This window comes from Serratia sp. BFP-2025, assembly GCF_050880365.1.
GTDB classification, from domain to species: domain Bacteria; phylum Pseudomonadota; class Gammaproteobacteria; order Enterobacterales; family Enterobacteriaceae; genus Serratia; species Serratia surfactantfaciens.
Window position 1 is genome coordinate 1 of sequence record NZ_JBPAFV010000004.1, and the last position, 57,671, is coordinate 57,671.

The following is a 57,671-nucleotide window of genomic DNA, read 5'->3' on the forward strand; positions in this document are numbered from 1 at the left end:
GTTCCCGGTCAGTGGAGGCGCATTATAGGGAGTTCTCGGCGGGCCGCAACCCCTAATTGCAAAAAACTTTTCAAGCGCGGTTTTTTTCGGCAAAAGGGCGAAAAAGCGGCGAATTAATGTCACTTTTTCAGGCAAACAGCCGTAAAAGCTGGCGTTCACTGGAGTAAAATAGAATTAACGATGTCAGTAAGGACCCGCAGCCATGCCATTAAATGCGCAACAACAGGCCGCCCAACGCAATCTTTCTTATCTGCTTGCAGAGAAACTCGGCCAACAAATTCTGGCGGGCGATTATCAGGCCGGCAGCATCCTGCCTGGTGAAATGGAACTGGGCGAGCAATTCGGCGTCAGCCGCACTGCGGTGCGCGAAGCGGTAAAGATGTTAGCCGCCAAAGGCATGTTATTGCCGCGCCCGCGGATCGGCACCCGCGTAATGCCGCAAAGCCAATGGAACTTTCTCGATCAGGATTTACTGACCTGGTGGATGACGCGGGAAAACTTCGATCAGGTGATGCAACACTTTCTTATCTTGCGCACCTCGCTGGAGCCGCAGGCCTGCGCATTGGCGGCGAGCCACGCCAGCCCGCAGCAAACCAAGCTGCTGGCGGAACTGATGGCGGAAATGCGCGCGCTGCATACCCAGTTTGACCGCGAACGCTGGATCCTGGTCGATACCCAATTCCACCAGCTTATCTACGAGGCCAGCGGCAACCCGTTCCTGACCTCGTTCGCCAACCTGTTCAGTTCGGTGTACCAAAGCTACTTCCGCGCCATCACCGGCAATGAAGTGATCAAGCTGCGCCATCATCAGGCCATCGTCGATGCAATACTCGCCGGGGACAGCGCCGGCGCGCTTGTCGCCTGCCAGGTGCTGCTGAAAGAGAAAGACTAGACACGCTCCCCGCTTATATATAGAAGAAAGAGACGAGGGACAGACGACCATTTAACCAGGACCGACCATGACTCAATCCGCGCGCAGTATGGCAGGACTACCGTGGATCGCCGCAATGGCGTTCTTTATGCAGGCGCTGGACGCCACCATCCTCAACACGGCGCTGCCGGCGATCGCCCAAAGCCTGGGGCGTTCGCCGCTGGCGATGCAATCGGCCGTCATCAGCTACACGCTGACGGTGGCGATGCTGATCCCGGTCAGCGGCTGGCTGGCGGACCGCTTCGGCACCCGGCGCGTGTTCATCTTCGCCGTCACGTTATTCACCCTCGGCTCGCTGCTGTGCGCGCTGTCCCCCACGCTGAGCGCGCTGGTTGCCTCTCGCGTACTGCAAGGCATCGGCGGCGCGATGATGATGCCGGTCGCACGGCTGGCGCTGCTGCGCGCCTACCCACGCAGCGAACTGCTGCCGGTGCTGAACTTCGTCACCATGCCTGGCCTGGTCGGGCCGATTCTGGGGCCGCTGCTGGGCGGCTGGCTGGTGACCTACGCCACCTGGCATTGGATTTTCCTGATCAATATCCCGATCGGCCTGCTCGGCATCTTCTATGCGCGCAAATACATGCCGGACTTCACCACGCCCAAACGCCGCTTCGATTTTCTTGGTTTTATGCTGTTCGGCCTGAGCCTGGTGCTGATCTCCACCGGGCTGGAACTGTTTGGCGAGCGGGTACTGGCGAGCTACGTTTCGCTGGGTATTCTGCTCAGCGGTTTCGTGATGCTGTTCGGCTACATCGCGCACGCCCGCCGTCATCCTCAGCCGCTGATCGGTCTCGACCTGTTCAAAACCCGTACCTTCTCGGTCGGCATCGCCGGCAACGTCGCTTCCAGGTTGGGCACCGGCTGCGTGCCGTTTTTAATGCCGCTCATGCTGCAGGTAGGCTTCGGCTACACGGCGATCGTCGCCGGCTGCATGATGGCGCCGACTGCCATCGGTTCGCTGATGGCAAAATCCACCGTCACTCAGGTGCTGCGCTGGTTCGGCTACCGTAAAACGCTGGTCGGCATCACCGTTATTATCGGGGTGCTGATCGCCCAGTTCGCCCTGCAAAGCCCGGGTATGCCGCTGTGGCTGATGATCCTGCCGCTGTTCGTGCTGGGCATGGCGATGTCCACCCAGTTCACCGCCATGAACACCATCAGCCTGGCGGATTTGAACGACGCCAACGCCAGCGCCGGCAACAGCGTCCTGGCGGTCACCCAGCAGCTGTCCATCAGCTTCGGTGTGGCAATCAGCGCGGCGGTGCTGCGTTTTTACGAATCCCTGTCGTTAGGCACCATGATTGACCACTTCCACTACACCTTTATCACCATGGGGATCGTCACCGTGGCGTCGGCGCTGGTATTTATGTTGCTAAGAAGGAAGGATGGCCGCAATTTGATCAGCGGCCAGGAAAGCAAGAAAGAAGCGAAGGCGGCGAGTTAACGGCGGCCCACCGAGGCACGTTCCACCAGCTCGGGCGTCAGCACCAGCACCTGGGGCGCACGCTCCGGGTTCTGCAGGCGGTTGATCAGCGCATCGATCGCCAGTTCGCCCAGCGAATCCTTCGGTTGATGAATGGTGCTCAGCGGCGGCGCCAGATAACGCGCCAGCTCAATGTCATCGTAGCCCATCACCGCCATATCTTGCGGCACCGACAGTCCGGCCTGATACAGCGCCTGATAAACGCCTACCGCCACCGCGTCGTTGCCGGCAAACACCGCATGGGGCGGCTCGTCCAGCGCCAGCAGCTGGCGCATGGCGTTTACCCCGCCATCAAACTCAAAGTCGCAATGCACTTCATACCCTGGCGGAACCGGCAATCCGGCGCGCCGCATCGCGTTGCGATAGCCTTCCAGCCGATGACGAGCGGTAGTTTTGTCCTGCGGACCGGCGATGCAGGCGATCTTGCGATAACCGCGGGCGATCAGATGATCGGTCGCCATCTCGCCGCCCAGCAGCGAGTTATCCTGAATAATGTCGTTGGCGCCCTCGAACGGCGCCCAGTCCATCATCACGATCGGCAATGACGGGTAGCGGCTCAGGGCGTCCTGCGATGGCCGATGGTTTTCGGTGCACATCAGCAGCAAACCGTCGACGCGCTTTTGCAGCAGCGTCTCCATGCTGCGGTTCATGCGCGCGGCGTCTTCTTCGGTATTGCACAGGATCAGGCTGTAGCCGCGCTCATAGCAGCTGCGCTCCACGCCGCGTACCACTTCGGCATAAAACGGGTTGTTGCTGGCGGTCACCAACATGCCGATGGTACGCGTCTGATTGAGCTTCAGGCTGCGCGCCAGCGCAGAAGGCGCATAGTTCAGCTGTTCCACGGCCGCCATGACCTTGTCGCGCACGCTGTCGCTGACAAAGCGATTGTTGTTGACCACATGCGAAACGGTAGAGGTTGAAACGCCCGCCAGGCGGGCGACATCTTTCATGGTGGCCAAAGGATCACCCCTGTTGCTGCAAGAAGGCGTCGATCTCTTCACGCCAGGGCACCGAAGGCTGCGCGCCGGGGCGGGTCACGGCGATCGCCGCCGCCGCATGGGCGAAACGCACCGCGTCGGCCATGATTCTACCTTCCAGCAGGGCGGTCACCAGCGCACCGTTAAAGGTATCGCCGGCGGCGATAGTGTCCACCGCCTGCACCTTGAAGCCGGGCACCAGTTTGCCGTTGCCGTTTTCGCTCAGCCACACGCCGCGGCTGCCGAGGGTGATGATCACCGTCGCGATGCCTTTATCGTGCAGCGCCTGCGCCGCGCGCGCCGCATCGGCGTCGTTGTCCACGGCGATGCCGGTCAGGCGCTGCGCTTCGGTTTCATTCGGGGTGATCATATCGATCATGCCCAGCAGCTCGTCCGGCAGCTCACGCGCCGGAGCCGGATTGAGGATCACCTGCGTTTGATGCTGCTTCGCCAGGCGGGCAGCGGCGATCACCGTCTCGAGCGGCGACTCCAGCTGCATCAGCAGAGCGTCGGCGTCGATCACTTTTTGTTGGTAGCGCGCCAGGTAATCCGGCGTCACCGCGGCGTTGGCGCCGGCATCGATGCCGATCACGTTCTCGCCCTCGGCGTTGACGAAGATCAGCGCCACGCCGGTAGTGCTGTCGGCGATGGCTTCAATCGGTTGGGTATCAATGCGATCGCTCGCCAGCTGCCGGCGGACACGTTCGCCGATATCGTCGGCGCCCACGCAGGCGATAAAGGCGATCTCCGCCCCGCTGCGCCCGGCCGCCACCGCCTGATTCGCGCCCTTACCGCCAAACGCCACCTTATACTGTTTCCCGATCACCGTTTCGCCCGGATGGGGGAACTGTTCAATATTGAGGATATGGTCGGCATTGATGCTGCCCAGAACCACCAGCTTACCTGTTTCCATCGCATTGATTCCTGAATTGCGCGCCATCGTGAACGCCCCGTCCCGATGGCGCTGGTATGACTTACTGAGTGACCAGTTTCAAATCGACCGGAATGGTCGCCGGCACTTTTTCGCCTTTCAGCACTTTATCGGCGGTTTCCACACCGATCACGCCGATCTGATCGGGGCGCTGCGCCACGGTCGCCGCCAGCTTGCCGCCTTCGACCGCTTTCACGCCGTCGGCGGTGCCGTCGAAGCCTACCACGATCACGTCGGTTTTACCGGCGGTTTGCAACGCGCGCAGCGCGCCCAGCGCCATCTCATCGTTCTGGGCGAATACCGCTTGCACATCCGGGTGGGCGGTCAGCAGGTTCTGCATCACGTTCAAACCCTTGGTGCGGTCAAAATCGGCCGGCTGGCTGGCCAACAGTTTGAATTTATTCTGATCCAGCGACTGTTTGAAGCCTTCACCGCGTTCACGCGCGGCGGAGGTGCCGGCAATGCCTTCCAGCTGAATCACTTTGGCATCGGCGCCCACTTTCTTGGCGATGAAATCACCGGCCATTTTGCCGCCCACGCGGTTGTCCGAAGCAATGTGGCTCACCACGTCCCCCTTGCTCGCCACGCGGTCCAGCGTGATGACGGGGATTTTCGCCTGGTTGGCCATCTTGATGGCGTTGCCCACCGCATCGGAGTCGGTCGGGTTGATCAGCAGCAGCTTAGGCGCCCGCACCATCAGATCCTGCACGTTGGCCAGTTCTTTCGCCGGGTTGTTCTGGGAGTCCAGCACCACCAGGTTGTAACCCAGCTTGTTGGCCTCTTGCTGCGCGCCATCCTTCATCGAGACGAAGAACGGGTTGTTGAGGGTCGACACCACCAGCGCGATGGTGTCTTTGGCCATGGCATTGGCGCTCAGGGTGGCGCTCAGCGCGATGGCGGAGGCTAAGGTTGCCAGTTTTTTCATTTTCATCATCGTGATTCCTGTAGGGGGAGGTTACTTGTTGCTTTTGTTATCTACCAGAACCGCCAGCAGTATCACCACTGCCTTCACGATCATTTGGTAGTAGGAAGAAACACCCAGTAAATTCAGACCGTTGTTCAGGAAGCCAAGGATCAGCGCCCCAATCAGCGTGCCGACGATGCGGCCCTTGCCGCCGGCCAGGCTGGTGCCGCCCAGCACTACGGCGGCGATGGCGTCCAGCTCATAGCCGGTGCCGGCGGTCGGCTGCGCCGACGACAGGCGCGCCACTTCAATCACCCCAGCCAGCGCCGCTAACAGGCCGCACAGCGAGTAGACAATGATCTTCACTTTATCGACGCTGATGCCGGACAGGCGAGTCGCCGCCTCGTTGCCGCCCAGAGCATAAATATAACGGCCCAGGCGCGTATGGTGCAGCATATACCAGGCGGCGATGAACACGATCGCCATGATCCAGATCGGCGTAGGCACGCCCAGCGGACGGCCAATGCCGAACCAGCCGAAGGTGTCGGCCACGTCGGTGAAACCGGTGTTGACCGGGCTGCCGTTGGTGTACACCATGGTGACGCCGCGCAGCAGCAACATCATCACCAGCGTGGCGATAAAGGCCTGCACTTTGCCTTTGGCGACGATCACCCCGGTGCAGGCACCAACCGCAGCGCCCAGCGCCAATGCCGCCGCCACCGCCACCAGCGCGTTGACCTCAAAGCCGACAATCGACGCTGCCACCGCGCCGGTCAGCGCCAGCAGCGATCCCACCGACAGATCGATGCCGGACGTGAGGATCACCAGCGTCATCCCCACCGCCATGATGGCGTTTACCGAAGTCTGCTGCAGAATATTGAACAGATTGTTCAGGGTGAAAAAATTCGGGCTCATGGAAGAGACCACGGCGATCAGCACCAGCAGAGCAATCAACGACTTCTGCTCTAACAGCCACTCTTTACTGAACCAGCGCTTAGCTGCGATAGTCTGGGAACTCATATCTGATTACTCCTGCTTTACGCCGTATTGCTTGCCGACGGCTGCCGCCATCAACGCTTCCTGGGTGGCCTGTTCAATCGGAAACTCGCCGCTGAGATGCCCTTCGTGCATCACCAGAATGCGATCGCTCATGCCCATCACCTCCGGCATTTCCGAAGACACCAGAATGATGCTCAGCCCTTCCTGCTTGAACTGGTTGATTAACTGATAAATCTCTTTTTTCGCCCCAACGTCGACGCCGCGCGTCGGCTCATCGAGGATCAGCACCTTCGGCCGGGTCATCAGGCCGCGGGCGATCGCCACTTTTTGCTGGTTGCCACCGGAAAGCAGACCTATAGGCTGCTCCATCGACGGCGTTTTGATATTGAACAGCCGGATGAAATCCCCCACCGCCTGCCGCTCGTCGGCCTGTTTCAGGCTGCCGTCGGCGCGGCTAAAGTAGCGCAGCGCGGTCAGCGACATGTTTTCCTTCACCGACATGCCCAGCACCAGGCCATCGCGCTTGCGGTCTTCCGAGATATAGACGATGCCGTTCGCCAACCCGTCCTGCGGCGAATGGGTGACCACGTCGCGGCCGTCCAGGCTGACGGTGCCGGCCTTGCGCGGCGCGGCGCCGTATAGGATCTTCATCAATTCGGTGCGCCCGGCGCCCATCAGCCCAGCCACGCCGAGGATCTCGCCGCGGTACAGCGTAAAGCTGACGTCTTCAACGCCGGGGCCGGAAAGGTGGCTGACTTCCAGCCGCTTTTCCCCACGCGGCAAATCAAGACGCGGATATTGTTCTTCCAGCTTGCGGCCGACCATCATCTCTATCAGCGAATCTTCCTGCAGCTCGCTCACCGGCCGCTCGGCGATAAACTGCCCGTCGCGGAACACGGTCACGTCGTCGCAGATTTCAAAAATCTCTTTCAGGCGGTGCGATATATACACAATGCCGCGCCCTTCGGCCTTCAGCTCGTTGATCACCTTGAACAGCGAGGCGGTTTCGGTGTCGGTCAGCGCATCGGTTGGTTCGTCCATGATGATCACTTTCGATTCGAAGCTCAGCACCTTGGCGATCTCCACCATCTGCTGATCGCCGATCGACAGCTCGCCCACCAGCCGGTGGCTGCTGTAGCGCAGGTTGAGGCGCGCCAGCAAGCGATCGGCCTCGGCGTACATACGCTTCCAGTCAATGCGGCCGAAACGGTTGACGAATTCGCGGCCGAGGAAGATGTTTTCCGCAATCGTCAGCTGCGGGATCAGGTTCAGCTCCTGGTGGATAATGCCGATGCCCGCTTCCTGCGAATCCTTAGGCCCGTTGAACGCCACCTCTTTACCGAGAAAATACTGACTGCCGGCGTCTTTCTGATAGATGCCGGTCAGCACTTTCATCATGGTGGACTTCCCGGCGCCGTTTTCCCCCACCAGCGCCATCACCTTGCCGGGATAGACGCTGAGGGCGGCGCCGGAAAGCGCCTTCACGCCGGGAAAGGCTTTATCAATCCCTTTCAGTTGCAGTAAAGGTTGCATAAACGCCTCAGAATGTTACGCCGGCGCACAGGATCACGTTCGCGTAAGGCGAACACTCCCCGCTGCGGATCACCGCCCGGCTGTGCTCGGTTTGCGCTTTAAACGCCTGATGGCTGATATAACGCACATTGATGGTATTGCCCTGGCGTTGGCCCAACGCGCTCAGTTCAGCCAACAAGGTTTCATGGAGCTGCGGATTCTGTTTCACGATCTCTTCCGCCAGAATGGCGCTTTCTACCTGCATCTCTTGCGTGACCGCCGCGAACACCTGCATAAAGGTCGGCACACCCTGCGTCAGCGCCAGATCGATGCGCTGCGTCGCCGCCGGTATCGGCAGGCCCGCATCACAAAGGGTGAGCTGATCGGTATGCCCCAGGCGGGCAATCACGGCAGACACGTCAGAATTCAGTAATACGCCTTTTTTCATCTTCTCACTCCGCTAGCGAAACGTTTCGCTCTTTGATGGGGAGTTTAAAAAAACGACAGGGGAAGGCAACCGGGACAATGCAGAAGTGTGATCGCTATCGAAACGTTTCGTTCACGCGCGGAGAAAGCGCAAACAAAAGGGGCTCAGCCATGCTGAGCCCCTGATCAGGTGGGTTAGATCTCGACCTGCGTGCCGAGCTCGATCACCCGGTTCGGCGGGATCTCAAACTGATCCGGCGCGCGCAGCGCATTGCGGCTCAGGGCGACGAACAGCTTGCCGCGCAGGTAGAGGTACCACGGCCGCTTGGTGAGGATCAGCGACTCATGGGACATGAAGAACGAGGTCTCCGACATGCGGCACGGCAACCCTTCCAGCCCGCAGCGGTGGAACACTTCCTCGACGTTCGGCGTTTCGCGCCAACCGTAGCTGGCCACCACCCGCCAGAAGGTCGGCGACAGCTGTTCGATGGTCACCCGGCGCACATTGTGCACGTAAGGCGCATCCTCGGTGCGCAGCGTCAGCAGCACCACGCGCTCATGCAGCACCTTGTTGTGTTTCAGGTTATGCAGCAGCGCAAAAGGAATGACGTTGGTGGCGCGCGACAGGAACACCGCGGTGCCCGGCACCCGCACCGGCGGCGACTTCTCCAGCGAAGCGATCATCGCCTCCAGCGAGTTGCCGTGTTCATGCAGGCGGCGCAGCAGCCGGAAGCGCTCGCTCTTCCAGGTGGTCATAATGATGAACATCACCAGCGCCAACGTCAGCGGCAACCAGCCGCCGGAGAACAGCTTCAGGGCGTTGGCGGAGAACATCGGCACGTCGATGATCAGCAAGATGGTCACGATGCCGATCGCCAGGAAGCGATTCCAGTGCCAGTTGTTGATCGCCACCGAGGTGACCAGAATGCTGGTCAGCACCATGGTGCCGGTGACCGCGATGCCGTACGCCGCCGCCAGGTTGCTGGAGTGCTCAAAGCCGATGATCACCAGCACCACCGAGATGTACAGCGTCCAGTTGATCACCGGAATGTAGATCTGGCCGGATTCCATTTCCGAGGTGTGAATGATGCGCATCGGCGACAGATAACCCAGGCGCACCGCCTGGCGAGTCAGCGAGAAGACGCCGGAAATCACCGCCTGCGAAGCGATCACCGTCGCCAGGGTCGCCAGAATCAGCAGCGGGATCAGCGCCCAGTCAGGCGCCAACAGGAAGAACGGGTTTTTGATCGCCTCTGGATTTTTCAGCAGCAGCGCGCCCTGGCCGAAATAGTTGAGTACCAGCGAAGGCAGCACCACGGTGAACCAGGCCAGGCGGATCGGGAACTTGCCGAAGTGCCCCATGTCGGCATACAGCGCCTCAACGCCGGTGATCGACAGCACCACCGCACCTAACGCAAAGAACGATACCTTCTTATATTCCATAAAGAAGTTGAGCGCCCATTTGGGGTTCAGCGCCTGCAGCACTTCCGGGTTCGATATGATGCTGCGCGCGCCCAGCACCGCCAACACGATGAACCACAGCAGCATCACCGGGGCGAACAGCTTGCCGACGCTGCCGGTGCCGTGCTTTTGAATGACGAACAGCAGCGTCAACACCAGAATGGAGAGCGGCACAATATAGGCGTCGAGCGCAGGGGCGGCGATTTCCAACCCTTCTATCGCCGACATCACCGATATCGCCGGGGTGATCACTACCTCGCCATAGAAGAAGCTGCCGCCGATCAGGCCCAGTATCACCAGCACCGCCGTGGTGCGCGCCGAGGTATTGCGCCCGGCCAGCGACATCAGCGTCAGAATGCCGCCCTCGCCGGCGTTGTCCGCGCGCATCACATAGGTGAGATATTTGAGGGAAACGATCACGATCAGCATCCAGAAAATCAGCGACAGGAAGCCGAAAACCACGTCTGGACGCACGTCGAAGCCGTAATGGCCGGAGAAACACTCTCTCAGCGTATAAAGAGGACTGGTGCCGATATCGCCGTAAACCACGCCGATGGCCGCCAGGGTTACCGCCGATAAGGACTGTTTATGCTCTGCGCTCATAATTCGTTTCTTTATCAGAACATCCGTTAGCGATGCATCCGCATCAGGCAAAATACGGGCTCAAAGATCCGTCACGCCCACCAGAAAGCCGCACAGTATGCACCATTTATACCGCTTGCCTACCCTTATATCAGAGCCGAAAAATAAACAAAATGTGAACCGAATATCCGATTGAACTGAGAAAATTTTTACTAATCAACAAGCTATACCACTAAAAATAATGGTGGTTTATCATCGAATTATCGATCAAGATTGGCTAACTCTCGGACAATACGACGATTATATGACGCCATCATCCCTTCTGGCAGAACGAATTTCCCGCCTCAGCAGCGCGCTGGAGAGCGGTCTCTATGAGCGGCAAGAAGCGATCCGCCTGTGCCTGCTGGCGGCGCTGAGCGGCGAAAGCGTATTCCTGCTCGGCCCGCCCGGCATCGCCAAAAGCCTGATCGCGCGCCGGCTGAAGTTTGCCTTCCGCAACGCCCGCTCCTTTGAATACCTGATGACGCGCTTTTCCACGCCGGAAGAGGTCTTCGGCCCGCTCTCTATTCAGGCGCTGAAAGACGAAGGGCGCTACCAGCGCCTGACCGCCGGCTATTTGCCGGAAGCGGAGATCGTGTTTCTGGACGAAATCTGGAAGGCCGGCCCAGCGATCCTCAACACCCTGCTGACGGCGATCAACGAACGGCGCTTTCGCAACGGTAACAGCGAAGAGCCGATCCCGCTGCGCCTGCTGGTCACCGCCTCCAACGAACTGCCCGAAGCGGACAACAGCCTCGAAGCCCTGTATGACCGCATGTTGATCCGCCTGTGGCTGGACAAGGTGCAGGATAAGCAGAATTTCCGCTCGCTGCTGGTCAACCGCCAGAGCGAAAGCCAAAACCCGGTGCCGGCGGCGCTGAGCGTCAGCGACGAAGAGTTTCTGCAGTGGCAACCGCAGATCGATAAGGTGGCGCTGCCGGAAGCCTGCTTCGAGTTGATTTTCCAGCTGCGCCAGCGGCTGGACGCGCTGGAACAGGCGCCGTACGTCTCTGACCGGCGCTGGAAAAAAGCCCTGCGCCTGCTGCAGGCCTGCGCCTTCTTCAGCGGGCGCGACGCCATCGCCCCGCTCGACCTGATGCTGCTGAAAGACTGCCTGTGGCACGATCTCACCTCGCTGAAGCTGCTGCAACAGCAGATCGACCAGTTGCTGACCGAATCGGCCTATCAGCAGCAGTCGATGCTGATCCAGCTGCAACAGATCCATACCCGCTGGCTGCAGGATCAGCAACAACAGAGCGACCGGCAGGCCATCAGCCTGGTGAAAAAAGGCGGCATGTTCAGCCGCAAACCGCAATACGCGCCGGCCACGCCGTTCGCCGGCGGCACCCTCACCCTGCTGTTGCAAAAGCCGCTGCAGCTGCATGACATTCAGGTCAACCATCTGAGCATCGAAAGCAGCGCGCTGGACAACTGGCTGCAAAAAGGCGGCGACGTGCGCGCCAAGCTAAATGGCATCGGCTTCGCGCAGCCGATCGATTTGGAAGTGGACGACCAACTGCACCTGACGGTGCTGGACGTCAGCCGCCAGCCGTCGTTGCTGGCGCTGCCGGGCAAACAGGCCACCGCCACGCCACAGGCGCTGTTGGATGAAATGGATGCGTTGGCCCAGCGCCTGGCGGAGCAGCGCCGCGCCTTCAGCCAACATCAGCCCTGTCTGTTCACGCCCGCCGCCGGTCTGGCCAAGATCGAAGCCAGCCTGCTGCAGGTGGCAGAGCAGGTTAAACAGCAACAGCAGCAAATGCGCGGCCAGTAACCATGCTCAGTCTGGAGACGCTCGATCTGCTGCTGGCGATCACCGAAGGCGAGATGATCGAGGAGATGATCGTCGGCATGCTGGCGGCGCCGCAGCTGTCGGTGTTCCTTAAAAAGTTTCCGGCCATTCGCCGGGCGCTGGATCGCGATCTGCCGCGCTGGAAGCTGCAGCTCAAGGAGCGTCTGCAGGAGGCCATGGTGCCGCCGGCGCTGGCGCAGGAATTCTATCGCTACCAGCAGTGCCAGCTGGAGAACAACACTCAGTTCTATCACAACCTCAACGACACCATGGAGCTACTGCGCCAGCTGGTCTCACCGTTTTATGAACAGGCGCGCGCGCTGGTGGACGCCGCCGATCTGCCCAATCATCCGCTGGACGACAGCTTTCAAACCCTGTTCCTGCAGCGCTGGCGCATCAGCCTGACGCTGCAGGCCACCATGTTGCACCACCAGCTGCTGGAACAAGAACGCGAGCAACTGATGGCGGAACTGCAGGAGCGCCTGGCGCTGAGCGGCGCGCTGGAGCCGCTGCTGTCGGAAAACGACACCGCCGCCGGCAGGCTGTGGGACATGAGCAAAGGCCAGCTGCAGCGCGGCGACTATCAGCGGCTGGTGGAATACGGCAACTTCTTGCAGCAGCAGCCGGAGCTGAAAAAACTGGCGCAGCAACTGGGCCGCAGCTATCAGGCCAAAGCGGTACAACAACAGGACGCGCAGCCGGAACCGTTCAGGGTCATGGTGCAGGTGCCGGCCACGTTGCCGGAAGAAGTGAGCGGCATTCATCAGAGCGACGACATCCTGCGTCTGCTGCCGCCGGAGCTGGCGACGCTGGGGATTGAAGAGCTGGAATTCGAGTTTTATCGCCGCCTGCTGGAAAAGCGGCTGCTGAGCTACCGCCTGCAGGGCGACGTCTGGCAGGAACAGATTCTGATCCGTCAGGTCACCCACCAGCAGCAGGATCAACAGCCACGCGGGCCGTTTATCGTCTGCGTGGACACTTCAGGATCGATGGGCGGCTTCAACGAACAGTGCGCCAAGGCGTTCTGCCTGGCGCTGTTGCGCATTGCGCTGGCGGACAACCGCCGCTGCTACATCATGCTGTTCGCCAATCAGATCGTGCATTACGAACTCACCGCCGCCAGCGGCATCGAACAGGCGGTGCGCTTTCTCGGCCAGCAGTTTCGCGGCGGCACCGATCTGGCGGCCTGTCTGAACGCCACCGTCACCAAAATGGCCGAGAGCGGCTGGTTCGACGCCGATGCGGTGATCATTTCCGATTTTATCGCCCAGCGGTTGCCGGAGGAGGTAATAAAGAAGGTAAAACAGCAACAGCAGAGCCATCAGCAGCGTTTCCACGCGGTGGCGATGTCCGCCTACGGCAAACCCGGCATCATGCGCATCTTCGATCATATCTGGCGCTTCGATACCGGGTTGAAAAGCCGTTTGATGCGCCGCTGGCGGCGCTAGGCGGGGTTAGAGCAGGCCTTCGACCGCCTCGCGCACTTCCGGCGACCACACGCCGCACTGCACCTGGCCGATATGCGACAGTTGCAGCAACAACATCACCAGACGCGACTGGCCGATACCGCCGCCGATGGTCTGCGGCATATCGCCGCGCAGCAACGACTGATGCCATTCCAGCTTCATGCGCTCTTCATCGCCGGTCAATGCCAGCTGATGTTTCAGCGCGGCGGCGTCGACGCGGATGCCCATAGAAGACAGCTCGAAAGCGTCCTGCAGCACCGGGTTCCACACCACGATATCGCCGTTCAGGCCCGCCAGGCCATCCGCCGTAGGGGTGGTCCAGTCATCATAATCCGGCGCCCGCACATCGTGCGATTTGCCGTGCGACAGCTTGCCGCCGATGCCGATCAGAAACACCGCGCCCAGCTCTTTGGCGATCGCCCGCTCGCGCCCTTTGGCGTCCAGATCCGGATAGCGCTGCAGCAGGGTTTCACTGTGCACGAACTGGATCTGATCCGGCAGGAACGGGGTCAGGCCGTGTTCGCGGCTGACTTCCGCCTCCGTCGCCTTGATGGCAGCGTAAATGCTGCGCACGGTGCTTTTCAGATAATCCAGGCCGCGCTCGCCATCGCCCATCACTCGCTCCCAGTCCCACTGATCGACGTACACCGAGTGGATTGGCGTCAGGCGATCTTCATCCGGGCGCAGCGCCTTCATATGGGTGTACAGGCCTTCGCCGGCGCCAAAGTCGTAGCTGCCCAGAGTTTTGCGTTTCCATTTCGCCAGCGAATGCACCACTTCGAAAGTGGCGTCCGGCAGGGTTTTGACTTTGACCTGCACCGCTTTCTCGCTGCCGGAGAGGTTATCCTGCGTGCCGTCGCCCAGACGGCTGAGGATCGGAGCCTGCACTTCGATCAGACCGAGCTGCTGCTCCAGCTGGCGGGAGAAGAAGAATTTGACCTGGCTGATTTGTTGTTGTTTTTGGATAAACTGTTTTTTCATTGCCGTATCTCTTGTAAACCTGTCTCTGTTGCCATCGATTAAGCAACAAAATGATGCGCCAATTCAATATCCGATAATCAATATTGCCTTTTCACTTTTAATCGTTCATTTTTACCCGGACAGAATTCAACAATCGTTAATTAATGGGGGATTAAATGGCGGAAATTTATCAGATCGATAATCTCGATCGCGGCATCCTCAACGCCCTGATGGACAACGCGCGTACGCCGTACGCCGAGCTGGCGAAAAACTTTGCCGTCAGCCCAGGCACCATTCATGTGCGGGTGGAGAAGATGAAACAGGCCGGGATCATCACCGGCGCGCGCATCGACGTCAGCCCCAAACAGCTGGGCTACGACGTGTGCTGCTTTATCGGCATCATATTGAAGAGCGCCAAGGACTATCCTTCGGCGCTGAAGAAACTGGAAAGCCTGGAGGAAGTGGTGGAAGCCTATTACACCACCGGCCACTATAGCGTCTTCATTAAAGTGATGTGCCGATCGATCGATGCGCTGCAACAGGTACTTATCAACAAGATCCAGACCATCGACGAGATCCAGTCGACAGAAACGCTGATCTCGCTGCAGAACCCCATCATGCGTACCATCGTGCCGTAACCCGCCAAATTGCATACCCACATTATCCACAGGTAGATCCCAGCCGATTCACAGCGTACAATGCAGCCACTTTGAGTGAGAAGGTTGGGATCGTTGGTTCATGGCAGACATTACTCTGATCAGTGGCAGTACGCTTGGCAGCGCCGAATACGTGGCTGAACATTTGGCTGAAAAGCTGGAAGACGCGGGTTTCTCTACCGAGATGCTGCACGGCCCTGAACTGGATGAACTGCCGTTGAGCGGCCGCTGGCTGGTGGTCTCCTCCACACACGGCGCCGGCGAATTGCCGGATAACCTTCAGCCTCTGCTGGAACAGATCGCCGAACAGCAACCGGATCTCTCCGAGGTGCAGTTCGGCGCCGTCGGTTTGGGCAGTTCGGAATACGACACCTTCTGCGGCGCGATCAAACTGATCGACGATCTGTTGATCGCCAGAGGCGCGAAAAGGATCGGCGATCTTCTCGAGATCGACGTGACCGAGCATGAAATTCCCGAGGATCCGGCAGAGGAATGGGTAAAAAACTGGATTAATTTACTCTAATTCGGCGAAAGATCGCGCGAACGATTGTGGATAACTATGCTTAAAAGCAGGGTAAAAGCCGTAGTTATCCAAATAACAACCGTAGGTCGCTTTTTGTCCTGTGCATAACAAGCCTTTTAGATCCCAGCTTATCTGCGTCTGGATCACCGATCATTCACAGCAAACGATCCTCCTTAATCTGCTGATCTTCTTCGTGAATAGTCACTTATCCACAGAGGATCGCGATCCTAATAAGAGATCCAATAAAGAGATCTTTAAATAAAAAAGATCTTCTTTTAATTACCGACGATCCTGACCACTTGGTCGATCGTCTAAACTTGAGTAGAATCCCCAACCCCAGGGCAAATACGATCGTTCGCAATACGGCGAGGTGCAGTTCCATGTTTTATCCAGATCAATTTGACGTCATCATCATCGGTGGTGGTCATGCAGGTACCGAGGCCGCGATGGCTGCGGCACGCATGGGGCGTCAGACTTTATTATTGACACACAATATCGATACGCTGGGGCAGATGTCCTGCAACCCGGCGATTGGCGGTATTGGTAAAGGGCATCTGGTTAAGGAAATTGATGCACTCGGCGGCCTGATGGCGACGGCGATCGACCATGCCGGCATTCAGTTTAGGATACTAAACGCCAGCAAAGGTCCTGCGGTTCGCGCCACACGCGCTCAGGCTGACCGCGTACTGTATCGCCAGGCGATCCGCACCGCGCTGGAGAATCAGCCCAACCTGATGATCTTCCAACAGCCGGTTGAGGATCTGATCGTCGAAAACGATCGCGTCGTGGGCGCTGTAACCCAAATGGGGCTGAAATTCCGCGCCAAGGCGGTGGTATTGACCGTAGGCACCTTCCTGGACGGCAAGATCCATATCGGCCTGGAAAATTACAGCGGCGGCCGCGCCGGGGATCCTCCGTCGATCTCGCTGTCGCAGCGTTTGCGTGAACTGCCGCTGCGCGTCAACCGTTTGAAAACCGGTACCCCACCGCGCATCGACGCCCGTACTATCGATTTCAGCGTACTGGCACCACAACACGGCGATACGCCGGTGCCGGTATTCTCGTTCCTGGGCAATGCCAGCCAGCACCCGGAACAAATGGCGTGCTACATCACCCACACCAATGAAAAAACGCATGACGTGATCCGCAATAACCTCGATCGCAGCCCGATGTATGCCGGGATCATCGAAGGGATCGGTCCACGTTACTGCCCGTCGATCGAAGACAAGGTCATGCGTTTTGCCGATCGCAACGCGCACCAGATCTTCCTCGAGCCAGAAGGCCTGACCAGCAACGAGATTTACCCTAACGGGATTTCCACTAGCCTGCCGTTCGACGTACAGATGCAGATCGTCCGTTCAATGGAAGGGATGCAGAACGCGCGTATTATTCGCCCTGGTTATGCTATCGAGTACGATTTCTTCGATCCACGCGATCTGAAACCGACGCTGGAAAGCAAATTTATTCAAGGCCTGTTCTTCGCCGGCCAGATCAACGGCACTACCGGCTATGAAGAAGCCGCCGCACAGGGCCTGTTGGCCGGCCTGAACGCCGGCCGCTTCGCCGACGAACAAGAGGGCTGGGCACCGCGTCGCGATCAGGCCTACCTGGGCGTGCTGGTGGACGATCTCAGCACCCTCGGCACCAAAGAGCCGTATCGCATGTTTACCTCGCGCGCCGAGTATCGTCTGATGCTACGTGAAGACAACGCCGATCTCCGTCTGACGGAAAAAGGCCGTGAACTCGGTCTGGTGGACGACGTGCGCTGGGCGCGTTACAGCGAGAAGCTGGAGCGAATCGAACGTGAACGTCAACGCCTGCGCGACATCTGGATGCATCCGCACGCCGAGAACGTCGAACAGGTCAATGCATTGCTGAAAGCGCCGCTGTCGCGTGAAGCGAACGGCGAAGAGTTGCTGCGCCGTCCTGAGATGGATTACGCGCAATTGACCGGCATCGACGCCTTCGCGCCGCCGCTGGAGGATGTGCAGGCTGCCGAACAGGTCGAGATCCAGGTCAAATACGAAGGCTATATCGCTCGCCAGCAGGAAGAGATCGAAAAACAGCAGCGCAACGAGAACACCGTGCTGCCGCTGGATCTTGATTACCGTCAGGTGTCGGGGCTGTCGAACGAGGTGATCGCCAAGTTGAACGATCACAAACCGAACTCCATCGGGCAGGCTTCGCGCATTTCCGGCATTACGCCGGCGGCGATCTCAATTCTGCTGATCTGGCTGAAAAAGCAGGGACTGCTGCGCCGCAGCGCATAAATCCCGCATCCAGGCGGCCGTTTGCTCATCCCGTAGCCAAACGGCCGCTGACATCACATGTGCCCTGAATTATCATAGTCGCCTCATTGCGCCAGCTGACCATCCGCTGGTCGTTCAGCGCCTGCCAGAGGATCCGTTGTGCAAAAAAAATTAGACTCGCTGCTCGCGGCAGCAGGCATTGAGCTGCCCGATCAGCAGAAACAGCAGCTGCTGGGTTATGTCGGCATGCTGGATAAGTGGAACAAGGCTTATAACCTGACGTCGGTGCGCGATCCGCAGCAAATGCTGGTGCGCCACATCCTCGACAGTATCGTGGTCAACCCGCATCTGCAGGGATCGCGTTTTATCGATGTTGGCACCGGCCCCGGTTTGCCGGGCATCCCACTGGCGATCGTTCGTCCGGATGCGCATTTCACGCTGCTCGACAGCCTGGGCAAGCGCGTGCGATTCCTGCGCCAGGTGCAGCATGAGCTGGGCCTGAACAATATCGAGCCGGTGCAGAGCCGCGTTGAGGAGTTTCCGGCCGAGCCGCCGTTCGACGGCGTGATCAGCCGGGCGTTCGCTTCGCTGCAGGATATGCTGTCCTGGTGTCACCATTTGCCGGCGAAAGGGCAGGGGCGTTTTTACGCGCTGAAAGGCGTGCGCCCGGATGAAGAGTTGGCGCAGCTGCCGGCAGGCATCAGCCTGGAGTCCATCGTGCGGCTGCAGGTGCCAGAACTGGAAGGCGAACGCCATCTGGTGGTTCTTAAGGCAAACTGAGTTTGTTTTTGATCAAACAAGCGTGAATTAACGGTAGTACGGTGTGTAAAGGTAAGCAGGCTAATTAGTTGGTCGCTTTTTTTAGTTAATTTACTTTCTATTAACACAAAAAACGCGGCTAATTAGCGACAATAGAGTAATTACATTTGGAAATAGTCACGTTAGCAATCATGTGCGAAAGATTTGCCTTTGCTGCTAATGTTAATTGGCTGTTGGAATATTGCCCCGCTGCTTGTCAATAAAAGGTTTTCATCGGGTATACGGATTGTTTTTGAACAGTTAACTGATAATGTTTTGATTTATATAATCTTTTGATCGCTCAAATTGCTAAAGACTGTTTGATTGACCATCGGCTATAAATCAGGAAGGGACATTACTGTGATCGGCTTCGCGTTTCTAAACGCAACGCTGGAATAATCAGACAATTAAATGCGCCCTATTATTCCGACCGTTTTCTTGTGAAAATAGGCTGGAATAGGGAAATTTAAATAATTGTTCACCTTTTCGCTACTTATCGATTGAATTCGTTGGTATGCCCCGTATAATTTGCTCGTTTTTTGCTGCTTGACTCAGGACAGCAAAAACAGTTGTATACGTCACTCAGCATACCCCCCCTGGGGTACGGAGAGAACAAACGTCATGTCTGTGTCCCTATACAGCGGGAAAGTCGCACGCAAACTGCTGTTTTTGCAGTTAATGACTTTTGTTCTGATCAGCGTTGCTTTCTGGCTGAAAAGCCCGGAATGGAGCGCTTCGGCGCTGGCGGGCGGTCTTGCCGCCTGGTTGCCGAGTGCAATGTTTATGCTGTTTGCCTTGCGCCATCAGGCGCAAACGCCGGCGCCCGGTAGGGTTGCCTGGTCGTTCGCCATCGGCGAGGGGCTAAAGGTCGTGATCACCATCGTTTTGCTGATCGTGGCGCTGGGGGTGTTCAAGGCGGAGTTTATACCGCTTGGCCTGACCTATTTAGCGGTGTTAGTGGTGCAGATAGTGGCACCGGCCGTGATTAACAGTTACCGAACTTAACTAAATAAGGGTAAGAGGCATCATGTCTGCAGGAGAAGTCTTGACTCCACAGGAGTATATCGGTCACCACCTGACGCAGCTTCAGGTCGGGACTGGGTTTTGGTCGATTAACCTCGACTCGATGTTTTTCTCCGTCGTCCTCGGGGCGCTCTTCCTGGTGATCTTCCGCAAAGTGGCCAAAAACGCCACCAGCGGCGTGCCGGGTAAACTGCAAACCGCCGTGGAGCTGGTGGTCGGTTTCGTCGACAGCAGCGTGCGCGACATGTACCACGGCAAGAGCAAGGTGATTGCGCCGCTGGCACTGACCGTGTTCGTCTGGGTGTTCCTGATGAACCTGATGGACCTGATTCCGGTAGACTTCCTGCCTTATCTCGGCACTCACGTTCTCGGTCTGCCTGCGCTGCGCGTAGTGCCTACCGCCGACGTGAACGTCACGCTGTCTATGGCGCTGGGCGTGTTTATCCTGATTCTGTTCTATAGCATCAAAATGAAAGGCGTTGGCGGGTTCGTTAAAGAGTTGACCATGCAGCCGTTCAACCACCCTGTATTCATTCCTATCAACCTGATTCTTGAAGGTGTCAGCCTGCTGTCCAAACCTGTTTCACTGGGTCTGCGACTGTTCGGCAACATGTATGCGGGTGAGTTGATCTTCATCCTGATTGCCGGCCTGTTGCCGTGGTGGTCACAGTGGGTCCTGAGCTTGCCTTGGGCTATCTTCCACATCCTGATCATTACGCTTCAAGCCTTTATTTTCATGGTTCTGACGATCGTCTATCTGTCGATGGCGTCTGAAGAGCACTGATTTTCTTAAAACACTTGCACTTTTAAACTGAAACAAACTGGAGACTGTCATGGAAAACCTGAGTATGGATCTGCTGTACATGGCTGCCGCTGTGATGATGGGTTTAGCGGCAATCGGTGCTGCGATCGGTATCGGCATCCTGGGTGGTAAATTCTTGGAAGGCGCTGCTCGTCAGCCTGACCTGATTCCTCTGCTGCGTACACAGTTCTTTATCGTTATGGGTCTGGTCGACGCCATCCCGATGATCGCTGTAGGTCTGGGTCTGTACGTGATGTTCGCCGTCGCGTAAGTAGAGCAACCCTCTACGACGTAACCAAACTATTAACTTTTAAAGAGGCATTGTGCTGTGAATCTTAACGCAACAATCCTCGGCCAGGCCATCGCGTTCGTTCTGTTTGTCTGGTTCTGCATGAAGTACGTATGGCCGCCGATCATGGCTGCCATCGAGAAACGTCAGAAAGAAATCGCTGACGGCCTCGCTTCTGCAGAGCGTGCCAAAAAAGATCTGGACTTAGCGCAAGCCAATGCGACCGACCAGCTGAAAACTGCTAAAGCAGAAGCTCAGGTGATCATCGAGCAAGCGAACAAACGCAAAGCTCAGATCATGGATGAAGCGAAAGCCGAAGCCGAGCAGGAACGTAACAAAATCGTGGCGCAGGCTCAGGCTGAGATCGAAGCCGAACGTAAGCGCGCTCGTGAAGAGTTGCGTAAGCAAGTCGCGATGCTGGCAATTGCCGGCGCCGAGAAGATCATCGAACGTTCCGTGGATGAAGCTGCTAACAGCGACATCGTTGATAAACTGGTCGCTGAACTGTAAGGAGGGAGGGGCTGATGTCTGAATTTGTAACTGTAGCTCGCCCCTACGCCAAAGCAGCTTTTGACTTTGCCGTTGAGCACCAAAGCGTAGAGCGCTGGCAGGACATGCTGGCGTTTGCGGCTGAAGTCACTCGCAATGAACAGATTTCTGAACTGCTGTCTGGCGCGGTTGCGCCAGAAACGCTGTCCAAGACGTTCATCGCGGTTTGTGGCGATCGGCTCGACGAACATGGCCAGAACTTTATCCGTGTAATGGCCGAAAATGGACGTTTACTGGTTCTTCCTGCCGTGCTGCAGCAGTTCATCGAACTGCGCGCCTCGCTGGAATCCACCGTCGAAGTCGAAGTGCTCTCTGCGAGCGCGCTGAGCGACGAACAGCAGGCGAAAATCGCCGCTGCGATGGAAAAACGTCTGTCACGCAAAGTTAAGCTGAATTGCAAAATTGACAAGTCTGTACTGGCCGGCATCGTTGTTCGCGCCGGCGATATGGTGATTGATGGCAGCGTTCGCGGTCGTCTTGAACGCCTGACAGACGTCTTGCAGTCTTAAGGGGACTGGAGCATGCAACTGAATTCCACCGAAATCAGCGAACTGATCAAGCAGCGCATTGCTCAGTTCAATGTAGTGAGCGAAGCTCACAATGAAGGTACTATCGTTTCCGTCAGCGACGGGATCATCCGCGTACACGGCCTGGCCGAAGTTATGCAGGGCGAAATGATCGCGCTGCCTGGCAACCGTTACGCAATCGCATTGAACCTGGAGCGCGACTCCGTCGGTGCCGTGGTCATGGGTCCGTACGCGGATCTGGCCGAAGGCATGAAGGTGAAATGCACCGGCCGTATCCTGGAAGTTCCAGTCGGTCGTGGTCTGCTGGGCCGCGTAGTTAACACCCTGGGCGCACCAATCGACGGCAAAGGCCCGATTGAGAACGACGGTTTCTCTCCGGTAGAAGCTATCGCGCCAGGCGTTATCGAGCGTCAGTCCGTTGATCAGCCGGTTCAGACTGGCTACAAATCCGTTGACGCCATGATTCCAATCGGCCGTGGCCAGCGTGAGCTGGTGATCGGTGACCGTCAGACCGGTAAAACCGCGCTGGCGATCGATGCGATCATCAACCAACGCGACTCCGGCATCAAATGCGTTTACGTGGCTATCGGCCAGAAAGCTTCCACCATCGCTAACGTGGTGCGCAAACTGGAAGAGCACGGCGCACTGGCCAACACCATCGTGGTAGTGGCGACCGCTTCCGAGTCTGCTGCACTGCAATACCTGGCGCCATACGCCGGTTGCGCAATGGGCGAATACTTCCGTGACCGCGGTGAAGATGCGCTGATCGTGTACGATGACCTGTCCAAACAGGCCGTTGCTTACCGCCAGATTTCCCTGCTGCTTCGTCGTCCGCCAGGTCGTGAAGCTTACCCAGGCGACGTATTCTACCTGCACTCCCGTTTGCTGGAGCGTGCAGCGCGCGTTAACGCCGAATACGTTGAAGCCTTCACCAAAGGTGAAGTTAAAGGCCAAACCGGTTCACTGACCGCTCTGCCGATCATTGAAACCCAGGCGGGTGACGTTTCCGCGTTCGTTCCGACCAACGTAATCTCGATTACCGATGGTCAGATCTTCCTGGAATCCAACCTGTTCAACTCCGGTATTCGTCCGGCAGTTAACCCGGGTATCTCCGTATCCCGTGTTGGTGGCGCCGCGCAGACCAAGATCATGAAGAAACTGTCCGGCGGTATCCGTACCGCGCTGGCGCAGTATCGTGAACTGGCTGCGTTCTCCCAGTTCGCATCCGATCTGGACGACGCGACCCGCAAACAGCTGAGCCACGGTCAGAAAGTGACCGAGCTGCTGAAACAGAAACAGTATGCGCCGATGTCGGTCGCACAACAGTCTCTGGTGCTGTTTGCCGCAGAACGCGGTTACCTGAACGACGTCGAAGTCGCCAAAGTGGTGAGCTTCGAAGCCGCGCTGGTTGCCTATGCGGACCGCGAGCACGCCGAGCTGCTGAACCACATCAACCAAACTGGCAACTTCAATGATGAGATCGAGGGCAAGTTGAAAGACATCCTCGAGACCTTCAAGAAAACCCAGTCCTGGTAACGCCGAACGGTCCTGCTGTTGAAAGACAGCAGGCCGTCTGGCACTGAGGAGAAGCAGAGATGGCCGGCGCAAAAGAGATACGTAGTAAGATCGCTAGCGTGCAAAACACGCAAAAGATCACTAAAGCGATGGAAATGGTCGCCGCCTCCAAAATGCGTAAATCGCAGGATCGCATGGCGGCCAGCCGTCCTTATGCAGAGACCATGCGCAAAGTGATTGGTCACCTTGCGTTAGGGAATCTGGAGTACAAGCACCCGTACCTGGATGAGCGTGACGTTAAGCGCGTCGGGTATCTGGTGGTGTCTACTGACCGTGGTCTCTGCGGCGGCTTGAACATCAACCTGTTCAAAAAGCTGCTGGCGGAGATGAAAGCCTGGTCCGAAAAAGGCGTCGAAACCGATTTGGCGCTGATTGGCTCTAAAGCGGCCTCTTTCTTTGGTTCCGTGGGCGGCAACGTAGTTGCCCAGGTGACCGGCATGGGGGACAAACCTTCCCTGTCGGATCTGATCGGGCCGGTGAAAGTGATGCTGCAGGCCTACGACGAAGGTCGTTTGGACAAGCTGTACATTGTCAGCAACAAATTTGTTAATACGATGTCCCAAGAGCCGCAGGTGCTTCAGCTGCTGCCGTTACCGCCAGCCGATGACGAAGAGCTGAAGAAAACGCCTTGGGATTACCTGTATGAACCCGATCCAAAAGTGCTGCTTGATACCTTGCTGCGCCGCTATGTGGAGTCGCAGGTTTATCAGGGCGTCGTGGAAAACCTGGCCAGCGAGCAGGCCGCACGAATGGTCGCGATGAAAGCCGCAACCGATAACGGCGGTAGCCTGATCAAAGAGCTGCAGTTGGTATACAACAAGGCGCGTCAGGCCAGCATCACTCAGGAACTCACCGAGATCGTTTCGGGAGCCTCCGCGGTTTAAGCTAGGTTTACGAATTACGTAGAGGATTCAAGATGGCTACTGGAAAGATTATCCAGGTAATCGGCGCCGTGGTGGACGTCGAGTTCCCTCAGGATGCCGTACCAAAAGTGTACGATGCCCTTGAGGTAGAAAACGGCACCGAAAAACTGGTGTTGGAAGTTCAGCAACAGCTGGGCGGTGGCGTGGTTCGCTGTATCGCAATGGGGACCTCCGACGGTCTGCGTCGCGGTCTGAAAGTGAACAACCTGGACCACCCGATTGAAGTGCCGGTGGGTAAAGCGACCCTGGGCCGTATCATGAACGTATTGGGTCAACCGATCGACATGAAAGGCGACATCGGCGAAGAAGAGCGTTGGGCGATTCACCGCGCGGCACCAAGCTACGAAGAGCTGTCCAGCTCCCAAGAACTGCTGGAAACCGGTATCAAGGTAATGGACCTGATTTGTCCATTCGCCAAGGGCGGTAAAGTCGGTCTGTTCGGCGGTGCGGGCGTAGGTAAAACCGTAAACATGATGGAGCTGATCCGTAACATCGCGATCGAGCACTCCGGTTATTCCGTGTTTGCGGGCGTGGGCGAGCGTACTCGTGAGGGTAACGACTTCTACCACGAAATGACCGACTCCAACGTTCTGGACAAAGTATCCCTGGTTTACGGCCAGATGAACGAGCCACCAGGTAACCGTCTGCGCGTTGCGCTGACCGGTCTGACCATGGCGGAGAAATTCCGTGACGAAGGCCGCGACGTTCTGCTGTTCGTTGACAACATCTACCGTTACACCCTGGCTGGTACCGAAGTGTCCGCACTTCTGGGCCGTATGCCATCCGCGGTAGGTTATCAGCCAACGCTGGCGGAAGAGATGGGCGTTCTGCAAGAACGTATCACCTCGACCAAGACCGGTTCGATCACTTCCGTACAGGCCGTTTACGTTCCTGCGGATGACTTGACTGACCCGTCTCCAGCCACCACCTTTGCGCACTTGGACGCAACCGTGGTACTGAGCCGTAACATCGCTTCTCTGGGTATCTACCCGGCCGTTGACCCGCTGGATTCCACCAGCCGTCAGCTGGATCCGCTGGTAGTTGGCCAGGAGCACTACGACGTAGCGCGTGGCGTGCAGTCCATTCTGCAACGCTACCAGGAACTGAAAGATATCATCGCGATCCTGGGTATGGACGAGCTGTCTGAAGAAGACAAACTGGTCGTATCCCGTGCGCGTAAGATCCAACGCTTCCTGTCTCAGCCGTTCTTCGTGGCAGAAGTCTTCACCGGTTCTCCGGGCAAGTTCGTATCGCTGAAAGACACCATCCGTGGTTTCAAAGGCATTATGGACGGCGACTATGACCACCTGCCGGAGCAGGCGTTCTACATGGTTGGCACCATTGAAGAAGCAGTGGAAAAAGCCAAGAAACTGTAACGCCTTGAGAGGAGGGTGATATGGCTATGACTTACCATCTGGATGTAGTCAGCGCGGAAAAACAGATGTTTTCCGGCCTGGTGCAGAAGATCCAGGTGACAGGCAGCGAAGGTGAACTGGGGATCTTCCCTGGCCATGCGCCGCTGCTGACTGCCATCAAGCCTGGCATGGTGCGTATTGTTAAGCAGCACGGTGAAGAAGAGTTCATCTACCTGTCCGGCGGCATCCTCGAGGTGCAGCCGAGCGTGGTTACCGTGCTGGCGGACACTGCTATCCGTGGTACTGACCTCGACGAAGCGAGAGCGTTGGAAGCTAAGCGTAAAGCTGAAGAACACATTCGCAGCTCTCATGGCGATGTCGACTATGCTCAGGCATCCGCTGAACTGGCGAAAGCGATCGCAAAACTGCGCGTTATCGAGCTCACCAGAAAAGCGATGTAATGTTTGGGTGCATAGCACCCAACTTTAAGAAAGCGGCCTATAGGGTCGCTTTTTTTTTACTTTAAAATAAGCATTTCAGCCCGGCGTGCAGAGTGGTGTATAACCCCTGATATCGGGAAAGAAACGTCGCCGATCGCCGACAATTTTTTCGCCCCGACGCCGAATTGGCCGCGATAGCGGCAGGCCAAGGCCCACGCGGCCTGCGCCGGGTTCGTGCAGAGAAATATGTAGTAATATCGTCGCTAAACGGTTTTACTTTCGTCTATCAAAATGGAGTTATCAGGTTGCTTATGTCGAACAGCGCAATGAGCGTGGTTATCCTCGCCGCAGGCAAGGGTACGCGCATGTATTCCGATCTTCCCAAAGTGTTGCACCCGTTGGCCGGCAAGCCGATGGTGCAGCACGTCATTGACGCCGCGATGAAGCTGGGTGCGCAACATGTTCACCTGGTATACGGCCACGGCGGCGATCTGTTGAAAAGCACGTTGACTGACGGCGCGCTGAACTGGGTACTGCAGGCGGAGCAACTGGGGACCGGTCATGCAATGCAGCAGGCCGCGCCACATTTTGCCGACGATGAAGACGTGCTGATGCTGTACGGCGACGTGCCGTTGATCTCCGTCGATACGCTGCAACGCCTGTTGGCGGCCAAGCCGCAGGGCGGCATCGGCCTGCTGACGGTCAAGCTGGATGACCCGAGCGGCTATGGCCGCATCGTTCGCGAGAACGGCGACGTGGTGGGCATCGTCGAGCATAAAGATGCCAGCGAAGCGCAGCGTCAAATCAACGAGATCAATACCGGCATCCTGGTGGCGAATGGTCGAGATCTGAAGCGCTGGCTGGGAATGTTGAATAACGACAACGCCCAGGGCGAGTTTTACATTACCGATATCATTGCGTTGGCCCATGCCGACGGCAAGAAAATCGAAGCCGTGCACCCGTCGCGTCTGAGCGAAGTGGAAGGCGTGAACAACCGCCTGCAGCTGGCGAGCCTGGAGCGTGTATTCCAGTCGGAACAGTCTGAAAAACTGCTGTTGGCCGGTGTGATGCTGCTGGATCCGGCGCGTTTCGATCTGCGCGGGGAACTTGTTCACGGTCGCGACATCACTATTGATGCGAACGTGATTATCGAAGGCCGCGTCAAGCTGGGCGACCGGGTGAAAATCGGCGCCGGCTGCGTGCTGAAAAACTGTGTGATCGGTGATGACTGCGAGATCAGCCCTTACAGCGTGCTGGAAGACAGCGTGTTGGCAGCCGAGTGCACCGTGGGGCCGTTCGCCCGCCTGCGCCCTGGCGCGGAGCTGGCGGCAGGTGCTCACGTCGGCAACTTCGTGGAAATGAAGAAGGCGCGCCTGGGCAAAGGCTCCAAGGCCGGTCACCTCAGCTACCTGGGCGATGCTGAAATTGGCGATGACGTGAATATCGGCGCCGGCACCATCACCTGCAACTACGATGGTGCCAACAAGCACAAGACGCTGATCGGCGACGGCGTGTTCGTCGGTTCCGATACTCAGCTGGTGGCGCCGGTGTCGGTCGGCAAAGGCTCCACCATCGCCGCCGGCACCACGGTGACGCGCGATATCGCCGAGAACGAACTGGTGCTGAGCCGCGTCAAGCAGGTGCACATTCAGGGCTGGCAACGTCCGGTGAAGAAGAAGTCATAGTGTGTTTTGCGTTGGGCTCCGTTCACGAGCCCAATACAAAACATAATAATCCCCACCATCTACAGGCTCGGGGCTGCACGGTAAAAACCGGCAAAAATCAGGTCAAGGCATCGAAAACGCCCATGAAGGGCGTTCATTAGGAATATAACTGAATGTGTGGAATTGTAGGCGCAGTAGCGCAACGTGATATCGCAGAAATTCTGTTGGAAGGTTTACGTCGTCTCGAGTACCGCGGTTACGACTCCGCCGGTCTGGCGGTGGTTGATGAGCAAGGCAACGTCAGTCGCCTGCGTCGCGTAGGCAAGGTGCAAAAACTGGCCGAAGCGGCGGAGCAGACCGATCTGCACGGCGGTACCGGCATCGCTCACACCCGTTGGGCAACGCACGGTGAACCGACCGAAGCGAACGCGCACCCGCATGTTTCCGACTACATTACCGTGGTGCATAACGGCATCATCGAAAACCACGAACCGCTGCGCGAACTGCTGATCGAACGCGGTTACCGCTTCAGTTCTGAAACCGATACCGAAGTGATCGCCCATTTGGTGCACTGGGAACAGCTGCAGGGCGGTACGCTGCTGGAAGTGGTTCAGCGCGTGATCCCGCAGCTGCGTGGCGCCTACGGCACCGTGGTGATGGACAGCCGCGATCCGAGCGTGCTGGTCGCTGCGCGCTCCGGCAGCCCGCTGGTTATCGGCCGCGGCGTCGGGGAAAACTTCATTGCTTCCGATCAGCTGGCGCTGCTGCCGGTGACTCGCCGCTTCATCTTCCTGGAAGAGGGCGACGTGGTGGAAGTGACTCGCCGCACCGTCAACATCTTCGACAAGCAGGGCAACGCCATCGAGCGCCCTGAGATCGAATCCCAGGTGCAGTATGACGCCGGCGACAAAGGCGCTTACCGCCACTACATGCAAAAAGAGATCTACGAACAGCCGCTGGCGCTGAAAAACACCCTGGAAGGGCGCTTCAGCCATGGCCAAATCAACCTGAGCGAGCTGGGCCCACACGCCGACGAGTTGCTGGCCAAGGTGCAGCACGTGCAGATCATCGCCTGCGGGACGTCTTACCACTCCGGCATGGTGGCGCGTTACTGGTTCGAAGCGCTGGCCGGCGTGCCGTGCGACGTCGAGATCGCGTCCGAATTCCGTTACCGCAAATCGGCGGTGCGTCCGGGCAGCCTGATCATCACCCTGTCGCAGTCCGGCGAAACCGCCGACACCCTGGCGGCGCTGCGTCTGTCCAAAGAGCTGGGTTATCTCGGTTCGCTGGCCGTTTGTAACGTTGCCGGCTCTTCGCTGGTGCGCGAATCCGATCTGGCGCTGATGACCAAAGCCGGTACGGAAATTGGCGTCGCCTCGACCAAAGCCTTCACCACTCAGCTTACCGTGCTGTTGATGCTGGTGGCGCGCCTGGGCCGCCTGAAAGGCATGGCGGAAAGCGTGGAGCAAGAGATCGTGCACGGCCTGCAGGCGCTGCCGGCGCGTATCGAGCAAATGCTGTCGATGGATAAACAGATCGAAGCGCTGGCGGAAGGTTTCTCCGACAAGCACCATGCGCTGTTCCTCGGCCGCGGCGATCAGTATCCGATCGCCATGGAAGGGGCGCTGAAGCTGAAAGAGATCTCCTATATTCATGCCGAAGCTTATGCGGCGGGCGAGTTGAAACACGGCCCACTGGCGCTGATCGATGCCGATATGCCGGTGATCGTCGTGGCGCCGAACAACGAACTGCTGGAAAAGCTGAAGTCCAACATTGAAGAAGTGCGCGCGCGCGGCGGTCAGCTGTACGTGTTCGCCGATCAGGACGCCGGTTTCGTCAGCAGCGAAGGCATGACCATCATTCCTCTGCCGCACGTCGAGGAAATCGTGGCGCCTATCTTCTACACCGTGCCGTTGCAGCTGCTGTCTTACCACGTGGCGCTGATCAAAGGCACCGACGTTGACCAGCCGCGCAACCTGGCGAAGTCTGTCACCGTAGAGTAATTTGCCGCAGGTAAACTGCAAAAGCCGGCCTTCGCGCCGGCTTTTTTCATGAGCGACGTAAAAGATGACGGCGAGGTTGATTCGGCGATAAAGGTTGTCATATTCAAGCGGATAGGTCGCGCCAAAACGGTTTTTTTATTGTTTGGCAATTGCGCTGTTTTTAATCTAACGAATTGATTTATAAATAAACAAACACCATTCAGACAGACTGTAATATAACTGTCATATTGCGTACATTTTTCTGTCACCAAACTGTCCTATTTTCCCTCCTGCAGCAATACTTACTCTGATTAAAACGACTCGAAGTCGATTTTAAATATCCCATTAGGAGGGATTATGAAACTGATGCGTACCACCGTCGCCAGTATTGTGGCAGCGACCTTCTCCCTGACCGCCGTGTCCGCGTTCGCTGCTGCCAGCCTGACCGGTGCAGGTGCGACATTCCCCGCTCCGGTTTACGCCAAGTGGGCAGATTCTTATCAGAAAGAAACCGGCAATAAAGTTAACTATCAGGGCATCGGCTCCTCTGGCGGCGTGAAGCAAATCGTGGCCAACACCGTTGACTTTGGCGCCTCCGACGCCCCGCTGTCTGACGACAAGCTGGCGGCCGATGGCCTGTTCCAGTTCCCGACCGTGATCGGCGGCGTGGTGCTGGCCGTGAATATCCCGGGCATCAAATCCGGCGAACTGACTCTGGACGGTAAAACCCTGGGTGATATCTACCTGGGCAACGTCAAAAAATGGAACGATCCGGCTATCACCAAGCTGAACCCTGGCGTGAAACTGCCTGACCAGAACATCGCCGTGGTGCGCCGCGCCGACGGTTCCGGCACCTCGTTCGTGTTCACCAGCTACCTGTCCAAGGCCAACGCGCAGTGGAAAGAGAAGATTGGTGCCGGTTCTACCGTTAACTGGCCGACCGGTCTGGGCGGCAAAGGCAACGACGGCATCGCCGCCTTCGTTCAGCGTCTGCCTGGCTCTATCGGCTATGTAGAATACGCGTACGCCAAGCAGAACAACCTGGCTTACACCAAGCTGATTTCCGCCGACGGCAAACCGGTCAGCCCGACCGAAGAGAGCTTCAGCAACGCCGCCAAAGGCGCGGATTGGAGCAAAACCTTCGCTCAGGATCTGACCGATCAGAAAGGCGACAACGTGTGGCCAATCACCTCCACCACCTTCATTCTGGTGCACAAAGAGCAGAAAAACCCTGCTCAGGGTGCCGAAGTGCTGAAGTTCTTCGACTGGGCCTACAAAACCGGCGGCAAACAGGCTAACGAGCTGGATTACGCCACCCTGCCGAAAGAAGTGGTTGAGCAGGTGCGTGCAGCCTGGAAAACCAACGTAAAAGACAGTTCAGGTAAAGCGCTGTACTAACAACGCAGGGGCGCGGGTTCGCCGCGCCCCACAAGTTCTTCAGGCTCCAATCCAGGTTGGAGCTGCCAGGGTTCAAACAGAGAGTAATCTATGGCTGAGTACAAGCCGACCATCAAAGCACCGGGCAAAAACGGTGACATCATTTTCAGCGCGCTGGTGAGACTGGCTGCGCTGATTACCCTATTGTTGCTGGGCGGCATCATCGTTTCGCTGATCTTCGCCTCCTGGCCAAGCATGCAGAAATTCGGCTTCGCTTTCCTGTGGACCAAAGAGTGGGATGCGCCGGCGGAGCAGTTCGGCGCGCTGGTGCCGATCTACGGCACCGTGGTCACCTCGCTTATCGCGCTGATCATCGCCGTACCGGTCAGTTTCGGCATCGCGCTGTTCCTGACCGAACTGGCGCCGAACTGGTTGAAGCGGCCGCTGGGCATCGCCATTGAGCTGTTGGCGGCCATTCCGAGCATCGTCTACGGCATGTGGGGCCTGTTCGTGTTCGCCCCGCTGTTCGCCGAATATTTCCAGACGCCGGTGGGCGAAGTGCTGTCGGGCATTCCGATCGTCGGCGAGCTGTTCTCCGGCCCGGCCTTCGGCATCGGCATCCTGGCCGCCGGGGTGATCCTGGCTATCATGATCATTCCTTACATCGCCGCGGTGATGCGCGACGTGTTCGAACAGACCCCGGTGATGATGAAAGAGTCGGCCTACGGCATCGGCTGCACCACCTGGGAAGTCATCTGGCGCATCGTGCTGCCGTTCACCAAAAACGGCGTTATCGGCGGCGTGATGCTGGGCCTGGGCCGCGCGCTGGGGGAAACCATGGCGGTGACTTTTATCATCGGCAACACCTACCAGCTCGACAGCGCTTCGCTGTATATGCCGGGCAACAGCATCACCTCGGCGCTGGCCAACGAATTCGCCGAAGCCGAGTCCGGCGTGCACACCGCCGCGTTGATGGAGCTGGGCCTGATTCTGTTTGTTATCACCTTTATCGTGCTGGCGCTGTCGAAACTGATGATCATGCGTCTGGCCAAGAATGAGGGGCGTTAACATGGCGACGATGGATATGCAAAACGCAGTCGTGCTGGCGGAAAGCCGCCGCAAAATGCAGGCCTGGCGCCGGCAGAAAAACCGCCTCGCGCTGTTCTTGTCGATGGCGACTATGGCGTTCGGGTTGTTCTGGCTGATCTGGATCCTGATTGCCACCGTCACCAAAGGCTTCGACGGCATGTCGCTGGCGCTGTTCACCGAGATGACCCCGCCACCGAACACCGCGGGCGGCGGCCTGGCCAACGCCATCGCCGGCAGCGGCCTGCTGATCCTGTGGGCGACCATCTTCGGTACGCCGCTCGGCATCATGGCCGGCATCTATCTGGCGGAATACGGCCGCAAATCCTGGCTGGCGGAAGTGATCCGCTTTATCAACGACATTCTGCTGTCCGCACCGTCGATCGTGGTGGGCCTGTTCGTTTACACCATCGTGGTGGCGAAGATGGAACACTTCTCCGGCTGGGCCGGCATCGTGGCGCTGGCGCTGCTGCAGGTGCCGATCGTCATTCGCACCACCGAGAACATGCTGAAGCTGGTACCGGATACGCTGCGCGAGGCCGCCTACGCTCTGGGCACGCCGAAATGGCGCATGATTTCCGCCATCACGCTGAAGGCGTCGGTGTCCGGCATCATCACCGGCGTGCTGCTGGCGATTGCGCGCATCGCGGGGGAAACGGCGCCGCTGCTGTTCACCTCGCTGTCGAACCAGTTCTGGAGCACCGACCTGATGCAGCCGATCGCCAACCTGCCGGTGACCATCTTCAAATTCGCCATGAGCCCGTTCGCCGAATGGCAACAGCTGGCCTGGGCCGGGGTACTGTTGATCACCCTGTGCGTACTGTTACTGAATATCCTGGCGCGCGTGATTTTCGCCAAGAAAAAGCATTCATAAAATTTTGAGCGCCGCTTTGGCGGCGCTGATGAAAAGAGAGAAGTCTTGATGAGTATGGTTACTGACGCTTCCAGCAGCAAAATTCAGGTACGCGATCTGAACTTCTACTATGGCAAATTCCATGCGCTGAAGAACATCACGCTGGATATTGCCAAGAACAAGGTCACCGCGTTTATCGGCCCGTCCGGCTGCGGCAAATCCACCCTGCTGCGTACCTTCAACAAGATGTACCAGCTGTACCCGGAACAGCGTGCGGAAGGCGGCATCCTGCTGGATGGCCAGAACATCCTGACCGACAACTCGGATATCGCGCTGCTGCGCGCCAAGGTCGGCATGGTGTTCCAGAAGCCGACGCCGTTCCCGATGTCGATTTACGACAACATCGCCTTCGGCGTTCGCCTGTTTGAAAAGCTGTCGCGCGCCGATATGGACGAGCGCGTACAGTGGGCGCTGACCAAAGCGGCGCTGTGGAACGAAACCAAAGACAAGCTGCACCAGAGCGGCTACAGCCTCTCCGGCGGCCAGCAGCAGCGTCTGTGCATCGCCCGCGGCATCGCCATTCGTCCGGAAGTGTTGTTGCTGGATGAGCCTTGCTCGGCGCTGGATCCGATCTCCACCGGCAAGATTGAAGAGCTGATCAGCGAGCTGAAGGCCGACTACACCGTGGTGATCGTGACGCACAACATGCAGCAGGCGGCGCGTTGCTCCGACTCTACCGCATTTATGTACCTGGGCGAGCTGATCGAGTTCAGTGATACTGATAACCTGTTCACTGCGCCGCAGAAAAAGCAGACTGAAGACTACATCACTGGCCGTTATGGTTGATAGGAAGCATCATGGATAACCTGAATTTAAACAAACATATTTCCGGCCAGTTCAACGCAGAGCTTGAGCATATCCGCACCCAGGTGCTGACCATGGGCGGGCTGGTGGAGCAGCAGCTGACCGACGCCATCACCGCGATGCACAATCAGGATGGCGAGCTGGCCAAGCGCGTGATCGAAGGCGACGCCAAGGTCAACATGATGGAAGTGGCGATCGACGAAGCCTGCGTGCGCATCATCGCCAAACGCCAGCCGACCGCCAGCGATCTGCGCCTGGTCATGGCGATCATCAAAACCATTTCCGAGCTGGAACGCATCGGCGACGTGGCGGACAAAATCTGCCGCACTGCGCTGGAGAAGTTCTCGCACCAGCACCAGCCGCTGCTGGTGAGCCTGGAGTCGCTGGGGCGCCACACCGTGCAGATGCTGCACGACGTGCTGGACGCCTTTGCGCGCATGGATCTGGACGAGGCGATCCGTATTTACCGCGAAGATAAAAAGGTCGACCAGGAATACGAAGGCATCGTGCGTCAGCTGATGACCTACATGATGGAAGACTCGCGCACCATTCCGAGCGTGCTGACCGCGTTGTTCTGCGCCCGTTCTATCGAGCGCATCGGCGACCGCTGCCAGAACATCTGCGAATTTATCTTCTATTTCGTCAAAGGGCAGGATTTCCGTCATCTGGGCGGCGACGCCTTGGAAAAGCTGCTGTCTCCAGGCGGTAAAGACGAAAAGGACGACTAACCCTTTCCGGGTAATATCCTTCGAAGGCGCGGTTTCCCGCGCCTTTATTCCATCTTCAGCGCGTAAAGATAAAAAGGTTATAAATATAGCTTTTTATATTATTTCCTGACCTATGTGGCGCTTGCTAGCTTATCCGCCAGCAGGACATCAACCACTTAGGAGCTCTCTATGAAACATCGCGCTTTGGCCTTAACGTTGTTAGCCAGTCTGACCGGCCTCGCCGCCGGCGCCGCGCACGCGGACAAACTTGACGATATCAAGCAAGCCGGCGTGGTGCGCATCGCGGTGTTCGACAGCAACCCGCCGTTCGGCTACATCGATCCGCAGAGCAAGAAGCTGGTGGGTTACGATGTGGATGTCGCCGACGCGATCGGCAAAGCGCTGGGCGTGAAAGTGGAGCTGCGCGCCACCAACCCGGCTAACCGCATTCCGCTGCTGGTGTCGAAGAAGGTTGACCTGATCGCCGCCAACTTCACCATTACCGACGAGCGCGCCAAGGAAGTGAACTTCAGCGTGCCGTATTTCGCCACCGGCCAGAAATTCATCGCTCGCAAAGGCGTGCTGAAAACGCCGGAAGACATCAAGAAGCTGCGCATCGGCGCGGACAAGGGCACGGTACAGGAAATCACCCTGCGCGAGCGTTTCCCGACGGCGAAAGTGATCTCCTACGATGACACCCCGCTGGCTTTCGTGGCGCTGCGCAATGGCAACGTACAGGCGATCACTCAGGACGACGCCAAGCTGGTTGGCCTGCTCGGCAATCTGCCGGCGGCGCAGAAGGCCGAGTTTGAGATTTCGCCGTTCAGCCTGACCAAAGAGTATCAGGGTGTCGGCATTCCCAAAGGCGAAGATCGCCTGACCGCCGCGGTGAACGAGACGTTGATCAAGCTGGAAAAAGACGGTGAAGCGGTTAAGATTTACGATCGCTGGTTCGGGCCGGAAACCCAATCCGCCCAGCCGCGCGGCGATTTCAAAATCGCGCCTTTGGATCAGCAACCGAAAGCCTGATGTAACCGCGCGCGGTGAGATCGGTACGGAGGGGCGCAGCTTGCTGCGCCCCTGATGCATTCTGCAAGACAAGGATTGAACATGAACCTGGACTGGCTGCTGGCGCCGCAATATCTGAGCTGGCTGTGGCACGGTTTTCTGCTGACGCTGTGGCTTTCCGCCTGCGCGGGCCTGGCGGCCACGTTGCTGGGCTTTGTGCTGGCGGCGATGCGCGACAGCAGCCTGCGGCCGTTGCGCTGGCTGGCGATGGGCTACAGCTCGCTGTTTCGCAATACGCCGCTGCTGGTGCAGCTGTTCTTCTGCTACTTCGCCGCCGGGCAGATCCTGCCTTCCGCCGCCATGCAGTGGCTGAACAGCACCCATCAGGTCGGCCCGCTTGAGTGGCCGTCGTTCGAGTTTCTCGCCGGTTTCTTCGGCCTGACGCTCTATTCCACCGCCTTTATCGCCGAAGAGATCCGTTCCGGCATTCGCGGCGTCGCCGGCGGGCAGAAATATGCCGCTCAGGCGCTGGGGCTGACCGGTTGGCAGGCGATGCGCTACGTGGTGCTGCCGCAGGCGCTGAAAATCGCGCTGCCGCCGCTGCTGGGCCAATACATGAACGTAATCAAAAACTCGTCGCTGACCATGGCGATCGGCGTTGCCGAACTCTCTTACGCTTCGCGTCAGGTCGAAACCGAAACGTTGCGCACCTTCCAGGCGTTTGGCGTGGCGACGGTGCTGTATATCGCCATTATCGCGCTGCTGGAAGGCTGGGGCATGTGGCGCCAACAGCGTAAACCGCTGGGAGGACATTGAGATGGATTTCAGCGTGATTCACGATAACCTGGGCTATCTGCTGTGGGGCACCTGGCCGGACGGGCCGCTGGGTGGCGCAGCGCTGACGTTGGCGATCAGTCTGATGGCCGGCGTAGCCTCGGCGGTGCTCGGTACCTTACTCGGCGTGGCGCTGGCGATGTCGCGCGGCGTGGCCGCCGGGCTGCTGGCGGCGCTGCTGGGCTTTTTCCGCGCTATTCCGGTCATCATGCTGATCTTCTGGACCTATTTCCTGCTGCCGATGGTGTTTGGCGTCGAGATCCCGGAAATCACCACCGTGGTGTGCGCGCTGGCGCTGATCGCCTCAGCCTATTTGGCCCACGCGGTGAAAGCCGGCATCGCCGCCATCGGCCCCGGCCAGTGGCAGGCCGGGCTCTCTCTGGGGCTGACCCGCTGGCAGACGCTGCGCATGATCGTGCTGCCGCAGGCGCTGCGCATGATGGTGCCGTCGTTCATCAACCAGTGGATCTCCCTGATCAAAGACACCTCGCTGGCTTATATCGTCGGCGTTGGCGAACTGACCTTCCTGGCGACTCAGGTCAACAACCGCAGCATGGTCTACCCGATGGAAGTGTTCCTGTTCGTGGCGCTGGTCTATTTTGTGTTCTGCCTGGCGCTCGACCTGCTGGCCAACGCGGTCAACCGCCGCTTCGGCGCACAAACCCGCGCGCTGAAGCGGTCCTGGCGCTGGTGGCGCAACAAACCGCCGTTGCCGGCCAGTTAATCGGCCGTCAGCCGCCAGCCGCGTTCACGCCACAGCGCGGGCAGCTGAGCCAAATCGTCGAACGTCGTCACCAGCGGGTGGTCGATCGGCGGGTTATGCGGATCGGCGCAGAAGTAAAATACCGGAATGCCGGCGGCGATCCCGGCCTGCGCGCCGGCGGGCGAGTCGTCTACCAGGAGACAGCGCGTCACCGGCACCTGCATCTGTTCGGCGGCGTGAAACACGATCGCCGGATCCGGCTTCCAGCGCTGAATGTCATAGCCGCTGAACAACCGGTCATCAAAATAGGGCAGCATGCCGGTCAGGCCGAGCGAGTGCTGCATCTTGCTGACCGGCCCATTGGAGACGGTGCAGATTGGCACCGTCACCTGCGCCAGCAACTCGCGGGCGCCGGCGATCTGCTGCAGCTCGCTGTCGAACAGCCGCGCCACTTCCTGCCGATACAGCGGTTCCAGCGTCTCTTTTGCCAGATCGGTGCCCTGCTCGGCGTTGACCCGATCGATGATCTCGTACAGTTTCACCCCTTTGTATTTCTTGAACACCTCTTCCAGCGACAGATGAATGCCGTAGTGGGCGAACATGTGCACGTAGGCTTTGCTGCACAGCACTTCGCTGTCCACCAGCGTGCCGTCGCAGTCGAACAAAATGCAGTCAATCTGATTCATGCGGGACAGGTTCCTTCGGGTTAGCGCCGCTGGCGGTGCTCAGCGATCACTTGATCAGGTTACGCGCCTTGAGATCGTGCAAAATCAGCGCGGCGACATGTGAGCAATGCGGCAGATCGCGGCTGTCGCACCATCTCAGTTCGGCGATTTCGGCGGCCGGCTGCAGCTGCCCGGTAAAGCCGGCCTGGTAGCAGCGAATGCGCACCTGGGTGCCGTCCTGCTTGCCGTCTGCCGGGCCGGAGAACTCGCCGTAAAACGCGATGGAGTTCGGCTGCAGCGCGACGGTCAGCTCTTCGTCGATTTCGCGGCACAGCGCCTGTTCGTCGGTTTCACCCGCTTCGCGCTTTCCACCAGGCATATAAAACAGCGTCTTATTGTGTGAGCGCACCAGCGCCACTTTGTCATCTTTCAGCGCGATCAACGCGAGCTTATCGATAAAGGTCGAAGACATGCGGGTTCCTGTTTCTTAACGGATGAGGAAAGAGGGGCGATAGGCCATTTTATCGGCCGTGCCGACAAACGGCAACGCAATGGGCGGTCAGGGGATGAATGTCTGTAAATACAAGCCGTTGACACGTTTAGCCGTAAAGACGGCGAAAAAAACCGGTGTTCGGCGTCAAAAGCCCCACTTTTTGTTATAGGATAGCCGGCGACTGTCCATTCCCATTTTCGGAATTCTGATAATGACCAAACCAGTATCTGGCCTTGACGCTGAGCAAGGCTTGCTTGGGCGCGTGTTTAAACTCAAGCAACATGGCACGACGGCGCGTACGGAAACGATTGCCGGTATCACCACCTTCCTCACCATGGTGTATATCGTGTTCGTTAACCCGCAAATTTTGGGCGCGGCGGGCATGGATACCCAGGCGGTATTTGTCACCACCTGTTTGATCGCCGCCTTCGGCAGCATCTTCATGGGGCTGCTGGCGAACCTGCCGGTGGCGCTGGCGCCGGCGATGGGCTTGAACGCCTTCTTCGCCTTCGTGGTGGTCGGGGCGATGGGCATCTCCTGGCAGGTGGGCATGGGCGCCATCTTCTGGGGAGCTGTCGGCCTGCTGCTGCTGACCATTTTCCGCATTCGCTATTGGATGATCGCCAATATTCCGGTCAGCCTGCGGGTCGGCATCACCAGCGGCATCGGCCTGTTCATCGGCATGATGGGGCTGAAAAACGCCGGCATCGTAGTGGCCAACCCGGATACCCTGGTGACCATCGGTAGCCTGACCTCGCACAACGTGCTGCTGGGGGCGCTCGGCTTCTTCATCATCGCCGTGCTTTCTTCGCGTAACTTCCACGCGGCAGTGCTGGTGTCGATCGTGGTCACTACCCTGATCGGTTGGATGCTGGGCGACGTGAAATACGGCGGCCTGTTCTCGCTGCCGCCGAGCATTACCTCGGTGGTGGGCCAGGTCGACGTGGCCGGCGCGCTGAACATCGGGCTGGCCGGGGTCATCTTCTCGTTTATGCTGGTGAACCTGTTCGACTCCTCCGGTACGCTGATCGGCGTCACCGATAAAGCCGGCCTGACCGATAACCAGGGCAAGTTCCCGCGCATGAAGCAGGCCCTGTACGTAGACAGCATCAGCTCAGTGGCTGGTTCGCTGGCGGGCACTTCTTCCGTGACCGCTTACATCGAAAGCTCGTCCGGCGTCGCCGTCGGCGGCCGCACCGGTTTGACGGCGGTGGTCACCGGCCTGCTGTTCCTGCTGGTGATCTTCCTGTCGCCGCTGGCGGGCATGGTGCCGGCTTACGCCGCCGCCGGCGCGCTGATCTACGTCGGCGTGCTGATGACCTCCAGCCTGGCGCGGGTGAAGTGGGACGATCTGACCGAAGCGGTTCCGGCGTTTGTTACTGCGGTGATGATGCCGTTCAGCTTCTCGATCACCGAGGGCATCGCGCTCGGCTTTATCTCCTACTGCGTGATGAAGCTGGGTACCGGCCGCTGGCGTGAAATCAGTCCGTGCGTGGTGGTCGTGGCGCTGCTGTTCGTGCTGAAGATCGTCTTCGTCGACGGCCATTGATCGCTAAAGGGCCGACTGTGGTCGGCCCTGAATCCCTAGACGCCCGGCGTCGCATCCGGCGCTTGATCCAACACCCACTGCAATGGCCGCCTGAAGCGCGCCTGCCAGCTGCCGGCGGCATCCTCTCCCTGGGCGAAGTGCAGCGTCTGCACCTGATTCTCCTCCCCGAACAGATTGGCGAAATGTAGCGCCAGCGCCTGTTCGCTGAAGTTTTGCCGATCGTAATACGCCATCACGATTTTCTTTTGCGCCGCCAGCGACTGCTGGGCGGGTTTGATTTCGCCGTGGGGGGCGATCAGCAGCGCACCGGCGTAAAACTGCGGGTATTTCGCGAGCAGGTTAGCGGCGTGCAGCGCGCCCTGGCCGCGGGCGCTGAGGTAAATCCGTTGGGGATTCAGCTTTAGCTGCGGGGCCAGCTGTTGCACCGTGCGCTGCAGGGCGGTTTGGGTGCTCTCGTCGCTGTAATTTGACCAGCGGAAGCTGTTTTCCGACAGCATCTGCGTGCCGTTGATCTCGATGTAGGCCACGCCCATTTCGCCGAACAGCAGCCGCTCCTCGGGGCTGATGGCGGCGGCTTTGCCGTAGGTATGCAGGAAGATCACCGTTGGCCAACCTGCGGGCGGCGCTTCGCCGTCCGGCACCGCGTAGCTGGCTTTGCCTTCATACTGGCGTGCGTGCTGCAGATAGCGCGCTTTGGTGGCGGCCAAAATGGATTGGTAAGTGGCGGAGTGTTGGATGCTGTTGAAGGCGTCGTCCTCCAGCAGGTTGTAGTAGTACCACAGGCCGCGGTCGGCGCTCAGCTGCAGGTAACGCTCCGCCAGCTCGGTTTGCCCTTTCTCCGCCGACGACACCGCCAGTTGGTAGGGCGCCCAGACGTTGCGGCCGTCTTCGCGCATCAGCGTCAGGTACAGCGACATGGCGCCGAGCTTTTTATCTTCCTGGTTTTGCGCGGATCGCGACAGTTGGGCGTTGAGCGCGCTGTGCGCAGGCAGCTCCAGCGGCTCTTCACCGGCGGGATAACGCATGTCTGCGGCGAAAGCGGGACTGGTGATGGCAACAAAAAATAACGCTAAAATGAAAAAATACATGATGCTATGGCTTTAATTTCTAATGAATTGACGGACTTCATGTCCTGTTGCGGCGCCCGGCAGGCGCCGCGAGACCTTCACTCCACGCGGCGAATAAAATCGCTGAATGCGGACAGCTGGCCAGTCAGGAAATCCAGCGTTCCCTGATCGCTCAGTTCACCAGCCTGTTCATCCACCTTGCTCTGGATCACACCGCCCATAAACTCAGGCTTGTTCATTACCATCGCATCGAGGAACACCAGGATCTGGCGCAGGTGATATTGGCAGCGCGCGCCGCCGATCGGCCCCATCGAACTGGTTTGAATGGCGACCGGCTTACCGGCCAGCGGCTGATTCGGCAAGCGCGACAGCCAGTCGATGGCGTTTTTCAACCCGCCGGGCACGGAATAGTTGTATTCGGGGGTAACGATGATCACGCCGTCGGCCTGGCGGATCTGCTCGGCGATCGCCTCGACCGCGGCAGGGAAACCTTCACCCTGCTGCAGGTCGGCATCGTACAGAGGGATATCGCGGATGGAAGGCAGCGCTTCAATGGTGACGCCCTGCGGAGCCAGGCCTGGCAAGGCGCGGGCCACCATGGCGTTGTAGGAGCCTTTGCGCAGGCTGCCGAGCAGAGTGACGATTTTTAAGGCTTGGTCTGACATGGTGATTCTCCCTTTCGAATGAGCAGATTCAGCGAACAACATGGGCGAATAGTAGGCTAAAGCTCGGGTCGAGAATAGGCGATTGCTCAACATTTAGCTGTTTTTACAATTTAATGCAGAAACTCGTGCGGCAAAGACAAGTGCTGTCCGCTTTGCACCGCCTTAACCGGGCGTCGTCAGGCCCGTCAATTTGACGAAACGCGAGGACGCCGCCGGACTGCGCGGCGAGATCTCCCCGTCTTTGCGCAAACCGTGGCGCTCTTCGTAGCGCCAGCACAGCAGGCGATCCAGGCTAGGGCTGCCGGCGCACGCCCAGCTCAGGTATTCGTCGGCGTCGCTCATCACCTGAACGTCCGGCGTGGCGCTGGAGCGCAGGTGACCGGAGAAGGGATGCAGACGCAGCGTAGACTGGCCGCTGTTGCCGAGGCCGGAAATTTTCAGCACGCTTTGCCGAATGCTCCACAGCTGAGTCTCCGCCTCCAGCCGATCGTCCTGCGCGCCGATCCAGGCGCTTTCCGCCGGCGTCTGGTGCGCGTTCTGCAGCGCGCTTTGCCGGCTGCCGCGCGCCCGCATCACTTCGATATCCAGTCCGACTTTGCCTTCGTCGCTGAGCAGCACGCCCACGGTGTTGCTGGCGTAGGCGAGGCTAAAATCGGGCAGCTGATGGTCGGCGAAGCAGGGGCGGCCGGTGGGCGTGGTGGCTATAGGGGGAAGCGTCGGCAGGCCGTACAGGTAGAACATCATTTCGGCGAGCAGAATGCGCCCTTGCAGGTAGCGCGTGCGGCGCTTAACGGAAAAGGTGCGGGTGGCGGCTATCACTTCGTCGGCGAGTCTCTGGGTATCCAGGACAGCGGAGGCCGGGGTCCATCGGGCAAAATGACACGCCATTGTTCGCTCCATGACAGAGGGTCGCTAAGAACGCAGGGGGGTTAGATTAAGACTAAGTTGAGGATTTATCATCAAAAAACACTATGCGTTTTATCCGATTTGTTGCCGATTTCAGTGATGAACGGCGCAGGCGTTATTCCAGGATCCAGCTATCGCCGGTGGCCGGCGCGATCCCTTCCGGCAGCCATAGCCGACCCCACGCGCCGGTACAGTGGCAACCCATGATCTTTTCCGGCTGGTGCTGCCGTAAAAAACGGCGGACGCGCCAGAGCGTGCGCGGGGAAGCGCAACGCAGATGAAAACCGCCAATCAAGGCGTGGATCCGATCGATACCGGTGATTTTCTGGCAGTGGCGCACGATATTCACGATCCCGCGATGCCCGCAGCCGGTCACGATCACCAGACCGCGATCCGATTTGTAAATCAGCACCCCTTCGTCGATAACGTAATCCACCGCCGCGTTTTCCCCGGTAATCACCCCGTAGGCGCGCGGTGCGGGCACGGCGATTTCACCTGACCACATAAAGCGATCGCCGATCGCCAGCGGCTCGCGGCTGTAGTGCATGTTATGGCGCGAGTAGTCGATGTCCAAAGAGAGCTTTTTGATTTTGTGGGTGTGGCCCAGCACCTTCAGCGCCGCATAGCGCTCATCGCCGACCTGCGGGTGGCAGATGATGCGGCTGTTGTCCGGCAGCCAGGCGACGCCGCCGCAGTGGTCATAGTGGCCGTGGGAGAGCACCGTCGCGGTGATGCGGGAGAGATCGACGCCCATCAGCGCCGCATTGCGCAGGAAGCTGTCGTCGGGGCCGGTGTCGAACAGTATGGAGGTCGTCTCGTCCTCAATCAGCAGGCTTAACCCGGCCTTGGCCTGCAATAGCGGGTTGGCGCCGGCGGCGCGGCGGTTTTCCAGCAATACCTTGAGGGTTAACGCCATGTTGACTCGTTCCTGAGAAAGACACCTGACCTTCCAGTATATCGCGGGCAGTTGCGGTGGCGCTGTGAGCCAGCGCGCAGAGCGAGAGCGGGAAAGAAAAACGGCCGGAACAGGGTGCCCCGGCCGTGAAGGCGTCTGGCGGTGTTACGTCAAATAAATTAACGGTAGCATAGCTTGAGATAATATCTATAAGCACACTCAAGAACACAAAATTATAATGTTGTATTGTTTGGAATGACGCTGCGCTCCTTGGTTTGCAGGGGGAGCGCAAAAGGTGCTTTTTTATGGTCGCAGTTCGTCCTTGAATGGAAAAATTTTTCAGTGGTGATAAGGTAGTTCCGGAGTAAAGGGGAATCTCGCGGGTAATTAAATCACTGGTAAGAGATTTTTATTTCTGAAACAATAATGCTAGTAATAGTAATTTTTAGTTGATGTTACTGGCATCAGTTCTGAAAAGTCTATTTTTTATTTTTGTTGTACCTCAACACTTACGCGAGAAACGTCATATTGGGATGTTGAAATCGGGGCTGCTAACGTTGGGTCGAATAAGGCTAAGTTTATTCCTTCACTTACCGAACTTCTGTAAATCACACCATGAAAACCAATTTTTTTAATGAATTCGCATAAATATTGACTAGGGATATAATCAATGGCAGCACTTCGAGGTAATACTGGGCGAGTCAATTCCTCTCCTAACTTTTCTAGAAAAGGTATGTCTGCTCGCATTTTTCCTATTTCTTGTGCATCAGATAGGACAAAAGGAGAAACGTGTTTTCTTGGCTCTCTTAAATCAACAATGATTAGTTCTTCTGGTATTTCAAACTCGGCTACTGTTGCTATTTCACCTGTGTGTGGCCTAATCTCCGAAATCGCTGTGTCGGGCATGGAGCCTAAATATAAATATGGAATGCCCGTTGGGTTTGCTCGTCCATGACTGGCATACTGACTTGGAGGGGCTCCCATATCCTCAATTTTGTATGGAGTATCTGTTTGATTTATCCTCGCTCTAAACCATCTTTTAGGGATATTAAATGCTTTTAAATGGTTTAATAATTCCTGTAATCTTTGTGTATCGATGTTTTCATCAAGAAAGTATCTGTTTTTGTGAAGAATTTCATCTCGCAATGTATCCCATTGCGCAAGACCACTACTTTTGTAATTTTCTGAAGGAGAGAATTTTTTGCGCACTATATCTCCATCATCGAGAATCTCTCCCAATAAATCTTTAGCGTGAGCATTATCCATTTTGGGATGGGAAAATAAACACCAATCTTCTTTTAACCATTCAACAAGGCTTTTCCCCTCAGGATTTATTTCATATATATTTATCAGTAGTTCAAAATAATCAAGCAAGAGTTTCGGGTCAATGATATCAACATTATGACTATTGCAAAAAGAGCAGTTTCCTTTTTTTGGAGTCAACGTAGGGATTATATTATTTCTTAATCCGTTATCATTGAAACATTCAGTACAACACATTCTAATCATTTTTATCTCCTAAAATAATTAGCTAATGTTTCAACATGGTGCCTCATTGATAGTTTTTTGACCGTTCCCAATCCGGGAAAATGACCTTTTGCATGCAAGGCCCTAAATTCTACAATAGCTGAGGTTTCCACTACAGGAGAACCATCTTCATTTATTGTTGTAATGAGTTTTTCAAGTGCCTGACCAAATTTCCCTGCAGGGTCCGTTGGCGTATCTATTGTTGTTGAAACAAAATGATAAATATACATAACATTTTCTTTTTTAGATTCTAAGAACGTGAGATGTATTGCTACGGCATATGCTGGACCACCGCCTTCAGTATAATCATCCCCGACGATTAAAAAGTCGCCAAATCCATTCATTCCTTCTTCTCCGAAGGTTATATGAAGATCAGAAAACTCTTCAATAGGAGGATAATCAGCATTTTTTCTCTTTTTAAAACCGTCGCGAATTAATATTCTTTCGCAGCCATTGAAATGCTTTCTGTAGAGCTTGCCGCAGTATATTTCTAAGAAAACATGTTTGAAAACTCGTCCATTTGTTTTTTCTGACAAAGAGCGAGGTTCAGAAAATCCAGAGTGGATGAAACAAGGTTGATATTCAGCATGTTCATCAAGCAAATCTATTATATCTTCTTCATTCATCCCTTCACTTAATAATATCCCTGCAAAGATGTTTGCATGTCCATGAAAGCTGTCTCTCAATAACTGAGAGATATTATGTCCATTTGTTGAATGATCACCATATGAAGGGTTTACTATTACAATTGCATTACCTTTAGCTTCACAGATAGCTTTCAGTGTTTTTTCCAATCCATTCAGAGTTTCTTTAACTGGTTCGATAATTGGAATGAAACCAGCCAGAGCCATTGTCTCTGCTGTTTCACGAATTGCTATTAGTTCAAACTGCTTACCTCTAAAATATGGATAGTACATAGTTTATTAAACCCATTTAAGTGCTTCATTAAGAGGTTTATTTAACGTCTCAACTAAGCGATCTCGATCCTTACTACGCAACTGCACCATTAGGGCTATACTTTGCAATGCACTTGGTAAGTTTGCAATTAAAGTACTTAATGGAGCAAGATTACGCGTCCTTTTTAAAGTTTTTATCATGTATCTCTGTACATCAATTGGATTTAACTCAGTAAAAATCCCTCTTATTGCATTACTCATTAGTGTGTTGGGTAAATCTGGAATTTCGACATCTAAATATTTTAGAATTTCAATAGCTTCGCTAATTCTTAGTGAGTCAAAAATAGTTGCAGTACAAATATAATCAATGCACTCTTTTGCTTCTCTTATAATACTTATTCTATTCCATCTAACCAAACTCATTACTCCTACCTCTTCAGATGTTTTTTCCAAAACATCTTGAATATGTGCAGAGCCAGCAATGACGTAGATCTTACTAAATGCTTTTCTATAATTCTCTATTTGGCTCTCGAGTCTAGCAAGTGAGTCTCTATCGGATTTTATTTCGTATACAGTTCCACAACCGTTAAGAATAACCATATCTGCTTTGCTAGAGCCAATTCTAAACTCCGTAAGCATACTGGCGGTTCGCAAAGAATGGCGTCCTAATAATACATTTCGAATTAATGCCGAACGATAGACATACTCATTTCTCAAACCTGAGCGTCTGAGCAAAGAAAATGCTGTATCAAAGGCATCACCAATAGTTACATTATCTATGTCATCAGATTCGAAAAAAGAAGCCTCAGACAGCAACCTTGAAAAAAGCGGTGACTGACCTTTTTTTGCTATCTCGGAAATTACTGATGAAGAAAACATCCTTGATAGCGCTGAGAGTTGCGTAGGATTTAGCACATCTATCCTCACAATGTTTATACTTAATAGTAACTATCTCTCATATTATTAGTTACTTTCAGTGAGTTATATAACAATTATGATGATAACTTATTGGCTAACTTTTGTCACATTGTTGTTCCAGTTTATTTGCAAGTGATTGATTTTAATTGATTGATTTATATTGGTTTTTTGTCTTATGTTTTTTGTGCAGAACATTGAAGTGGCATAAGTAGGGTACTTAACTTATTAAATCAACTTATAATAATGTTCATTATTGTTATTTGACCTCATAAGTCTTCCTAGACTTCCCGATGGTCACATTACTTCCTGCATTGATCTGCGTATCCACAAAATCAGCCTGAGACAGGATCATCCCTCGGCGCTGGTTTAGGTACTCCGAGCGGTTGTAACCTCCGAGAGCGCAGGGAATTTTATGTGCCAGGTAATTCCCTACACAATCAGCGTTGTATTCCTGCTCATGTAGCACTGTGCTGGTAGTACGCCGGAAATCATGAATAAAAATACCTGACGTTTAGCGCCTGCGTACTTACTGTGCAGTTATGGGGTTCGGGCATTGGTAGTCGTTGCTGCTGGGGAAAACGTAAGGGGAATCTCCGACCAGAAATTCTAGCTCTTCGAACATCGCCAGCACCTGCTTTGACAGCGGAACAATATGCGGGTTATCCATCTTCATCCTTTCATTGGGGGTTCACTCCATGTCGCGTCAATCATCTCCGGTTTACGCATGATGTAGATAATCAGTAAGTTTAGCACCAGCTTATGGCGTCGAGATCCTCGTAAGAGGATAGCGGCGCAGCATTGTGTTGTACTTGTGGTCGCGCTGCTGGATTTCCTTGAAAAAATGCTCGGCGAACTGACTCAGAGTGGTGTCTTCCGGACCCACCAACTTGGCGCTGTTTCTTCTGCGCGGGTGACTCGCCAATGGCTGACATTTGCGATGTGCCATCACGCATGAGACTGGCGATCCTGAGGATAAGTGCCGGGTACTTCCCCAGCGTGAGCTTTTCGTTCTTGCCGTTCAGCCTGAATCATCCCGCCCGTTGGAAATACCTCCAGATACAGGCCGCGATAATCGCTGACGGTGTAGGTTTTGTCCCTGGGCTTGTGTGCCTTCAAGGCGGTGTCGGTGAGTGCCATCTTCTTCCTCCGTATGTCCAAGTAGAAGATGGCTCCGGCCAAACCGCTACTTGGACATAAAATCAGATGGTTTTCAGTGTGCTTCAGCAGAGGCCAATAGGCAAAAAGGCTAGTTTTTACGCGGGATTCAAGGCGGTTTGACGACCTTGATGGATGCCTGTAGAACCCGCGTTATTTACCGATACAGAAGCTGGAGAAAATGCGGCCCAGCAGGTCGTCGGAGGTGAATTCGCCGGTGATTTCGCTCAAGGCCAGCTGCGCCTGGCGCAGTTCCTCGGCCAGCAGCTCGCCCGCGTAAGCGCTCACTAACTGTTCTTTGCCCTGCACCAGATGCTGCGCCGCCAGTTCCAGCGCCTGCAGGTGGCGACGGCGCGCCAGGAAGCCGCCTTCCATGTTGCTGGTGAAGCCCATGCTCTGTTTAAGATGATCGCGCAGCACATCGACGCCTTCGCCGGTGCGGGCCGACAGGCGAATAAGCGAGTGGTTGTTCACTTCCGTCATACCCAGCGTTTCGCCGGTGATGTCGGCCTTGTTACGCACCACGGTGATCGGCAGCGTGTTCGGCAGGCGCGCCATAAACTCCGGCCAGATTTCGGCCGGCTCGGTGGCGGCGGTGGTGGTGCCGTCAACCATAAACAGCACTCTGTCGGCCTGTTCGATCTCGTTCCATGCACGTTCGATGCCGATGCGCTCCACTTCGTCGCTGGCGTCGCGCAGGCCGGCGGTGTCGATGATGTGCAGCGGCATGCCGTCGATATGGATGTGTTCGCGCAGAACGTCGCGGGTGGTGCCGGCGATATCGGTGACGATCGCCGCTTCGCGCCCGGCCAACGCATTGAGCAGGCTGGATTTACCGGCGTTAGGACGCCCGGCGATCACCACCTTCATCCCTTCGCGCAGCAGGCTGCCCTGGCGCGCTTCACCGCGCACGTTGTCCAGATCCGCCATCACGTCATTGAGCTGCGCCTCGATTTTACCGTCGGACAGGAAGTCGATTTCCTCGTCCGGGAAGTCGATCGCCGCCTCCACGTAGATTCGCAGGTGAGTGAGCGCTTCCACGAGCTGGTGGATGCGGGTGGAGAACGCGCCCTGCAGCGAGTTCATCGCCGAACGCGCCGCCTGTTCGGAGCTGGCGTCGATCAGATCGGCGATCGCTTCGGCCTGCGCCAAATCGAGTTTGTCGTTGAGAAACGCGCGTTCGGAGAACTCGCCGGGCCGTGCGATGCGTACGTCGGGCAGCGCCAGCACGCGCTTGAGCAGCAGATCGAGGATCACCGGCCCACCGTGGCCCTGCAGCTCCAGCACGTCTTCGCCGGTAAAGGAGTTCGGCCCGGGGAACCACAGCGCGATGCCCTGATCGAGAGTGTCACCAGTGGCGTCGCGGAACGGCAGATAGTCAGCGTAGCGCGGCTTCGGCAGCTTGCCGAGCAACGCCTGGGCGACGTCTTTGGCCTTGCTTCCGGAAATGCGCAGAATGCCGACGCCGCCGCGTCCCGGCGGGGTGGCTTGGGCTACGATGGTATCGGTGGTGCTCATAACGGTTCTCTCTGACGATTAAGATGCAAAAAGGCGGTCTAATGACCGCCTTTGGTGTGACTGCAAGGGTCGGCGCGCCGAACCCCTACAATACGCTTAGCTTTTTTTCTTGTCGCGGCTGTGCAGACCGCGTTTTTCCAGACCACGGTAAATCAGCTGCTGCTGCAGGATGGTCACCAGGTTGCTGACGATGTAGTACAGCACCAGACCGGACGGGAACCACAGGAAGAACACTGTGAAGATCACCGGCATGAAGGTCATGATTTTCTGCTGCATCGGGTCAGTCACGGTGGTCGGCGACATCTTCTGAATGAAGAACATCGTCACGCCCATCAGGATTGGCAGGATGTAGTACGGGTCTTGCGCCGACAGGTCATGGATCCACAGGGCGAACGGCGCGTGGCGCAGCTCGACCGAACCCATCAGCATGTAGTACAGCGCCAGGAAGATCGGCATCTGAATGATCAGCGGCAGACAGCCGCCGAGCGGGTTCACTTTCTCCGCCTTGTACAGCGCCATCATCTCTTGGCTCATGCGCTGTTTGTCATCGCCGATACGCTCGCGCATCGCCTGCAGTTTCGGCTGCAGCATGCGCATTTTCGCCATCGAGGTGTACTGCGCCTTGGTCAGCGGGTACATGATGCCGCGCACGATGAAGGTGATGATGATGATGGAGAAGCCCCAGTTGCCGATAAAGCCGTGGATGAACTTCAGCAGTTTGAACAGCGGCTGGGAGATGAACCACAGCCAACCGTAATCCACGGTCAGGTCCAGGTGCGGCGCCAGCTGGGCCATCTGGTCCTGCAGCTCCGGACCGACCCACAGGGTGGCGTTCAGCTGTTGCTGAGCGCCCGGCTGCACCACAACCGGCGTAGACTTGAAGCCGATGGTGGACAGGTTGTCACCCGGTTTGGCGGTGTAGAAGGTGTTGTCACCCTTGGTCGCCGGCACCCACGCGGTGGCAAAGTACTGTTGCAGCATCGCGACCCAACCGTCTTTGGTGGTGACGCTCAGGTTTTCATCTTTGTCGAACGCGTATTTCTGGTACTTGTCTTCGCTGGACGAGTACGCCGCGCCGCGGAAGGTGTGCAGCGCGAAGTTGCTGCTGCCGGTGTCGCGGTGCTTAGGCAATTCGGTGGTCTGCTTCAGCTGGCCGAACAGGGTCAGCTCCAGCGGCGTCGCGCCTTTGTTGTCGATGCTGTAATCCACGCCGACCGCATAGTGATCGCGTTTGAGCACGAAGGTCTTGGTGTAGACCGCGCCGTCTTTATCGGTGTAGGTCAGCGGAATGCGCAGCTCGTCCTGGCCTTCCGGCAGGGTGTAGCTGTCTTGTGCCGCCTGATACAGCGGGCGTTCGCCGTTGGCCGGGTTGTCCGGGCCGTTTTTACCGGTCAGGCCGCTTTGCGCCTGATAGACGAACGACGGGGTGGTTTCCAGCAGTTGGAACGGAGTCGATGAACCCAGAGTATCCGGGTAGGCCAACAGTTTAGCCTGCTCGATATCGCCACCACGGGTGTTGATGGTCAGCGACAGCACGTCGGTGTTCACGGTAATCAGCTTACCCTGACCACTGGCTGGCACGGCCTGGCTGGCGGCATCACCGGCTACTGCGTTCGAAGTCTGTTGCGTGGTCTGTGCGGCCGGCTGCGGAGCGTTGTCCGTTTGCCATGCCTGCCAGATCATGAAAGACACGAACAGCAGAGCGATGAGGAGAAGATTGCGTTGCGAATCCATCGTTAGTGTTCTCTGTTATCGTCGGTTTTTGGCGGCACCGGATCATCGCCACCTGGGTTCAAAGGGTGGCATTTTAATACGCGTTTCAATGCTAACCAACTGCCTTTTATCATGCCAAACCTGCTTAATGCCTCAATTGCGTAATGAGAGCATGTCGGCTGGAAGCGACAACGAGGCCCTAGCAGCGGACTGATGACGAGCTGATAGGCTCGCACCAGCCCGATCAGGATGCGGGAGCCTGGCGACAGTGGCGACGCCATAATTTATCCAAAGCTTCCGTCAGCGCGCGGTTATCCAAATCCGCTATCCCCTTTTTGGCCACCACGACAAAATCCATCGCCGGTAATTCGTGCTGGCGCAGGCGGAAGCTTTCGCGGGTTAGGCGTTTGATCCGATTACGCTCGTGCGCGCGTTTGACGTGTTTTTTGGCGACGGTAAGACCGATGCGGGGATGCCCCAGCTGGTTCAGGCGGCCGAGGATGGTGATTTGCGGCGTGCCAGCCCGTTGTGGCTGCTGGAAGACGAAAGTGAAATGAGTGGGAGTTAACAAACGTAACTCCCTGGGAAAAGCGAGCTTAACCACTCAGCGGGTTAGCTTTATTACTTAGAAACAGTCAGACGAGCACGGCCTTTCGCACGACGGCGGGCCAGAACTTGACGACCATTTTTGGTGGCCATACGAGCACGGAAACCGTGGCTACGGTTGCGCTTCAATACGGACGGTTGGAAAGTGCGTTTCATAGCGATTTCTACCTAAACTTAAAATAATTACTGATCAGTAAACGCGTTTGGCTACTCGGCGTGAAGATGACCGACGCCTCAATCGCAATACATAAAGAAGCGGGATTGTAATAATTGTACAGTCCTGAGTCAATTCGCATCGCGCCAGCCTACCTGGTTGTCTGCCAATAACGGAACAAAATCCGGTCTTGGCCCGTGGTCACCGCAGAATCCTGTCTGGCTAATGACGCACCATAAGGAACCAGGTATCACACGTAGGGCGAAGATTATACGGACTCGGGGTGAAATCGCAAGGATCCCCGTGAGATCCTTTGCGCGCGATCCCAGGATCCGGCGTGGATAACAGGGTATAACCGGTTGACAATGTAAAAAACGCGGCGCAGCGGCCGGGATCTGCACGGTCGTGCGGCCGCAGCGGTGAAAAGATCGCCGCCGGCCGCGGCCTGTGGATAAAATGGATCTAATCTGTGAGGAAGGGGAGGATCTCTTGCGCGGATTGCGCTATGATCCGTCATTCCGATCGCGATCCCTCATGCCGGGATCGTGAGGGACACAAACCGTGAAAGGCGGTTCGCATCCCCCACAGGCAAACAGCCGATGCCGGGTATGTGTCAAAAATCATGAGTTATAAAAAAGTTGCCCGTTTCTTTTCTTTATTGATCTTGTTCGAGTGGAGTCCGCCGTGTCACTTTCGCTTTGGCAGCAGTGTCTTGCCCGATTGCAGGATGAGTTACCTGCCACAGAATTTAGTATGTGGATTCGCCCATTGCAGGCGGAACTGAGTGACAACACCCTGGCGCTGTACGCGCCTAACCGTTTTGTGCTGGATTGGGTTCGCGATAAGTACTTAAACAACATCAATGGTCTGCTGAATGATTTCTGCGGCACGGACGCGCCTTTGCTGCGTTTTGAAGTCGGCAGCAAGCCGATCACGCAGGTGATAAGCCAGACCGTGACCGCCAGCGTCAGCAGCGCTCCTGCGGCTCCGGCGGCGCGCACGGCCGCGCCTTCGCGCCCGAGCTGGGACAACGCGGCGGCGCAGCCCGAGCTCTCTTACCGCTCCAACGTCAACCCTAAACACACCTTCGACAACTTCGTCGAGGGTAAGTCCAACCAGCTGGCGCGCGCGGCGGCTCGCCAGGTGGCGGACAATCCGGGCGGTGCCTACAACCCTTTGTTCCTGTATGGCGGCACCGGCCTGGGTAAAACTCACCTGCTGCACGCGGTCGGCAACGGCATCATGGCGCGCAAGGCCAACGCCAAAGTGGTCTACATGCACTCGGAACGCTTCGTGCAGGACATGGTCAAAGCGTTGCAGAACAATGCCATCGAAGAGTTTAAGCGCTACTACCGTTCGGTCGACGCGCTGCTGATCGATGACATCCAATTCTTCGCCAACAAGGAGCGTTCGCAGGAAGAGTTCTTCCATACCTTTAACGCCCTGTTGGAAGGCAATCAGCAGATCATCCTGACCTCGGATCGCTACCCTAAAGAGATCAACGGAGTGGAAGATCGTCTGAAGTCCCGCTTCGGCTGGGGGCTGACGGTGGCGATCGAGCCGCCGGAGCTGGAAACCCGCGTGGCGATCCTGATGAAAAAGGCCGACGAAAACGACATTCGCCTGCCGGGCGAAGTGGCGTTCTTCATCGCCAAGCGCCTGCGTTCCAACGTGCGTGAGCTCGAAGGGGCGCTGAACCGCGTGATCGCCAACGCCAACTTTACCGGCCGGGCCATCACCATTGATTTCGTGCGCGAAGCGCTGCGCGATCTGCTGGCGCTGCAGGAAAAGCTGGTCACCATCGACAATATTCAAAAGACGGTGGCGGAGTATTACAAGATTAAAGTCGCGGATTTGCTGTCCAAGCGGCGTTCGCGATCCGTTGCCCGCCCGCGCCAGATGGCGATGGCGCTGGCGAAGGAACTCACCAACCACAGCCTGCCGGAAATCGGCGATGCGTTTGGTGGCCGCGACCATACCACGGTGTTGCACGCCTGCCGGAAGATCGAGCAGCTGCGTGAGGAAAGTCACGACATCAAAGAAGATTTCTCCAATTTAATCAGAACATTATCTTCATAGCGCTATGAAATTTATCGTTGAACGTGAGCATCTGCTAAAACCGCTGCAACAGGTGAGCAGCCCGCTGGGCGGCCGCCCGACCTTGCCGATCCTGGGCAACCTGCTGCTGCAGGTGACGGAAGGCTCCCTGCTGCTGACCGGCACCGATCTGGAGATGGAGATGGTGGCGCGCGTCGCCCTGTCCCAGCCGCATGAGCCGGGCGCGACCACCGTGCCCGCGCGCAAATTCTTTGATATCTGCCGTGGCCTGCCGGAAGGGGCGGAGATCGCTGTCACGCTGGAAAGCGAGCGCATGCTGGTGCGGTCCGGCCGCAGCCGCTTCTCGCTGTCCACGCTGCCCGCGGCGGACTTCCCGAACCTGGACGACTGGCAGAGCGAGGTGGAGTTCACCTTGCCGCAGGCGACGCTGAAGCGCCTGATCGAAGCCACCCAGTTCTCGATGGCCCATCAGGACGTGCGTTACTACCTGAACGGCATGCTGTTTGAAACCGAAGGCGAAGAGCTGCGCACCGTCGCGACCGACGGCCACCGCCTGGCGGTGTGCTCGATGCCGATCGGCCAGCAGCTGCCGTCGCATTCGGTGATCGTGCCGCGTAAAGGGGTGATGGAACTGGTGCGTCTGCTGGACGGCGGCGATTCGCTGCTGCAGCTGCAGATCGGCAGCAACAACATCCGCGCCCACGTTGGCGATTTCATCTTCACGTCCAAGCTGGTTGACGGCCGTTTCCCGGACTATCGCCGCGTCTTGCCGAAGAATCCGGACAAAACGCTGGAAGCCGGCTGCGATCTGCTCAAGCAGGCGTTCGCCCGCGCGGCCATTCTCTCGAACGAGAAATTCCGCGGCGTGCGGCTGTACGTCAGCCAGAACCAGCTGAAGATCACCGCCAACAACCCGGAGCAGGAAGAGGCGGAAGAGATCCTCGACGTCAGCTACGACGGCGCGGAGATGGAGATCGGCTTCAACGTCAGCTACGTGCTGGACGTGTTGAACGCGCTCAAGTGTGAAGACGTGCGCCTGCTGTTGACCGACTCGGTCTCCAGCGTGCAGATCGAAGACGGCGCCAGCCAGGCGGCGGCCTACGTTGTCATGCCAATGCGGTTGTAGTCTCGTTACCTTGAATTACAGCACCGTCATCGGTAAAGAGATTGCATGGCTCTGACGCGTTTATTGATTAAAGACTTCCGCAATATCGAGGCGGCGGATTTGGCGCTGGCGCCGGGATTCAACTTCCTGGTCGGCGCCAACGGCAGCGGCAAGACCAGCGTGCTGGAGGCGGTGTATACGCTCGGCCATGGCCGCGCCTTTCGCAGCCTGCAGGCCGGTCGGGTCATTCGCCACGACCAACCGGAGTTCGTGCTGCACGGCCGCATCGAAGGCGCGGAGCGCGAGCTGTCGGTAGGATTGAGCAAGAGCCGTCAGGGTGACAGCAAAGTACGCATCGATGGCAGCGACGGCCACAAGGTGGCCGAGCTGGCGCAGCTGCTGCCCATGCAGCTGATCACTCCCGAAGGTTTTACCCTGCTGAACGGCGGGCCGAAATTCCGGCGCGCTTTCCTGGACTGGGGCTGTTTTCATAACGAACCCGGTTTTTTCACCGCCTGGAGCAACCTGAAACGGTTACTGAAGCAGCGCAATGCCGCGCTGCGCCAGGTGAGTCGCTATGCGCAGATCCGCGCCTGGGATCAGGAACTGATCCCGCTCGCGGAGCGCATCAGCGAATGGCGGGCGGAATACAGCGACGCGATCGCCGCGGATATCACCGCGACCTGCGCGCAGTTTCTGCCTGAATTCGCCCTGAGCTTCTCCTTCCAGCGCGGCTGGGACAAAGAGAGCGACTACGGCGAGCTGCTGGAGCGCCAGTTTGAGCGCGACAGGGCGTTGACCTATACCGCGGTGGGGCCGCATAAAGCGGACTTTCGCATTCGTGCCGACGGCACGCCGGTAGAGGATTTGTTATCGCGCGGTCAGCTTAAGCTGCTGATGTGCGCGTTGCGCTTGGCGCAGGGTGAGTTTCTCACCCGGCAGAGCGGGCGGCGTTGCCTGTATCTGATTGATGATTTTGCCTCCGAGCTGGACACCGGCCGTCGCCGGTTGCTGGCCGATCGCCTGAAAGCCACCCAGGCCCAGGTTTTTGTCAGCGCGGTCAGCGCTGAACAAGTGACCGACATGGCCGGTGAAAAGGGCAAGATGTTCCGCGTGGAACAGGGTAAAATAGAGGTTCAACCACAGGACTAAAATGAGCGAGAAACGTTGATGTCGAATTCTTATGACTCCTCAAGTATCAAGGTATTAAAAGGGCTGGATGCGGTGCGCAAGCGCCCGGGCATGTATATCGGCGATACCGATGACGGCACCGGTCTGCACCACATGGTATTCGAGGTTGTGGACAACGCTATCGACGAAGCGCTCGCGGGCCACTGTAGTGACATTCAGGTCACCATCCATGCCGACAACTCGGTATCGGTGCAGGATGACGGCCGCGGCATTCCGACCGGCATTCACCCGGAAGAAGGGGTTTCAGCCGCAGAGGTCATCATGACCGTGCTGCACGCCGGCGGTAAATTCGACGACAACTCCTATAAAGTTTCCGGCGGCCTGCACGGCGTGGGCGTCTCGGTGGTTAACGCCCTGTCGGAGAAACTGGAGCTGGTGATCCGCCGCGAAGGCAAAGTGCACGAACAAACTTACAGCCACGGCGAGCCGCAGGCGCCGCTGAACGTGGTGGGCGAAACCGAGCAGACCGGCACCATGGTGCGCTTCTGGCCGAGTCACCAGACTTTCACCAACGTGACCGAATTCGAGTACGACATTCTGGCCAAGCGTCTGCGCGAGCTGTCCTTCCTCAACTCCGGCGTGTCCATCCGCCTGAAGGACAAGCGCACCGACCGTGAAGACCACTTCCATTACGAAGGCGGCATCAAGGCGTTTGTCGAGTACCTGAACAAGAACAAAACCCCGATCCACCCGAACGTGTTCTACTTCTCCACCGTGAAAGATGACATCGGCGTGGAAGTGGCGCTGCAGTGGAACGACGGTTTCCAGGAAAATATCTACTGCTTCACCAACAACATTCCGCAGCGCGACGGCGGCACGCACCTGGTCGGTTTCCGTACCGCGATGACCCGCACGCTGAACAGCTACATGGAGAAGGAAGGCTACAGCAAGAAGGCCAAGGTCAGCGCCACCGGCGATGACGCGCGTGAAGGCCTGATCGCCGTAGTGTCGGTGAAGGTGCCGGATCCTAAGTTCTCCTCTCAGACCAAGGACAAGCTGGTCTCTTCCGAGGTGAAAACCGCGGTTGAAACGCTGATGAACGAGAAGCTGGTGGATTACCTGATGGAGAATCCAGGCGACGCGAAAATCGTGGTCGGCAAAATCATCGACGCGGCGCGCGCGCGCGAAGCGGCGCGTAAGGCGCGTGAGATGACCCGCCGCAAAGGCGCGCTGGATCTGGCCGGCCTGCCGGGCAAGCTGGCGGACTGCCAGGAACGCGATCCGGCGCTGTCCGAACTGTACCTGGTGGAAGGGGACTCCGCGGGCGGCTCTGCCAAGCAGGGGCGTAACCGCAAGAACCAGGCTATCTTGCCGCTGAAGGGGAAAATCCTCAACGTCGA

At 57.2% G+C, this 57,671-nt stretch carries 55 protein-coding genes and 1 pseudogene (1 of these 56 running past the window's edge); 32 read left to right on the plus strand and 24 right to left on the minus strand.

The window, feature by feature from the left end; all coding sequences use genetic code 11:
• Positions 1-202 precede the first annotated feature (202 nt).
• Together ACRAWE_RS20705 and mdtD are read left to right on the plus strand one after the other, a co-directional pair.
• Positions 203-892, plus strand: coding sequence for a FadR/GntR family transcriptional regulator (locus ACRAWE_RS20705; protein ID WP_019455463.1), 690 nt, complete (start codon positions 203-205; stop codon positions 890-892).
• A 67-nt stretch (positions 893-959) separates the two neighbouring features.
• Positions 960-2,375, plus strand: coding sequence for a multidrug transporter subunit MdtD (mdtD, locus tag ACRAWE_RS20710; RefSeq protein ID WP_025160302.1), 1,416 nt, complete (start codon positions 960-962; stop codon positions 2,373-2,375).
• Here the strand turns inward: mdtD and rbsR are convergent.
• The 7 genes from rbsR to kup form a co-directional block, all read right to left on the minus strand.
• Positions 2,372-3,373, minus strand: a complete 1,002-nt coding sequence (rbsR, locus tag ACRAWE_RS20715; RefSeq protein ID WP_063918286.1) for a ribose operon transcriptional repressor RbsR — start codon at positions 3,371-3,373, stop codon at positions 2,372-2,374. The two genes, mdtD and rbsR, sit on opposite strands and share 4 nt — an antisense overlap.
• Positions 3,374-3,377: 4 nt before the next feature.
• Positions 3,378-4,304 carry a ribokinase gene (gene rbsK / locus ACRAWE_RS20720; RefSeq protein ID WP_063918285.1) on the minus strand — a complete coding sequence of 309 codons (927 nt, stop codon included), beginning with the start codon at positions 4,302-4,304 and terminating at the stop codon, positions 3,378-3,380.
• Between the two features lie 61 nt (positions 4,305-4,365).
• Positions 4,366-5,253 carry a ribose ABC transporter substrate-binding protein RbsB gene (rbsB, locus tag ACRAWE_RS20725; protein ID WP_025160300.1) on the minus strand — a complete coding sequence of 296 codons (888 nt, stop codon included), beginning with the start codon at positions 5,251-5,253 and terminating at the stop codon, positions 4,366-4,368.
• 24 nt (positions 5,254-5,277) lie between these two features.
• Entirely contained in the window at positions 5,278-6,246 is a 969-nt protein-coding gene (rbsC, locus tag ACRAWE_RS20730) for a ribose ABC transporter permease (RefSeq protein WP_019455467.1), read from the minus strand.
• Between the two features lie 6 nt (positions 6,247-6,252).
• The gene (rbsA, locus tag ACRAWE_RS20735; protein ID WP_019455468.1) at positions 6,253-7,758 is read right to left on the minus strand and encodes a ribose ABC transporter ATP-binding protein RbsA; all 1,506 of its coding nucleotides are present in this window, start codon (positions 7,756-7,758) and stop codon (positions 6,253-6,255) included.
• A gap of 7 nt (positions 7,759-7,765) precedes the next feature.
• On the minus strand, positions 7,766-8,185 hold the full coding sequence (rbsD, locus tag ACRAWE_RS20740; protein ID WP_019455469.1) for a D-ribose pyranase: 420 nt from the start codon (positions 8,183-8,185) through the stop codon (positions 7,766-7,768).
• Between the two features lie 173 nt (positions 8,186-8,358).
• Entirely contained in the window at positions 8,359-10,227 is a 1,869-nt protein-coding gene (gene kup, locus ACRAWE_RS20745) for a low affinity potassium transporter Kup (protein WP_015379467.1), read from the minus strand.
• Positions 10,228-10,510: 283 nt separating this feature from the next.
• Between kup and ravA the strand changes: the two genes are divergently transcribed.
• Both ravA and viaA read left to right on the plus strand, forming a co-directional pair.
• Positions 10,511-12,019 carry an ATPase RavA gene (ravA, locus tag ACRAWE_RS20750; RefSeq protein ID WP_139285596.1) on the plus strand — a complete coding sequence of 503 codons (1,509 nt, stop codon included), beginning with the start codon at positions 10,511-10,513 and terminating at the stop codon, positions 12,017-12,019.
• A gap of 2 nt (positions 12,020-12,021) precedes the next feature.
• Positions 12,022-13,485: an ATPase RavA stimulator ViaA gene (viaA, locus tag ACRAWE_RS20755; protein ID WP_019455471.1), complete on the plus strand. Its 1,464-nt coding sequence runs from the start codon at positions 12,022-12,024 to the stop codon at positions 13,483-13,485.
• 6 nt (positions 13,486-13,491) lie between these two features.
• On the opposite strand, the gene asnA is transcribed toward viaA, so the two are convergent.
• Positions 13,492-14,484, minus strand: coding sequence for an aspartate--ammonia ligase (gene asnA, locus ACRAWE_RS20760; RefSeq protein ID WP_019455472.1), 993 nt, complete (start codon positions 14,482-14,484; stop codon positions 13,492-13,494).
• 155 nt (positions 14,485-14,639) lie between these two features.
• Between asnA and asnC the strand changes: the two genes are divergently transcribed.
• From asnC to ACRAWE_RS20875, 23 genes are all read left to right on the plus strand, one after another.
• Positions 14,640-15,101 carry a transcriptional regulator AsnC gene (asnC, locus tag ACRAWE_RS20765; RefSeq protein ID WP_004933786.1) on the plus strand — a complete coding sequence of 154 codons (462 nt, stop codon included), beginning with the start codon at positions 14,640-14,642 and terminating at the stop codon, positions 15,099-15,101.
• Positions 15,102-15,201: 100 nt separating this feature from the next.
• Entirely contained in the window at positions 15,202-15,642 is a 441-nt protein-coding gene (mioC, locus tag ACRAWE_RS20770) for an FMN-binding protein MioC (RefSeq protein WP_432525833.1), read from the plus strand.
• Between the two features lie 380 nt (positions 15,643-16,022).
• Complete coding sequence (mnmG, locus tag ACRAWE_RS20775) at positions 16,023-17,912, plus strand: tRNA uridine-5-carboxymethylaminomethyl(34) synthesis enzyme MnmG (protein ID WP_019455474.1); 1,890 nt, start codon at positions 16,023-16,025, stop codon at positions 17,910-17,912.
• Positions 17,913-18,050: 138 nt separating this feature from the next.
• Positions 18,051-18,671, plus strand: a complete 621-nt coding sequence (rsmG, locus tag ACRAWE_RS20780; protein WP_019455475.1) for a 16S rRNA (guanine(527)-N(7))-methyltransferase RsmG — start codon at positions 18,051-18,053, stop codon at positions 18,669-18,671.
• Between the two features lie 639 nt (positions 18,672-19,310).
• Complete coding sequence (gene atpI, locus ACRAWE_RS20785; protein ID WP_004933796.1) at positions 19,311-19,694, plus strand: F0F1 ATP synthase subunit I; 384 nt, start codon at positions 19,311-19,313, stop codon at positions 19,692-19,694.
• A gap of 22 nt (positions 19,695-19,716) precedes the next feature.
• On the plus strand, positions 19,717-20,496 hold the full coding sequence (atpB, locus tag ACRAWE_RS20790) for a F0F1 ATP synthase subunit A (protein WP_025160299.1): 780 nt from the start codon (positions 19,717-19,719) through the stop codon (positions 20,494-20,496).
• A gap of 49 nt (positions 20,497-20,545) precedes the next feature.
• Positions 20,546-20,785: a F0F1 ATP synthase subunit C gene (atpE, locus tag ACRAWE_RS20795; protein ID WP_004093904.1), complete on the plus strand. Its 240-nt coding sequence runs from the start codon at positions 20,546-20,548 to the stop codon at positions 20,783-20,785.
• 57 nt (positions 20,786-20,842) lie between these two features.
• The gene (gene atpF, locus ACRAWE_RS20800) at positions 20,843-21,313 is read left to right on the plus strand and encodes a F0F1 ATP synthase subunit B (RefSeq protein ID WP_004933804.1); all 471 of its coding nucleotides are present in this window, start codon (positions 20,843-20,845) and stop codon (positions 21,311-21,313) included.
• Positions 21,314-21,327: 14 nt separating this feature from the next.
• Positions 21,328-21,861, plus strand: coding sequence for a F0F1 ATP synthase subunit delta (gene atpH / locus ACRAWE_RS20805; protein ID WP_025160298.1), 534 nt, complete (start codon positions 21,328-21,330; stop codon positions 21,859-21,861).
• A gap of 12 nt (positions 21,862-21,873) precedes the next feature.
• Complete coding sequence (gene atpA / locus ACRAWE_RS20810) at positions 21,874-23,415, plus strand: F0F1 ATP synthase subunit alpha (RefSeq protein WP_004933808.1); 1,542 nt, start codon at positions 21,874-21,876, stop codon at positions 23,413-23,415.
• Between the two features lie 59 nt (positions 23,416-23,474).
• Positions 23,475-24,338 (plus strand): F0F1 ATP synthase subunit gamma, encoded by an 864-nt coding sequence (gene atpG, locus ACRAWE_RS20815; RefSeq protein WP_004933811.1) that lies wholly within the window; start codon positions 23,475-23,477, stop codon positions 24,336-24,338.
• 32 nt (positions 24,339-24,370) lie between these two features.
• Positions 24,371-25,753, plus strand: coding sequence for a F0F1 ATP synthase subunit beta (gene atpD, locus ACRAWE_RS20820; RefSeq protein ID WP_004933813.1), 1,383 nt, complete (start codon positions 24,371-24,373; stop codon positions 25,751-25,753).
• Positions 25,754-25,773: 20 nt separating this feature from the next.
• Positions 25,774-26,193 carry a F0F1 ATP synthase subunit epsilon gene (locus tag ACRAWE_RS20825; RefSeq protein ID WP_004933814.1) on the plus strand — a complete coding sequence of 140 codons (420 nt, stop codon included), beginning with the start codon at positions 25,774-25,776 and terminating at the stop codon, positions 26,191-26,193.
• 290 nt (positions 26,194-26,483) lie between these two features.
• A complete protein-coding gene (gene glmU, locus ACRAWE_RS20830; protein ID WP_432525834.1) occupies positions 26,484-27,857 on the plus strand; it encodes a bifunctional UDP-N-acetylglucosamine diphosphorylase/glucosamine-1-phosphate N-acetyltransferase GlmU in 1,374 nt (457 codons plus the stop codon).
• A gap of 152 nt (positions 27,858-28,009) precedes the next feature.
• Entirely contained in the window at positions 28,010-29,839 is a 1,830-nt protein-coding gene (gene glmS / locus ACRAWE_RS20835) for a glutamine--fructose-6-phosphate transaminase (isomerizing) (protein ID WP_432525835.1), read from the plus strand.
• 336 nt (positions 29,840-30,175) lie between these two features.
• Entirely contained in the window at positions 30,176-31,216 is a 1,041-nt protein-coding gene (gene pstS, locus ACRAWE_RS20840; RefSeq protein WP_063918282.1) for a phosphate ABC transporter substrate-binding protein PstS, read from the plus strand.
• 90 nt (positions 31,217-31,306) lie between these two features.
• A complete protein-coding gene (gene pstC / locus ACRAWE_RS20845) occupies positions 31,307-32,263 on the plus strand; it encodes a phosphate ABC transporter permease PstC (RefSeq protein ID WP_004933822.1) in 957 nt (318 codons plus the stop codon).
• A gap of 1 nt (position 32,264) precedes the next feature.
• A complete protein-coding gene (gene pstA, locus ACRAWE_RS20850) occupies positions 32,265-33,155 on the plus strand; it encodes a phosphate ABC transporter permease PstA (protein WP_019455481.1) in 891 nt (296 codons plus the stop codon).
• 54 nt (positions 33,156-33,209) lie between these two features.
• The gene (gene pstB, locus ACRAWE_RS20855; RefSeq protein WP_016929614.1) at positions 33,210-33,980 is read left to right on the plus strand and encodes a phosphate ABC transporter ATP-binding protein PstB; all 771 of its coding nucleotides are present in this window, start codon (positions 33,210-33,212) and stop codon (positions 33,978-33,980) included.
• An 11-nt stretch (positions 33,981-33,991) separates the two neighbouring features.
• Positions 33,992-34,726, plus strand: a complete 735-nt coding sequence (gene phoU / locus ACRAWE_RS20860; protein ID WP_004933833.1) for a phosphate signaling complex protein PhoU — start codon at positions 33,992-33,994, stop codon at positions 34,724-34,726.
• Between the two features lie 168 nt (positions 34,727-34,894).
• Entirely contained in the window at positions 34,895-35,734 is an 840-nt protein-coding gene (locus ACRAWE_RS20865) for an ABC transporter substrate-binding protein (protein WP_019455482.1), read from the plus strand.
• An 81-nt stretch (positions 35,735-35,815) separates the two neighbouring features.
• The gene (locus ACRAWE_RS20870; RefSeq protein WP_432525836.1) at positions 35,816-36,529 is read left to right on the plus strand and encodes an amino acid ABC transporter permease; all 714 of its coding nucleotides are present in this window, start codon (positions 35,816-35,818) and stop codon (positions 36,527-36,529) included.
• Between the two features lies 1 nt (position 36,530).
• Entirely contained in the window at positions 36,531-37,271 is a 741-nt protein-coding gene (locus ACRAWE_RS20875; protein WP_019455484.1) for an amino acid ABC transporter permease, read from the plus strand.
• Here ACRAWE_RS20875 and yieH read toward each other — a convergent pair.
• Both yieH and ACRAWE_RS20885 read right to left on the minus strand, forming a co-directional pair.
• Positions 37,268-37,936 (minus strand): 6-phosphogluconate phosphatase, encoded by a 669-nt coding sequence (yieH, locus tag ACRAWE_RS20880; protein ID WP_019455485.1) that lies wholly within the window; start codon positions 37,934-37,936, stop codon positions 37,268-37,270. The genes ACRAWE_RS20875 and yieH overlap by 4 nt on opposite strands.
• 46 nt (positions 37,937-37,982) lie before the next feature.
• A complete protein-coding gene (locus ACRAWE_RS20885; RefSeq protein WP_019455486.1) occupies positions 37,983-38,387 on the minus strand; it encodes an NUDIX hydrolase in 405 nt (134 codons plus the stop codon).
• Between the two features lie 232 nt (positions 38,388-38,619).
• On the opposite strand from ACRAWE_RS20885, the gene ACRAWE_RS20890 reads away from it, so the two are divergent.
• Positions 38,620-39,957 carry an NCS2 family permease gene (locus ACRAWE_RS20890; RefSeq protein WP_004933851.1) on the plus strand — a complete coding sequence of 446 codons (1,338 nt, stop codon included), beginning with the start codon at positions 38,620-38,622 and terminating at the stop codon, positions 39,955-39,957.
• Positions 39,958-39,992: 35 nt separating this feature from the next.
• Here the strand turns inward: ACRAWE_RS20890 and ACRAWE_RS20895 are convergent, their stop codons facing one another.
• The 14 genes and pseudogenes from ACRAWE_RS20895 to rpmH all read right to left on the minus strand — a co-directional run bounded on the left by ACRAWE_RS20895 (position 39,993) and on the right by rpmH (position 51,979).
• Entirely contained in the window at positions 39,993-41,045 is a 1,053-nt protein-coding gene (locus ACRAWE_RS20895; protein WP_063918281.1) for a hypothetical protein, read from the minus strand.
• A gap of 77 nt (positions 41,046-41,122) precedes the next feature.
• Positions 41,123-41,689: an NADPH-dependent FMN reductase gene (locus ACRAWE_RS20900; protein WP_019455489.1), complete on the minus strand. Its 567-nt coding sequence runs from the start codon at positions 41,687-41,689 to the stop codon at positions 41,123-41,125.
• Positions 41,690-41,851: 162 nt separating this feature from the next.
• Complete coding sequence (locus ACRAWE_RS20905) at positions 41,852-42,577, minus strand: 4'-phosphopantetheinyl transferase family protein (protein ID WP_432525837.1); 726 nt, start codon at positions 42,575-42,577, stop codon at positions 41,852-41,854.
• A 133-nt stretch (positions 42,578-42,710) separates the two neighbouring features.
• Positions 42,711-43,511, minus strand: a complete 801-nt coding sequence (locus tag ACRAWE_RS20910) for an MBL fold metallo-hydrolase (protein ID WP_049240390.1) — start codon at positions 43,509-43,511, stop codon at positions 42,711-42,713.
• A 465-nt stretch (positions 43,512-43,976) separates the two neighbouring features.
• Positions 43,977-44,999, minus strand: coding sequence for an RES family NAD+ phosphorylase (locus tag ACRAWE_RS20915; RefSeq protein ID WP_164095898.1), 1,023 nt, complete (start codon positions 44,997-44,999; stop codon positions 43,977-43,979).
• Positions 45,000-45,001: 2 nt separating this feature from the next.
• The gene (locus ACRAWE_RS20920; protein WP_164095897.1) at positions 45,002-45,934 is read right to left on the minus strand and encodes a sce7725 family protein; all 933 of its coding nucleotides are present in this window, start codon (positions 45,932-45,934) and stop codon (positions 45,002-45,004) included.
• Positions 45,935-45,940: 6 nt separating this feature from the next.
• Entirely contained in the window at positions 45,941-46,828 is an 888-nt protein-coding gene (locus ACRAWE_RS20925; RefSeq protein ID WP_164095896.1) for a sce7726 family protein, read from the minus strand.
• Between the two features lie 259 nt (positions 46,829-47,087).
• Positions 47,088-47,617 (minus strand): annotated as a pseudogene (locus ACRAWE_RS20930) (tyrosine-type recombinase/integrase); the annotation flags it as partial.
• Positions 47,618-47,776: 159 nt separating this feature from the next.
• Entirely contained in the window at positions 47,777-47,968 is a 192-nt protein-coding gene (locus tag ACRAWE_RS20935) for an Arm DNA-binding domain-containing protein (RefSeq protein ID WP_164095895.1), read from the minus strand.
• A 171-nt stretch (positions 47,969-48,139) separates the two neighbouring features.
• On the minus strand, positions 48,140-49,504 hold the full coding sequence (mnmE, locus tag ACRAWE_RS20940; RefSeq protein WP_019455492.1) for a tRNA uridine-5-carboxymethylaminomethyl(34) synthesis GTPase MnmE: 1,365 nt from the start codon (positions 49,502-49,504) through the stop codon (positions 48,140-48,142).
• Between the two features lie 96 nt (positions 49,505-49,600).
• Complete coding sequence (gene yidC / locus ACRAWE_RS20945) at positions 49,601-51,238, minus strand: membrane protein insertase YidC (RefSeq protein WP_019455493.1); 1,638 nt, start codon at positions 51,236-51,238, stop codon at positions 49,601-49,603.
• A 2-nt stretch (positions 51,239-51,240) separates the two neighbouring features.
• The gene (gene yidD / locus ACRAWE_RS20950) at positions 51,241-51,498 is read right to left on the minus strand and encodes a membrane protein insertion efficiency factor YidD (protein WP_004933881.1); all 258 of its coding nucleotides are present in this window, start codon (positions 51,496-51,498) and stop codon (positions 51,241-51,243) included.
• Positions 51,462-51,821 (minus strand): ribonuclease P protein component, encoded by a 360-nt coding sequence (rnpA, locus tag ACRAWE_RS20955; RefSeq protein ID WP_004933883.1) that lies wholly within the window; start codon positions 51,819-51,821, stop codon positions 51,462-51,464. The genes yidD and rnpA overlap by 37 nt, the downstream gene beginning before the upstream one ends.
• A gap of 17 nt (positions 51,822-51,838) precedes the next feature.
• A complete protein-coding gene (rpmH, locus tag ACRAWE_RS20960) occupies positions 51,839-51,979 on the minus strand; it encodes a 50S ribosomal protein L34 (RefSeq protein WP_000831330.1) in 141 nt (46 codons plus the stop codon).
• 682 nt (positions 51,980-52,661) lie between these two features.
• Between rpmH and dnaA the strand changes: the two genes are divergently transcribed.
• The 4 genes in view from dnaA to gyrB are tightly spaced (at most 45 nt apart) and all read left to right on the plus strand, a layout consistent with a single transcriptional unit that may run on beyond the window.
• Positions 52,662-54,056: a chromosomal replication initiator protein DnaA gene (gene dnaA / locus ACRAWE_RS20965; RefSeq protein WP_004933889.1), complete on the plus strand. Its 1,395-nt coding sequence runs from the start codon at positions 52,662-52,664 to the stop codon at positions 54,054-54,056.
• A 4-nt stretch (positions 54,057-54,060) separates the two neighbouring features.
• Complete coding sequence (gene dnaN, locus ACRAWE_RS20970) at positions 54,061-55,161, plus strand: DNA polymerase III subunit beta (RefSeq protein WP_004933892.1); 1,101 nt, start codon at positions 54,061-54,063, stop codon at positions 55,159-55,161.
• Positions 55,162-55,206: 45 nt separating this feature from the next.
• A complete protein-coding gene (recF, locus tag ACRAWE_RS20975; RefSeq protein WP_004933895.1) occupies positions 55,207-56,292 on the plus strand; it encodes a DNA replication/repair protein RecF in 1,086 nt (361 codons plus the stop codon).
• 18 nt (positions 56,293-56,310) lie between these two features.
• Positions 56,311-57,671: the 5' portion of a DNA topoisomerase (ATP-hydrolyzing) subunit B gene (gene gyrB, locus ACRAWE_RS20980; protein WP_049200580.1), read on the plus strand. 1,054 nt of this gene lie beyond the right edge of the window; only the first 1,361 of its 2,415 coding nucleotides appear in the window; its start codon is at positions 56,311-56,313; its stop codon lies off the right edge, out of view.

Bases quoted from the DNA above. Each gene is read 5' to 3' on its own strand.
- ACRAWE_RS20705 (WP_019455463.1), top strand. From the start codon at position 203: ATGCCATTAAATGCGCAACAACAGGCCGCCCAACGCAATCTTTCTTAT.
- mdtD (WP_025160302.1), top strand. From the start codon at position 960: ATGACTCAATCCGCGCGCAGTATGGCAGGACTACCGTGGATCGCCGCA.
- rbsK (WP_063918285.1), bottom strand. From the start codon at position 4,304: ATGGAAACAGGTAAGCTGGTGGTTCTGGGCAGCATCAATGCCGACCAT.
- rbsB (WP_025160300.1), bottom strand. From the start codon at position 5,253: ATGAAAATGAAAAAACTGGCAACCTTAGCCTCCGCCATCGCGCTGAGC.
- rbsC (WP_019455467.1), bottom strand. From the start codon at position 6,246: ATGAGTTCCCAGACTATCGCAGCTAAGCGCTGGTTCAGTAAAGAGTGG.
- rbsA (WP_019455468.1), bottom strand. From the start codon at position 7,758: ATGCAACCTTTACTGCAACTGAAAGGGATTGATAAAGCCTTTCCCGGC.
- rbsD (WP_019455469.1), bottom strand. From the start codon at position 8,185: ATGAAAAAAGGCGTATTACTGAATTCTGACGTGTCTGCCGTGATTGCC.
- kup (WP_015379467.1), bottom strand. From the start codon at position 10,227: ATGAGCGCAGAGCATAAACAGTCCTTATCGGCGGTAACCCTGGCGGCC.
- ravA (WP_139285596.1), top strand. From the start codon at position 10,511: ATGACGCCATCATCCCTTCTGGCAGAACGAATTTCCCGCCTCAGCAGC.
- viaA (WP_019455471.1), top strand. From the start codon at position 12,022: ATGCTCAGTCTGGAGACGCTCGATCTGCTGCTGGCGATCACCGAAGGC.
- asnA (WP_019455472.1), bottom strand. From the start codon at position 14,484: ATGAAAAAACAGTTTATCCAAAAACAACAACAAATCAGCCAGGTCAAA.
- asnC (WP_004933786.1), top strand. From the start codon at position 14,640: ATGGCGGAAATTTATCAGATCGATAATCTCGATCGCGGCATCCTCAAC.
- mioC (WP_432525833.1), top strand. From the start codon at position 15,202: ATGGCAGACATTACTCTGATCAGTGGCAGTACGCTTGGCAGCGCCGAA.
- mnmG (WP_019455474.1), top strand. From the start codon at position 16,023: ATGTTTTATCCAGATCAATTTGACGTCATCATCATCGGTGGTGGTCAT.
- atpI (WP_004933796.1), top strand. From the start codon at position 19,311: ATGTCTGTGTCCCTATACAGCGGGAAAGTCGCACGCAAACTGCTGTTT.
- atpB (WP_025160299.1), top strand. From the start codon at position 19,717: ATGTCTGCAGGAGAAGTCTTGACTCCACAGGAGTATATCGGTCACCAC.
- atpE (WP_004093904.1), top strand. From the start codon at position 20,546: ATGGAAAACCTGAGTATGGATCTGCTGTACATGGCTGCCGCTGTGATG.
- atpH (WP_025160298.1), top strand. From the start codon at position 21,328: ATGTCTGAATTTGTAACTGTAGCTCGCCCCTACGCCAAAGCAGCTTTT.
- atpA (WP_004933808.1), top strand. From the start codon at position 21,874: ATGCAACTGAATTCCACCGAAATCAGCGAACTGATCAAGCAGCGCATT.
- atpG (WP_004933811.1), top strand. From the start codon at position 23,475: ATGGCCGGCGCAAAAGAGATACGTAGTAAGATCGCTAGCGTGCAAAAC.
- atpD (WP_004933813.1), top strand. From the start codon at position 24,371: ATGGCTACTGGAAAGATTATCCAGGTAATCGGCGCCGTGGTGGACGTC.
- ACRAWE_RS20825 (WP_004933814.1), top strand. From the start codon at position 25,774: ATGGCTATGACTTACCATCTGGATGTAGTCAGCGCGGAAAAACAGATG.
- glmU (WP_432525834.1), top strand. From the start codon at position 26,484: ATGTCGAACAGCGCAATGAGCGTGGTTATCCTCGCCGCAGGCAAGGGT.
- glmS (WP_432525835.1), top strand. From the start codon at position 28,010: ATGTGTGGAATTGTAGGCGCAGTAGCGCAACGTGATATCGCAGAAATT.
- pstS (WP_063918282.1), top strand. From the start codon at position 30,176: ATGAAACTGATGCGTACCACCGTCGCCAGTATTGTGGCAGCGACCTTC.
- pstC (WP_004933822.1), top strand. From the start codon at position 31,307: ATGGCTGAGTACAAGCCGACCATCAAAGCACCGGGCAAAAACGGTGAC.
- pstA (WP_019455481.1), top strand. From the start codon at position 32,265: ATGGCGACGATGGATATGCAAAACGCAGTCGTGCTGGCGGAAAGCCGC.
- pstB (WP_016929614.1), top strand. From the start codon at position 33,210: ATGGTTACTGACGCTTCCAGCAGCAAAATTCAGGTACGCGATCTGAAC.
- phoU (WP_004933833.1), top strand. From the start codon at position 33,992: ATGGATAACCTGAATTTAAACAAACATATTTCCGGCCAGTTCAACGCA.
- ACRAWE_RS20865 (WP_019455482.1), top strand. From the start codon at position 34,895: ATGAAACATCGCGCTTTGGCCTTAACGTTGTTAGCCAGTCTGACCGGC.
- ACRAWE_RS20870 (WP_432525836.1), top strand. From the start codon at position 35,816: ATGAACCTGGACTGGCTGCTGGCGCCGCAATATCTGAGCTGGCTGTGG.
- ACRAWE_RS20875 (WP_019455484.1), top strand. From the start codon at position 36,531: ATGGATTTCAGCGTGATTCACGATAACCTGGGCTATCTGCTGTGGGGC.
- yieH (WP_019455485.1), bottom strand. From the start codon at position 37,936: ATGAATCAGATTGACTGCATTTTGTTCGACTGCGACGGCACGCTGGTG.
- ACRAWE_RS20885 (WP_019455486.1), bottom strand. From the start codon at position 38,387: ATGTCTTCGACCTTTATCGATAAGCTCGCGTTGATCGCGCTGAAAGAT.
- ACRAWE_RS20890 (WP_004933851.1), top strand. From the start codon at position 38,620: ATGACCAAACCAGTATCTGGCCTTGACGCTGAGCAAGGCTTGCTTGGG.
- ACRAWE_RS20895 (WP_063918281.1), bottom strand. From the start codon at position 41,045: ATGTATTTTTTCATTTTAGCGTTATTTTTTGTTGCCATCACCAGTCCC.
- ACRAWE_RS20900 (WP_019455489.1), bottom strand. From the start codon at position 41,689: ATGTCAGACCAAGCCTTAAAAATCGTCACTCTGCTCGGCAGCCTGCGC.
- ACRAWE_RS20905 (WP_432525837.1), bottom strand. From the start codon at position 42,577: ATGGCGTGTCATTTTGCCCGATGGACCCCGGCCTCCGCTGTCCTGGAT.
- ACRAWE_RS20910 (WP_049240390.1), bottom strand. From the start codon at position 43,511: ATGGCGTTAACCCTCAAGGTATTGCTGGAAAACCGCCGCGCCGCCGGC.
- ACRAWE_RS20915 (WP_164095898.1), bottom strand. From the start codon at position 44,999: ATGATTAGAATGTGTTGTACTGAATGTTTCAATGATAACGGATTAAGA.
- ACRAWE_RS20920 (WP_164095897.1), bottom strand. From the start codon at position 45,934: ATGTACTATCCATATTTTAGAGGTAAGCAGTTTGAACTAATAGCAATT.
- ACRAWE_RS20935 (WP_164095895.1), bottom strand. From the start codon at position 47,968: ATGGCACTCACCGACACCGCCTTGAAGGCACACAAGCCCAGGGACAAA.
- mnmE (WP_019455492.1), bottom strand. From the start codon at position 49,504: ATGAGCACCACCGATACCATCGTAGCCCAAGCCACCCCGCCGGGACGC.
- yidC (WP_019455493.1), bottom strand. From the start codon at position 51,238: ATGGATTCGCAACGCAATCTTCTCCTCATCGCTCTGCTGTTCGTGTCT.
- yidD (WP_004933881.1), bottom strand. From the start codon at position 51,498: ATGGCGTCGCCACTGTCGCCAGGCTCCCGCATCCTGATCGGGCTGGTG.
- rpmH (WP_000831330.1), bottom strand. From the start codon at position 51,979: ATGAAACGCACTTTCCAACCGTCCGTATTGAAGCGCAACCGTAGCCAC.
- dnaN (WP_004933892.1), top strand. From the start codon at position 54,061: ATGAAATTTATCGTTGAACGTGAGCATCTGCTAAAACCGCTGCAACAG.
- recF (WP_004933895.1), top strand. From the start codon at position 55,207: ATGGCTCTGACGCGTTTATTGATTAAAGACTTCCGCAATATCGAGGCG.